The sequence below is a fragment of the Echinicola rosea genome, assembly GCF_005281475.1.
Classification (GTDB): Bacteria; Bacteroidota; Bacteroidia; order Cytophagales; family Cyclobacteriaceae; genus Echinicola; species Echinicola rosea.
In genome coordinates, this window is the sequence record NZ_CP040106.1 from 1,797,645 (window position 1) to 1,855,315 (window position 57,671).

The 57,671-nt window shown below is 47.0% G+C and carries 30 protein-coding genes (2 of these 30 cut by a window edge); 24 read left to right on the forward strand and 6 right to left on the reverse strand.

The window, feature by feature from the left end; genetic code table 11:
- The 3 genes from FDP09_RS07445 to FDP09_RS07455 all read right to left on the reverse strand — a co-directional run.
- Window positions 1-119: the start of a glycoside hydrolase family 88/105 protein gene (locus FDP09_RS07445; RefSeq protein WP_229683305.1), read on the reverse strand. The gene continues 982 nt to the left of window position 1, outside the view; 119 of the gene's 1,101 nt are visible here — the first part of the coding sequence; its start codon is at window positions 117-119; its stop codon lies off the left edge, out of view.
- Between the two features lie 109 nt (window positions 120-228).
- Window positions 229-1,560, reverse strand: a complete 1,332-nt coding sequence (locus FDP09_RS07450; protein ID WP_137402066.1) for a rhamnogalacturonidase — start codon at window positions 1,558-1,560, stop codon at window positions 229-231.
- A gap of 412 nt (window positions 1,561-1,972) precedes the next feature.
- Window positions 1,973-5,704, reverse strand: coding sequence for a hybrid sensor histidine kinase/response regulator transcription factor (locus FDP09_RS07455; RefSeq protein ID WP_137402067.1), 3,732 nt, complete (start codon window positions 5,702-5,704; stop codon window positions 1,973-1,975).
- A gap of 538 nt (window positions 5,705-6,242) precedes the next feature.
- On the opposite strand from FDP09_RS07455, the gene FDP09_RS24245 reads away from it, so the two are divergent.
- The 15 genes from FDP09_RS24245 to FDP09_RS07525 all read left to right on the forward strand — a co-directional run bounded on the left by FDP09_RS24245 (window position 6,243) and on the right by FDP09_RS07525 (window position 36,302).
- Entirely contained in the window at window positions 6,243-7,727 is a 1,485-nt protein-coding gene (locus FDP09_RS24245; protein ID WP_137402068.1) for a PKD domain-containing protein, read from the forward strand.
- A 1,056-nt stretch (window positions 7,728-8,783) separates the two neighbouring features.
- On the forward strand, window positions 8,784-11,012 hold the full coding sequence (locus FDP09_RS07465; RefSeq protein WP_137402069.1) for a fasciclin domain-containing protein: 2,229 nt from the start codon (window positions 8,784-8,786) through the stop codon (window positions 11,010-11,012).
- 23 nt (window positions 11,013-11,035) lie between these two features.
- Window positions 11,036-14,320 carry a SusC/RagA family TonB-linked outer membrane protein gene (locus tag FDP09_RS07470; protein WP_137402070.1) on the forward strand — a complete coding sequence of 1,095 codons (3,285 nt, stop codon included), beginning with the start codon at window positions 11,036-11,038 and terminating at the stop codon, window positions 14,318-14,320.
- 26 nt (window positions 14,321-14,346) lie between these two features.
- On the forward strand, window positions 14,347-15,834 hold the full coding sequence (locus FDP09_RS07475; RefSeq protein ID WP_137402071.1) for a RagB/SusD family nutrient uptake outer membrane protein: 1,488 nt from the start codon (window positions 14,347-14,349) through the stop codon (window positions 15,832-15,834).
- A gap of 18 nt (window positions 15,835-15,852) precedes the next feature.
- A complete protein-coding gene (locus tag FDP09_RS07480; protein ID WP_137402072.1) occupies window positions 15,853-17,556 on the forward strand; it encodes a fasciclin domain-containing protein in 1,704 nt (567 codons plus the stop codon).
- 38 nt (window positions 17,557-17,594) lie between these two features.
- Entirely contained in the window at window positions 17,595-18,959 is a 1,365-nt protein-coding gene (locus FDP09_RS07485) for a fasciclin domain-containing protein (RefSeq protein WP_137402073.1), read from the forward strand.
- Between the two features lie 17 nt (window positions 18,960-18,976).
- Entirely contained in the window at window positions 18,977-22,165 is a 3,189-nt protein-coding gene (locus FDP09_RS07490; protein ID WP_137402074.1) for a SusC/RagA family TonB-linked outer membrane protein, read from the forward strand.
- A 38-nt stretch (window positions 22,166-22,203) separates the two neighbouring features.
- On the forward strand, window positions 22,204-23,985 hold the full coding sequence (locus FDP09_RS07495; protein WP_137402075.1) for a RagB/SusD family nutrient uptake outer membrane protein: 1,782 nt from the start codon (window positions 22,204-22,206) through the stop codon (window positions 23,983-23,985).
- Between the two features lie 176 nt (window positions 23,986-24,161).
- Window positions 24,162-24,338, forward strand: a complete 177-nt coding sequence (locus FDP09_RS23750) for a hypothetical protein (protein WP_187328820.1) — start codon at window positions 24,162-24,164, stop codon at window positions 24,336-24,338.
- 3 nt (window positions 24,339-24,341) lie between these two features.
- Entirely contained in the window at window positions 24,342-26,225 is a 1,884-nt protein-coding gene (locus FDP09_RS07500) for a rhamnogalacturonan lyase (protein ID WP_137402076.1), read from the forward strand.
- 270 nt (window positions 26,226-26,495) lie between these two features.
- Window positions 26,496-27,785, forward strand: a complete 1,290-nt coding sequence (locus FDP09_RS07505; protein ID WP_137404963.1) for a DUF4861 domain-containing protein — start codon at window positions 26,496-26,498, stop codon at window positions 27,783-27,785.
- A gap of 184 nt (window positions 27,786-27,969) precedes the next feature.
- Window positions 27,970-28,728: a DUF6250 domain-containing protein gene (locus FDP09_RS07510; protein WP_137402077.1), complete on the forward strand. Its 759-nt coding sequence runs from the start codon at window positions 27,970-27,972 to the stop codon at window positions 28,726-28,728.
- A 221-nt stretch (window positions 28,729-28,949) separates the two neighbouring features.
- Window positions 28,950-31,670, forward strand: a complete 2,721-nt coding sequence (locus tag FDP09_RS07515; protein ID WP_137402078.1) for an exo-rhamnogalacturonan lyase family protein — start codon at window positions 28,950-28,952, stop codon at window positions 31,668-31,670.
- A 221-nt stretch (window positions 31,671-31,891) separates the two neighbouring features.
- Complete coding sequence (locus FDP09_RS07520) at window positions 31,892-33,205, forward strand: rhamnogalacturonan acetylesterase (RefSeq protein ID WP_137402079.1); 1,314 nt, start codon at window positions 31,892-31,894, stop codon at window positions 33,203-33,205.
- 1,117 nt (window positions 33,206-34,322) lie between these two features.
- A complete protein-coding gene (locus FDP09_RS07525) occupies window positions 34,323-36,302 on the forward strand; it encodes an alpha-L-arabinofuranosidase C-terminal domain-containing protein (RefSeq protein ID WP_137402080.1) in 1,980 nt (659 codons plus the stop codon).
- 211 nt (window positions 36,303-36,513) lie between these two features.
- Here the strand turns inward: FDP09_RS07525 and FDP09_RS07530 are convergent, their stop codons facing one another.
- Entirely contained in the window at window positions 36,514-37,068 is a 555-nt protein-coding gene (locus FDP09_RS07530) for an REP-associated tyrosine transposase (RefSeq protein ID WP_137402081.1), read from the reverse strand.
- 407 nt (window positions 37,069-37,475) lie between these two features.
- Between FDP09_RS07530 and FDP09_RS07535 the strand changes: the two genes are divergently transcribed.
- The 5 genes from FDP09_RS07535 to galB all read left to right on the forward strand — a co-directional run bounded on the left by FDP09_RS07535 (window position 37,476) and on the right by galB (window position 49,009).
- On the forward strand, window positions 37,476-38,615 hold the full coding sequence (locus FDP09_RS07535; RefSeq protein ID WP_137402082.1) for a sialidase family protein: 1,140 nt from the start codon (window positions 37,476-37,478) through the stop codon (window positions 38,613-38,615).
- A gap of 116 nt (window positions 38,616-38,731) precedes the next feature.
- The gene (locus FDP09_RS07540) at window positions 38,732-39,652 is read left to right on the forward strand and encodes a sugar phosphate isomerase/epimerase family protein (RefSeq protein ID WP_137402083.1); all 921 of its coding nucleotides are present in this window, start codon (window positions 38,732-38,734) and stop codon (window positions 39,650-39,652) included.
- A 237-nt stretch (window positions 39,653-39,889) separates the two neighbouring features.
- Window positions 39,890-42,640, forward strand: a complete 2,751-nt coding sequence (locus tag FDP09_RS07545; RefSeq protein ID WP_137402084.1) for an alpha-d-galacturonidase — start codon at window positions 39,890-39,892, stop codon at window positions 42,638-42,640.
- 305 nt (window positions 42,641-42,945) lie between these two features.
- Window positions 42,946-46,479: a malectin domain-containing carbohydrate-binding protein gene (locus FDP09_RS07550; protein ID WP_137402085.1), complete on the forward strand. Its 3,534-nt coding sequence runs from the start codon at window positions 42,946-42,948 to the stop codon at window positions 46,477-46,479.
- Between the two features lie 100 nt (window positions 46,480-46,579).
- Entirely contained in the window at window positions 46,580-49,009 is a 2,430-nt protein-coding gene (gene galB / locus FDP09_RS07555) for a beta-galactosidase GalB (protein WP_137402086.1), read from the forward strand.
- 265 nt (window positions 49,010-49,274) lie between these two features.
- On the opposite strand, the gene FDP09_RS07560 is transcribed toward galB, so the two are convergent.
- Both FDP09_RS07560 and FDP09_RS07565 read right to left on the reverse strand, forming a co-directional pair.
- The gene (locus FDP09_RS07560; RefSeq protein WP_137402087.1) at window positions 49,275-49,865 is read right to left on the reverse strand and encodes a DUF998 domain-containing protein; all 591 of its coding nucleotides are present in this window, start codon (window positions 49,863-49,865) and stop codon (window positions 49,275-49,277) included.
- Window positions 49,866-50,014: 149 nt separating this feature from the next.
- The gene (locus FDP09_RS07565; RefSeq protein ID WP_137402088.1) at window positions 50,015-50,962 is read right to left on the reverse strand and encodes a helix-turn-helix domain-containing protein; all 948 of its coding nucleotides are present in this window, start codon (window positions 50,960-50,962) and stop codon (window positions 50,015-50,017) included.
- A 220-nt stretch (window positions 50,963-51,182) separates the two neighbouring features.
- On the opposite strand from FDP09_RS07565, the gene FDP09_RS07570 reads away from it, so the two are divergent.
- From FDP09_RS07570 to FDP09_RS07585, 4 genes are all read left to right on the forward strand, one after another.
- On the forward strand, window positions 51,183-54,233 hold the full coding sequence (locus FDP09_RS07570; RefSeq protein WP_137402089.1) for a SusC/RagA family TonB-linked outer membrane protein: 3,051 nt from the start codon (window positions 51,183-51,185) through the stop codon (window positions 54,231-54,233).
- Window positions 54,234-54,250: 17 nt separating this feature from the next.
- Window positions 54,251-55,894: a RagB/SusD family nutrient uptake outer membrane protein gene (locus FDP09_RS07575; RefSeq protein WP_137402090.1), complete on the forward strand. Its 1,644-nt coding sequence runs from the start codon at window positions 54,251-54,253 to the stop codon at window positions 55,892-55,894.
- Window positions 55,895-56,616: 722 nt separating this feature from the next.
- A complete protein-coding gene (locus FDP09_RS07580; protein WP_137402091.1) occupies window positions 56,617-56,922 on the forward strand; it encodes a hypothetical protein in 306 nt (101 codons plus the stop codon).
- Between the two features lie 464 nt (window positions 56,923-57,386).
- Window positions 57,387-57,671: the 5' end (the start) of a SusC/RagA family TonB-linked outer membrane protein gene (locus FDP09_RS07585; RefSeq protein ID WP_137402092.1), read on the forward strand. 2,727 nt of this gene lie beyond the right edge of the window; the window shows 285 of its 3,012 coding nt (coding positions 1-285); its start codon is at window positions 57,387-57,389; its stop codon lies beyond the right edge, outside the window.

The window sequence follows — 57,671 nt, forward strand, 5'->3', positions numbered from 1 at the left end:
TCAGGCCATTTTTCCATAAAATACTTGTTCGTGAGGACCATCTGGTCCATCACCGTTGCTTTGGAAGGAAGCTCTTGGGCTTCGGTAATGCTCGCTAGAAGCATAATTGTAGCAAGCATGGCAGTTATTCGTCGGAATTGCATTTCTATAGATTATGATTTGTTGAATTTTTCCAAATGGTCAATACCTTTCCCTCAGAAAGGCTTCTGTCTGCTCCCTAAAAAGGGCTTATTGCTGTATCTTTTTACCGTTAAGGGAGACGTCCTTTAACTGCAAATTTTCGATATAGTCCAATCGGATGTCCTGGTCCTTGGATGTCGATAGCTTCATTTGTTCTAAGGTGACCTCCGAGACCTTGTACTGGTCCGACGCGGTGGTGTTGAAGACCAGGTCGCAGTCAAGTGTAATGTTGTGAAAGGTGATATGGTCGGCCTTGGAGTGTTTGATGCCCTTTTCTCCTTTTAGGTCAAAGAACTGTGTCCAAGGTTTGATGTAGAGCATGTTTTTGGCACTGCCCACGATGTCTTCCACACGGATGTGCTCATAATGCTGAGGGGTGTCTGGCCGCATTTTTAGCCACAACAAGCGCGTGGCATGAGATACAGTGGTCCTGCGCAAAATGATGTTTTTATTATGGATGGATTCACTGCCGCAGGTAAGGGCGCTATGGCAATAGCCAAATTCGCAGTCTTCTACAATGATATTGTAGTTTCCACCGTTATTTGGATCCTTATCTGCATTGGGACCTTTTCCGCCTTTCAGGGCAATGGCGTCATCGTTCACCGACATGTAGCAGTTTTTGACCAGCACATTTTTGCATACATCCAAGTCGATGGCATCCGAACTTGGTGCCTTTTCCTTCGCGGGTTTGTGCGGAGCAAAGATGTAAAGTCCTAGAATTTTTACGTTTTCACACTTATAATAATGGGAAGTCCAAAAGGGGGAGTTGATTAAGCGGATTCCTGAAACTTGGACGTTCTTACTATTGGAAATAAACAGAAGTCGTGGCCGCATTTCATCCAAGTTGGTGCAGTCTGGATTAAACTCCCTCCGTAACCAGAACGATCTCCAGAAACGGAGCCCATTGCCATTTAGGGTGCCTTTCCCGGATATTGTAAATCCGTCAAGATGATCTGCATTTACCAGCGCGGCAAAGTACTTCCTGTTTTGTCCCTCTATTCGGGTATCCAGTAGCTTGAAATGGCTAATATCATCACTGCCTTTTAAAACGGCATTTTCTTCCAGGTATAAGTGGGTTCCTTGTTTGAAAAACAAGGAACCGCTTAGAAAGGTACCTTCGGGAACTATGATGACTCCTCCTCCCGCTTCATGGGCTTGGTCGATGACCGTCTGGATGGCTTCCGTTTGCAATACGGTACTGTCCCGCACCACACCAAAATCCGTGAGTCGGTATTTTTTGCCCAGTTGATCGATGTCTGTAGGAGTGGTGTCCCTGAACCATTCTGGTACGGGAGTACCGTCAGGAAAACGGTCCTGCTGGGCATAGAGGGATATGGAAACAAGAAAGCAAAGAAAAGATAAAGCGAAGTTTTTTTTCATGGTATATTGTTAATTAGACATTTGACTTGTCTGGGAGTCGGTTCAGGTCACGTTATCCCTGATGCACCCCAAAGTCACCTGAAAAATAATCAATATTGTAATGGGAACAATCCTGTATTGTTATGGTTGGGAATGGATGGGCAAGCATAAAAAAATAAAGTCTCCATGGTAGTGGCCGATGCGATGGTTTGATTGAGTTTAATGAGCACATTGAACGTGGCAAACCGTAGGCAATCGGTCTCCAACCATGGAGACATTACTGATGTAATTAACCCTAAGCTTAGTTTCTTACTAAACTGATGTAAAGATCGCTGATTCCCCGTTATCAGGCTTATCATTATCGTTCAAAAACCTATCATTTTTAGTATGATAAGAGAGGGGGTGTTTTTGTAATGCGTTTGTATTCAGTGATTTAAGATCGGTTATTTTTTTTCTTGATATATTGGCTGGGGGATAGTCCAAAGTGTTTGATAAAGGCCCGGGAAAAATTATTGGGCAGGTTATAGCCTACTTTATAGGCGGTCTCAGAGACGTTAAATTCACCACTGAGCAATAATGAGGAAGCCTTTTCCATTCGGAAGCTAGTGATGAATTCGGCCGCAGACTTGTCAGTCAGGCCCTTGATTTTTCGATAAAATTGGGGGCGGCTCATGTTCAGGCTTTGAGCAAGGGAATCGACATCCAGATCTTCAGAATCCAGGTGAGCTTCGATATACTGGCGTGCATTTTCCAAGAAGGTTTTGTCCACGGGATTTGATCCAAACGTGTCCAAGGCTTTGGTGTCTCCAGCGGAGAATTTGGCCTGTAAATGGCTGCGCTGTTCGAGCAGGTTTTTCACCCTGGCCATGAGGACCTGGGTGCTAAAGGGCTTGGTGACATAAGAGTCAGCACCCATTCCGTAGCCTTCCGTTTTGGCCGTGTCCGATTGTCTTGCCGTTAGGAGAATGATGGGAATGTGACTGGTGCGCATGTCCGCTTTGAGCTGTCGGCAGAGCTGTAGCCCATCCATATCCGGCATCATGACATCACTGATGATCAAGTCCGGGATTTGGTCAAATGCCTTGGACATGCCTTCCTCGCCATTTGCGGCTGTGCTGACGGCGAAATGATCCTGGAAGTGTTTTACGATATAGTTTCTGATTTCCTCATTATCGTCCACTACTAACAGTACAGGTATATTGTTGCGGTGTGGGGAAGGAGTGTTTTGTTCAGCGGGAGCAGGAAATGGCTGCAGGTCATCAACAGGCATAGGAGATGATGCAGGCTCATTCGATGGTGATGGAGTGTCAGGTAGGAAAAAGCCAAGTTTAGTACCTTTGCCCAAATGGCTTTCCAGGGATATTTTACCACCATGAAGGGCGATCAGCTCTCTTGTAAGGGCCAGACCTATTCCTGAACCTTCCGATTTTGGCTTACCGTTCTTTACCTGATAGAAGATTTCAAAAACCTTTTCTTGTTCTGATTTGGGAATGCCCGGGCCCGTGTCCTTTACTTCTATAAACACCCCTTTTTTTGAGTGTGTACTCGGGTGGATGGCTACCTGGACTTTCCCCTTGCGTGGGGTGTATTTCAGAGCGTTGGATAGGAGATTGTTGAGTACCATCGTTATTTTGTCCTGATCAAAGAAAAGCGGATGCGATGGGATGGATGTTTCTATGCTTAGCAAAATGTCCTGCTTCTCAGCCAAGTGCTCGAAGGAGGCAACGGTCTTTTTCACAAAAGCGACCATATCGGTTTGTTCTAAGCGAAGCTGGAGTTTTCCCGCTTCCAGTTTTCGGAAATCCAGTAATTGATTGACGAGCATGAGCAATTGTTGGGCATTATTTCGCATCAGCTGGTAATAATACTCGGCAAGCTGCTTTTTGGGTTTTTCGTGGATCAGCCTTTCCAGCGGATCGATGATCAGTGTCAGAGGTGTTCTGAATTCATGTGATATTTCCGTAAAAAACTGAAGCTTTGACTGGTGGATGGCTTCTTTTTTACGGAGTTGGATTTTGGAATCCAGGTAGCGATAAACCAGCCATACAACACATCCTGCAGCCATTAGGTAGAGGCAAATGGCCCACCAGCTGAGCCACCAAGGGCTGAGCATGACGATATGCAAAGTAGCAGGAGTCTTGCTCCATACGCCGTCACTATTGGCACCCATGACTTTGAAAATGTACTTTCCGGCGGGCAGGTTGGCATAGGAAGCGATCCTTCTGGTGGCATCCGTGGTAATCCATTCATCATCATATCCTTCGAGTATGTATTTGTATTTATTGCTCAAGGGATTGGAGAAATGAATGGCCGCAAACTCCACTTGGAAGGATTTGTCCCACCAGGTAAGGGTGATTTCATCGGTGGCTTGCAATGAACTTTTCAGAATGGCACGGTTCCGCACCTTAGTGCCGATGTTGAGTTCTTGGTGCATTACGCTGAGCCTTGTAAGCACCATTTTGGGTGGGTTGGGATTGGTTTTGATATGGGAGGGGATGAAGGTGGTCAGGCCATTGGAGCCACCAAAGTATAGTTTGTTGTCTGAGGGGTTTTTGAAGACGGCACTTTGCTTAAATTCATTTCCTTGCAAGCCATCTTTCCGGTTGAAATGCTGGATTTTTTGCGTGGAAAGATCCAGTCTGGAAAGTCCTTTGGTGTGACTGGCCCAAATGGAATGCTCTCCATCAAACGCCACTGCCATGATCAGATCATCTATGAGGCCATTTTGTGTACTGTAATGCTGAATGGACTGTCGGTCAGGAAGGATAGCATTTAGTCCCGCATCAGAGGCGGCCCATATGTAGCCATTGCTGTCTTCCGTTAACGAAAAGATCCGATTGCTGAGCAATCCATTGGTATCGGAAGTTTGATGGGTATAATTGGTGATCTCCAATTCCTTTGAATCGGCCAATGGGGGGCGGATACAGCTCACCCCGCCATCTTCGGTGGCGGCCCATAGCTTGCCTTTCTGATCCACCATCAAGTCCATGATTTGGTTTCCTGCCAGTCCATCTTCCTTAAAAATGCAATGAAACTTGTCAGCGGCTTGGTCGTATTTGGCGAGTCCAAAAAAGGTGCCTACCCAAATGGTGCCATTTTGGTCCTCTGTGATGGCAAAGACACTAGGATGGCACATGTCCATGGTGCATTGCGTGAAAGTTTTCTTGTTTGGCTCATAATAAAACAGCCCCTTTTTGGTGCCGATCCACACGGTTCCCTTTGAATCACAAAAAATGGCCCTGATACGAAGATCGGTAAGGTGCTTACTGTCCACATAGCGATATTGCGGATCTGCTGAATCTGGGGATAGAATCGTAATGCCCTGATTTTCGGAGCCTATCCACAGTCTCCCGGCCCTGTCAAGGCACATGGCGCGGGCCACATTATCGATAAGTCCCTCGCCCCTTCTGCCTTTATAGTAGTTTCTGAAGGCTTTGTCATAGAGATCGGCATGGTCCACGCCTCCAGATTGGGTCCCCACCCATAAGTGGCCACTGTCATCGAGGTAAACATCTTTTAGCAAATTATCTGAAAGTGACATTGGATTACGGACATCGGCATGATACACCAGCGTATCATGTGTGGTTTTGTTGATTTGGATCAATCCATAGTCAGATGTCTGCCATTCAAATTGCTGGTTGGAAGCGTATTTGGTATGATATCCGTAGCGCTTGATCAACTTATCCCGAAGATAGTCGGGCACCTGTTCCTTTTCCGCCTTTTGGAAGCTTTCTGTTTTATAATCGTATTTAAACAGTTCTCCACGAGGCTCCACCTCGATCCAGATATTGTCAAGCGAATCCGTGGTAATGCCACTGATCCGGTTATCTGAAAGGGCGGTACTGTCTTTTTCATTTGCCCGAAAGACCTGCACATTGTACCCGTCGTATCGGACCGCTCCACCCCAAGTGCCAAACCACATAAAACCATACTTATCTTTGGCGATAGAATATACCGAATTTTGCGGTAATCCATTGTCCACGGTGAGTTGGTCAAACTTCAAGTGGAGTTGTTGTCCATAAGTGCCTTCCGCTGTCAAAGCCCACAGCAGGACATAAAGGATGAGGAGGTATGTAGAAGACGCCTTGGGCATTGCGCTTAGGTTGTAGTGAGTGCCTGAGCGAAAATAGCGTAATTTTTGCTTTTTTACTATGGATATAGGCATTGTTTGCTTTTTACCTCAGTTCGATTATAAAACCGTCACTGCGAGGCTTAAAGGTAGGCCTGAGCGGGTGAAAGCCGTGGCAGCTCGCCGCGGCGAGTTGCCACACCCTTTTCCAACCCACATCCTCCTAAAAAGGGTTCGCTATGACGCTTTTTATACTAAAAATAAGTCGAGCTAAGGTTTTTTGGTTTTGCCCTTATTGCCGATATCACAGGAGCTTGGCAAGCCAGCCTTTCGACGGTCCCAAACACGAAGCTTCCAAGGGGGGAAATTGGGAAGTGATGGTGGATGTTTTCAAACCTCAATTGCTACAAATATTATATTGTAATAGTGGTAAAATCATTTCTTTCATAACAGTCCATAACGGTTTTGCTTTTATTTAATTATAAATTGATTTGAAATTTGTCATTTTAATTTAATGAGTGGCAAATATTACGGGTTCCCAGTATAAAGGAGAAGCACCAGCGGTTATTGAAATCGTTGATACCCACTGGTTTATTAAAAGTTAAAATTCAATTCAATCCCAAAATAATCAATTATGAAAAACCATTATGGAAAATTAAGGTATTTAGCGATCCTCGTGTTATCGTTTGTACTTTTCACATCTTGTAAAGAGGATGATACGGAGCCGGTCAGACCAACAGCAAGCTTCACCACCGCTACGAATGAGTTGGTGGCTACTTTTACCAACGCCTCGGAAAATGTGGCGTCATATTCCTGGAATTTTGGCGATGGCAATACTTCCACAGAGGAAAGCCCCAACCATGCTTATGAGGCTGCGGGTATTTATACCGTCGTTTTGACCGGTGAAGGAGCTGACGGAACCATTGTGGAAGCCGATATGGATATTACGATTGTTGAAAACCTAAAGGCCGATTTTGGGTTTGAAAGTGAATATCTAACCGTAAACTTTACCAATTCATCCGAAAATTCTGTCTCCTATTCTTGGGATTTTGGTGATGGTAATACCGCTACAGAGGAAAACCCTACCCATGTCTATGAGGAGGGGGGAACTTACGAGGTAATATTGTACAGTACTGCTCCCGGCGGAACTACCGTGCAGATCACCAAAGAGGTGACCGTGGTAGGACCACCGATGGCTGACTTTATCGCTGAGGATGATGGCCTGACCGTAAACTTTACCAATACCTCTGAAAATGTAGTCACATATTCCTGGGATTTTGGTGATGGCAGTACATCTACCGAGGAGAGCCCTAGCCATACTTATGCGGATGCCGGGACCTATACTGTAATGCTGACAGCCACGGATGAAGATGGTATAGTGGTAGAGACGAGTCAGGAAATTACCGTAGAAGTGCCGATTGATACTTCTCTATATACGATTGTGTTTGTTACGGACGATTCAAATGACGACGCACAAATAGAATGGCTACGGGAAAAAGGCTTCAACATAAGCACGTATTATAACGCATCATTTAATACAGCTCCACAAGAAGATATCGATATGCTTAATGCTGCCGATTTGGTCATCATTGGGCGTAGTGGTGGCTCTGCGGATTTTGCTGGAGACAATAAAGTGGTATGGAATTCATTAACGGTGCCTGTAATTCTAAACTCCCAATGGATGGGCAGGAATAACCGTCTAAACTGGTTTGACAATAACGGAAATCCAGCGGCCTTTAACCCTACAGGTGGTGAAGTGGTGACCGCCCAAATTTCAGATGCCATGGATGAGGTGTTTGATGATGTGACCATTGCCGAGGATAATACCCTCCCTTGGGTAAATCCTCCAGCAAACCTTCTTTATATCAATACCGCTTCCAATGGAGAGGTAATGGCTGCGACTGCGCCGGGCAGTGGCGGCAGTGATGAAGGTGGTGCCGTGCTCTACGTCCGTTTTGATGCAGGGGTGGAGTTCTACTCTGGCGCTGGGGAATCTCCTGCTGGACCGAGGACATACTTTGGCTTCGGTGCTGATGAGGGTGAATCCTACTATTGGCAGCTTACAGAGGAGGCCAAGTCGGTATATTTTGAGGAAATTCTCAGGTTGGTTTTGATGTAAGCCAAGAATATAATTCTGCTGTCAGCCCAACAGTAGGCAATCATATAAACTGGAAACCAGCTGCAAAAATGAATTGTGCAGCTGGTTTTTTCATTTCTAAAAACCTTAGGTTCCTAGCGCCTTTGTGGCCTACCATTCATCCCAGACGATTATAACAGCGAGGTACCCACTAGTCTGGATTTGAAATGCGGACTGCTGAGAAAGGCATTTGTAATGCCACCTGTTTAGTAGTAACCTCAGTTCGATTATAAAATCGTCACTGTGAGGCTTAGAGGTAGGCCTGAGCGGGTGGAAGCCGTGGCAGCTCGCCGCGGCGAGTTGCCACACCCTTTTCCAACCCACATCCTCCTAAAAAGGGTTCGCTATGACGCTTTTAATACTAAAATTAAGTCGAGCTCAGGTTAGTAAGAAAGAAGCTCGATTTAATGAAAAATGTGATACGGGGAACCGCTCTTTACCAAACGGCATTGAAAGCGGGTTTGCTCCCCTGAATAATTTCTTGCAGCGTCCCAGTAGCGATCTCATCACTCTTGTCTATTGCTGAGCACTTTGCCATATAAATATTGTACTGAACTTGCTGGACTAGGTTTTACAATTTTGCTCCCTGTTGCGATGACTCATAGAGCGAAATTGGGGTAATTTTAGTTTTTTTTTCGTCATGATCCATTGTCGCGTAGTGCAAAAATAGTATAAGGTTATGGTAGAAAAATACCTAGCTGGAAAATAGGGGTTAAGGACCAAATAATCGTTTTAGCAGTGTATATGCTTATATTGCAACGGATGTTTGTGATTTTATTGTGCGTTTAGTCAGTATTTATATAGCCTAAATATTCATTTTTTCAATATAATATTTGCATTTTAATAAGTGTAAATAATACGCCTACCAGTATAAACCAGAACACTTACGGGGGATAACTTTTTTAAATTTCGATTAGTGTCATTTTTAGGAAATAAACGCGTATTCGTGTCTTGTTTGGTCAAAATAAAATTATAGACGAATTCCGTTTTGCTTTTGAAGTGACGAAGAGTTGATTAACAATAAAACCTCAATAATCTATGAACAACTTTACAAAACTGCTTTTTGCGAGTTTTTGCTTGTCAGGGGTTTTCCTGTTTGGATGCAAGGAAGAATTCGATGAGTACTACGCCCGCCCAGAAGGTCTGGAAGGGCCGGTTTATCAGGTGCTTTCCGATTCTGTTCGCTTTCGGGGAAACTTTGACCATTACCTGGCCTTGGTGGATAGGGCCGGATACAAGCAAACCCTCAGCTCAGCGGGCTATTGGACCGTATTTGCTCCCAATGACGAAGCCTTTGAGCAATATTTTCAAGAAAACGGCCTCAGCGGTATTGATGATATCTCTGAGGAGAAGGCCTATGAAATCGTTACCTATTCCCTTGTGTACAATGCCTATAGCATGAGGGATCTGGGCTATTACCAAACCGGTCCTGGTAATGACACCCTTTCTTCTGCTTTCAGAAGAAAGACGGCCTATTATAAGGGCGTTTATAAGGATGATGTTTACGGGCAAGAGCTAGATGTGGTGGATGCCAATAGAAATGGCGTGGCCACCTACAACATCAATGACAACAACAACAAATACATTCCTTATTACGTGCAGCATTACCTGGACAGGTTGAATCTGACGGCAGATGATATTGAAGGCTTTTATGATCGGCCTTATTCGGGTGCCCAAGTGGCCAATGCCAATGTTGTGCAGTCTAATGTTCCCGCAGAAAACGGTTATATCCATACCGTGGACCGGGTGATAGAGCCGATGCCCAATATTGCAGACTACCTGAAGGGTAAGCCTGAATACAGCCTTTTTAAGTCTATTCTGGAAATGGACTTCAGGAATGAAGAAAACAATACCGCAGTCAATTACGATGGGACGACCTATCCAGAACTCACCGAGCGATTTGCGCCGGTGTATGATTTGTCTGGCCCCGTCTATGTGAAGTCTTACACAGGAACGTATGCTTTTGCGCCTAACAATGAGAACTTCCTGACTGGAGGCAATGATGCCCAGTCTGATAGCTGGACGCTTTTTGCACCCAACAACGAAGCCCTTCAGCAGTTTTTGGATGAAGTGCTCTTGGAGTATTACGGGGAACTTGCCAATGTGCCTGATCCGATCCTGTTTGATTTTGTAAATATGCACATGTGGCAGACGGCCCTATGGCCAAGCCGATTTACCTTGGTGTCCAACTTACTTAATGAAGAAGCGCGCTTTGATGCTGAAACGGACCTGGTAGAGCGAAAAGTCCTGAGCAATGGCCTTTTTTATGGTACCAACCAAGTGCAGCAAGGAAATTTCTTCTTTACCGTTTACAGCAGACCTTATTTGGATCCTGATTACAGCATCATGCTGCAGCTGCTGAACAGCTACCGGTTTACCGTTTCTGATCCAGGGCAGAATTTTGCCATGCTCCTGATGTCCAATCAGCAGCTCAACGATGCAGGGTTTGTGTACGATCCGGGCGGGCGTGATGTGTGGACCTATAATGGATCTGCTTCTCAGGCCTATGAGCGGTTGATAAGAATGTTGGAAATGAGCATCATTAAGCTGGAGAGTCCAGATGAACTGGAAGATATTTCAGGTGAAGGCATCATGGAAACATTAGGTGGAGAATATATCCGTTATGAAAACGGTCAGTTTTTCGCGTCAGGAAATGTCGAAAGCGGTGAATACATCGATGTCAATGAAGAGGAAACGTATGAGGCTGTAAACGGCCGTGATTTTTATACAGAAGGATTGGTTTCCTACACCGAAAAGACGCTGGCAGAGATCATCCTAGAGACACCACAGTTTGCCAAATTTGCGGAATACCTGCAGAATTCCTCCATATATGACGCGGCAACCTTACAGATCGAAGGCGTGTCTCCGGGACAGTTTTTTACCGTTTTGGTGCCTAGTGAAGAAGCGATAGACGCAGCGGTAGCGGCCGGTACCCTGCCAGCGGATCCTATGACCGGTGATGCGGCAGAGCGAGAGGCAATTGCGGCCTTCTTGAAGTACCATTTTGTGCCCAGAAATACCATTGTACCTGATGGGAAGAAAATCGTAAGCGAAAACGGTGAGGATTTCAGTACGCTACTGGCCTCCTTGGACGGTGAAATCAAAGAGGTGGTGATCGACAACAGTGCCGATGGCTTTCAGCCTCCTTACACCATGACGGTGACAGACCTCCAGGGCAATGTGGCCAATGTGGACATTCCTAACAGTAATGTGCTGGCCAGTTATGCAGTACTGCATCAGATTGACCGCGTTTTAGAAAGCAACTAACCCCAATAACCAAAATATTTCTTATGAAGAATTTTACAAAGAAACTGTTGTGGTTTGTCGTGGGGCTTACTTTGACCACTTCGGGATATAGCCGGGCACAGCAACAGCCCGCCCAAACCTTGGAAATCGTCAAAGGAAAAGTCACGGACAAAGAAGACGGCTCCACCATCATCGGCGCTACGGTGGTAGAGGTGGATCGAAATGACGAAAGAACACTCCGCGGGGTAGCCACTGATGTGAATGGTGCTTTTTCCCTGAGGGTAAGCAGCAAGCAAAACCTCATCCGTGTTTCGTTTATTGGCTATAAAACAGTAACTGTTCCCATCAATGGACGGTCTGAAATCAATGTGCCCATCGAATTTCAAGTGAGTGACTTGGATGTGGCCGAAGTGACTGCCGATAAGCTGATCGATCAGGGCATGATGCAGATCGATGAGCGGGACCTGACCTCCTCCGCCACACGAGTGGATGCGGAATTGCTCGAGGAGATGTCGGCCCTATCCATTGATCAGGCACTGCAAGGAAGAATGGCCGGTGTGGACATTGTGTCCAACTCGGGTGATCCGGGCGCTGGGATGTCCATTAGGATCCGGGGTACCACCTCCATCAACGGCTCATCAGAGCCACTGATCGTGGTGGACGGGATTCCTTTCCAGACCAACACCTCCTCTTTTGACTTTGCCAATGCCAATGAGCAGGAATATGCGCAGCTACTGAACGTAGCACCGGCAGATATCGAGTCCATCACCGTACTACGGGATGCGGCGGCCACGGCACTGTGGGGATCCAGAGGCTCCAATGGGGTGCTGGTGATCACGACCAAAAGGGGGAGCAAAGGCAAGCCGACCATTACGTACTCCTTCAGGGGAGCCATGACCCAGCAGCCGGATCAGATTCCGATGCTCAGTGGTGATGAGTACTCCACCCTGATTGCCGAAGGCTTTATGAACAGCCGCGGAGTACCCTTGAACATCTCTTCCAACAAAGAGTTTTCATACGATCCGAAAGATCCTTATTACTTCTATAATTATGGAAACAATACTGACTGGATCAATGAAATCACACAACTAGGCTATATGTTCGACCATAACCTGGCCTTGTCAGGTGGTGGGGAGAAGACCCGTTACCGGGTTTCGGTCAATAAGAACAATTCGGTAGGTACCACGGTAGGAACGGGCTTTGACCGTTTTGCGACTAGGATCAGTTTAGATTACCTTGTATCCAAGAAAATCCGTGTGATGACGGACTTGGCCTACACCAAGTCCACGACGGACCGAAACTGGGTAAACGACAATGACGGCCAAGACCGCGTACGGGGCATTGCTTATGAGAAGATGCCCAACATGTCTCCTTATGAATATGACGAATTCGGTAACCTGACACCAAATTACTTCTCTCCGGCCAGTAACATCCAGGGAGCTTTCCCCGGTACCTACAACCCACTGGCACTGGCCAATGAAGCCACGAACAGGACAGAAAGTGACCGGATCATTCCGAAGTTTACTTTGCAATACCACATTCGTCCTGACCTGATGTTTCAGTCGGATGTAGCCTTTGACATCAATAATACACAGAGGAAAAGCTTTTTGCCGCAGGTGGCCACTGGCCTTCCGATGAACAACCAGAATGTCAACGTGGCTTCGGGAAGCGACACGGATTTCCTGATTACCCAGACCTTCAACAAACTGTACTATACGCCAGAGTTGGGTGAGGATCACAGTTTGATGGCTATGCTGTTGTTTACCACTTATGAAGGCAGAAGTGACGGGTATGGCGTGAACACAACCAATTCCGCTTCCTCATTCTTGCAGGTACCAGGGACGGTAAACAGGGATGACAATGTTTTCCTTTCTTCCGGGACGAGTATCTCCCGGTCTATCGGCATGGTGGCCAATGTGCAGTACGGCTTCTTGGACCGCTATATTGTCAATGCCTCTATCAGAAGGGACGGAAGTTCCAAATTCGGTGAAAACCACCGATGGGGAACCTTCCCAAGTATTTCCGGTAGATGGAGGGTGTCCGGTGAGCCGTTTATGGAGGATTTGACCTGGATGAACGAGTTTAGTTTGAGGGCGAGTTATGGAGAGAGCGGTAATACACCAAGAAGGGATTATGTACACTTCAGCACCTTCTCTAACCTGAACTGGAATTACCTTGGTGAAACCGGTGTCGTGCCCAATAACCTGGAACTGACCAACTTCAAATGGGAGAATGTGGCCCAGACCAACTTGGGGCTTAATTTGGAAATCCTTCAAAGCCGTGTGATTGTCGGATTTGATTGGTACCAAAAGCGGACTTCCGACCTCTTTCTGGACAACCTTCGCATACCGAGCACCACAGGATTTTCCAGTGTAAACATGAATATTGGCACGATGGATAACAGGGGCTGGGAGCTGTCGGTGTTTACCACTCCTTACCAAAAGGGAGACTTGAAGATCAACTTTGATTTTAACATTGCCAGGAATAAAAACATCATCCAATCCATTTCCGAGTTATACCAAACCGACAACTTGGAAGCGATGCAGTCCAATGGGAACTACTTCGTGACCATTCAGGAAGGCAATCCGCTGGGATCTTTTTACGGTTTTAAATACAAAGGCGTCTATACCGATGGTGAAGCCACGTTGGCCACAGATGCCAATGGCAATGTCATCACCGGTCCCAATGGCGATCCGGTACCGATGATGTTTACGTACCCGACCATAGCTTATGAATTTCAGCCGGGGGATGCTATGTACGAAGACATCAATCACGATGGCAATATCGACTATAAAGACATCGTATGGCTGGGTGATGCCAATCCGAAATTGACGGGTGGCTTTGGGCCACGGGTGACCTACAAAAACCTCCAAATATCCGGGTATTTCAATTTCCGCTATGGTGTGGATATCGTGAACAGTACCAAGATGCAGACAGAGAATATGTACGGATATGGCAATCAGAACAAGGCTGTGCTCGATCGGTGGAGAAGACCAGGTGATCAGACGGACATGCCGCGGGCACTGATCGGTAATGGCTATAACTGGCTGGGCTCTGATCGCTATGTGGAAGACGGTTCATTTATGCGATTCAGGACACTGACGGTTCGCTACGGTATGCCAAGGCCATTTTTGGACAGAACAGGACTCGGCGACTTGAGCTTTTACCTGACGGCCGAGAACCTGTACACTTGGACGAGCTATACCGGCCAAGACCCAGAAGTAGGACTGACGAGTTCCAATGCCAATCGACTTTTCCAGATTGGGTATGATAATGCGCGGACACCACCTACACAGACCTACACCTTGGGCATAAACGTGCGGTTCTAATTTGATCATTAAAAAAAGAAAGAAAGATGTTTAAAAAATATATATCCTATACGTTGCTTGCACTGATGATCGTGGCAGGGACCAGCTGTGACAGTTGGCTGGATCAGCGTCCGCAAAACGGTGTAGTAAAGCAGGATTTTTGGAAGACCAAGGAGCAGGTGCGCTCGGCCTTGATGGGAGCTTATGCCTCCCTGAATGGAAGCTATAGGGGATACCATCTTCCCGAGCGGATGTTTCTCTGGGGAGAGCTTCGGGGCTATATGATCGCACCCAGTACTGGCGCCAGGGATGGTGACATTCAAGTGGTGTTTGGCAATATCCAATCCACCAATTACATCGCGGATTGGTCAGGTCTGTACGGAACCATTAACCTTTGCAATAATGTGATCGATAATGGTCCTGGAGCCTTGGAAACAGATGAGACCTTAAAGGAGGAAGACCTCAATAATTATGTGGCAGAAGCCCGGGCCTTAAGGGCGTTGATGTATTTCTATCTGGTGCGGACTTTCGGAGATGTGCCATTGTCCATTGAAGCAGTGGATAGTGACGAAGATCAGCTTACCATTGCCAAGTCCTCCCAAGCGGAGGTGCTGGAGCAGATTGTAATAGACCTGGAAATGGCAGAGGCCGACATCTTTGAGCAGCATGAAACACCTCAGGCCAGTAAGGGCAGGATGACCCGCTATGCCGTAAATGCCCTTCAAGCGGATGTGTATCTGTGGATGCAGAACTATGAAGCCGCCGCAGAAGCTGCTGATAAAGTACTGGCAGGGCCTTATGCCCTGGTGACACAGGAAAACTGGATGCGGGCACTTTTTGTGGAAGGCAATTCCGTAGAAAGTATCTTCGAAATACAATACGAAGCACCGCAGTCCAATACATTTTTTGACATGTTCAGTACCACCAGGGTTACCCGGTTTTTGGCCTATCCATCGGTATTGGAAGAAAATTTCGGGTTTAGCATTGACAGGCCCGAAGAGGTGGATTTGAGAAGTATCGATGCTTCGCTGAAAAGCAGCGGTGAAATATGGAAATACATTGGCGTGAGTGAAACCCAGCGCCGTGAGCCTACCGACTCATATGCGAACTGGATCGTTTATCGCCTTGCCGATGTGATGCTGATGAAGGCCGAAGCGCTTTCCCAAATCGGAAGAGGAGAAGAAGCACTGGAAATCGTAGCGGAGATCAGGGAAAGAGGCGGAGCCATACAGGCTACCGAGGAGAGCCCTTCCCCATCCAGTGCCAATGACGTCATCCGCTATGTCCTACGCGAAAGGGCCAGGGAGTTGGCCTTTGAGGGGAAATGGTGGTTTGACCTGTTGAGGGTATCCAAGATGGACGATTATGCCAATCTGGATTTGATGTTGGATGCGGCCATTACCAATGCGCCGGAAACCAATCTGAGCACGATTTTAAACCAGCTGAGGGATACACGGAGCCATTACCTTCCCATTTATAATGTGGAGCTAAATGCCAATCCACTGCTGGAGCAGAATCCTTACTACCTCAAATAAACCTAAAAATAATCGAAGATGAATACCTTTAAGATAAATACCTTATGGAGCATGAGAAGCAGCATTGTGGTGCTTGTTTTGCTGGGCTTGGCGGCGGTAGGTTGTGAGTTTGATCCTCCGTCCAATATCAACGTCACGGAGGATACCAATATCAGCGGGTACCTGAGGCAGCACCCGGATGAGTTCAGCAACCTTTCCAGAATACTGGAAATTTCCAATACCGAAGGTTTTTTGGGCACTTATGGTACCTACACCTTCTTTGCGCCGAATAATGAGGCGGTAGATGGTTATTTGGAAGAAAACGGCCTTAGCTTGGATGGCCTTGGTGAAGAAGAAGCCAAGGACATCGTCCGCTTTCACTTGCTGACGGACACCTTGTCCACGGCGGATTTTACGGATGGAAAACTGCCGGTTCCTACGGAGTACGGAAAGTACCTGGTGACCGGGGCGGAGTTTGCAGACGGAGAGACCTACACCAGGGTAAACCGTCAGGCCAATATCATCCAGAGCAACATCAAAGTGGGCAATGGCTTTGTCCATGCGATAGACAATGTGCTCTCACCACCGACCAAGACCGTGGCCCAGTGGCTGGAAGAAAACCAACAGTTTTCTGTTTTTTCACAGGTGCTGAAAGAGACGGGCTGGTACGATATCCTGAATGTCGAAGAAGAAGGACAGTGGTACACCGTTTTGGCAGAGTCAGACGAGACCTTGGCAGCCGCGGGCTATGCTTCCTACCAGGACCTGGAGAATGATCTGTCCCAAACGGGCGATCCGACCAATCCTTCGGACAGTTTGAACCTATACGTGGCCTATCATGTGATGCCGGATATCAAGTTTATCGCAGATTTATTGACAGCCACGGCACATCCCACCGAGGCTCCACAGGAAGTGGTGACCATTAAGCTGGATGGCACGGACGTGCTGGTAAACGACGACACGTTCTTCGGTGTCCACGAACCGGGATCCCCGATCATACGCGCCCAAAGTGACAATTCCGTGACCAATGGCGTCGTACACAGTGTGGAGAACCATTTTGCGATCAAGTTACGTGCGCCTACGGCCGTGTATTGGGATGTGGCCGAGCAGCCGGAGATTCGTCAGCTGACGCAGGTTTTTAGAGTGCCTGGTGCACCAAACTATACGTTCAAACTTGGAGAATTGGCAGGGATGTCCTGGGAAGGAAATTATGTAGATGCCATGGTAAATTATTACCCGCCTAGTCTAAACCAAGTTTATTATGCATTTGGAGACTATTTACGAATAGAGCTTCAAGGCAATCGTTTAACGGCGGCAGAAATCAAAACCCCCACCTTGGTAAAAGGAAGGTATAAACTCTGGATCTGTCATCATGGCGATAAATGGAACAACGGCTGTGAGCTGAAAGTCACCTTCAATGGAGAGGATATTCCTGGAGCGCGACTACTGGATACGACCATTAAGGCTCCCACGGATATGAACGAAGATGAGCTGGAGTCCAGGGGCTGGAAAGAATACCTGACCGCAGGCTCCGATGGGGGCAGGATCATGGGCAGGTTTATCGGGACCATCGAAGTGCCCACTACTGGAGAGCATATGCTTCGTTTTGATCGAGTGACCGGTATCGGGAGAAGTAGTGGTGGTCTGTGGCTGGATATGATCCACTTCATCCCAGAAGGTGATAACCAGATCTATCCCAAGTTTGCCGTAGATGGCTCACCGGTATATGAAGGGGAGGAATAATGGGCTTTCAGAGATTAATAATCCAAATCGCAACGACAATGAATAAAAGATATAGATACTTCTTGCTTTGCCTTGTAGCCTTAGGGCTGTTTTCCTGCTCCGACCAGTGGGCAGACCATAACGAGGCCACGCAAGACCTGAACAATAACTTGGTGCAAATGATCCGCGCAGATGCGGACCTAAGCACCTTTGCATCACTGCTGGAGCAGAGCGGGCTGGACAAGCAGGTGGCATCCGGTTCCTATTCGGTTTGGGCGCCCAGCAATGCCGCCCTGCAGAATTTGCCGGAGAGCATTACCGGAAACGAGGAAGCGCTCAGGACCTTTGTTGGTAACCACATCGGTTACCAACAGCGTCTCAGCTACCAAGCCGAAGAGGCTCCCATCCGGGTAAAAATGCTCAATGACAAAGTCAATGTACTGCGCCAAAACAGCATCACCTCCGTGGACCAGACGGCAAGCTTTGATTATGCCGATCGCTTGTCCAAAAACGGCGTCCTGTATAAAATCGACAGCTATCTGGAGCCAAGGAAAAATGTCTGGGAGATCGTGCAGCAACAGTCGGATAACCCTGTAAGCCAGCTGGTGACAGGGATGACGGTAACCGACACCCTGACCGATGAAACGTACAATTACTTTGCATATGACGTGGCGGACCTGGCCAATGAAGACAGTACCTACACGTTTTTTCTCTTGAGTGACAATGCCTATACGACATTCAAGTCGGCCATGGAGCCTTATTTTAAGGATACCCTTCCCGAAACAGAGATGCTTTCGATGCCCCTTTCCTTGGGACTTTCCAAAGACCTGGTGTTTACGACGGCCTATTATGACAATGTACCCGACACGATCCTTTCTGTGGACAGTGTAAAGGTGGCCTTCCATGAAGACCAAGTGGTGGAAAAGATCAATGCTTCCAATGGCGTGGTCTATCTGATGGACGGATTTGATTACAAGCTTTCGGACAAGATCCCGGAGATCAAAATCGAGGGAGAATATTATGACGGGCTGAGTGATGGATCCGGCCCGGTAAATGTCCGCGCAAGAAACTGGGCTTCCAATAACCGTGACCTGCTGGTGATCAATAGCGGCATTGCGGGGTATAGCGTTCGGTATGAAGTCCCTCAGGCGCACTCTACCAAGTACGATATCTACTGGAGGGCAGTCAATGATGATTACATCCCGAGAACAAATGAGCAGCGTATTGCGGTGGACTCAGTTCAGAACGAGTTGTTCTCCTTGATGTATGTGGTTCCCAATACGTATGAAGAGGTTTATGTAGGACAGCATGAGGTGCAAAATTATGGTGACCTCAGGTTGTTATTGCAGTCTTATCCGACGACCAGTAACGACTGGAACAGCCTTGTGCTGGATTATATACGTTTGGTTCCGGTAATTGAATAAACCCAAAATTAGAAACGATGAAGCGAAAAAATATACAGAAATTTTGTACAGCGGCGCTGGCATTGCAAATGGGTTTTGCCGGTAGCTTATGGGCGCAAGAGGCAGAAGAGGTCAAGGTTCAGCCCAACCAGCAGATGGAATACCTGATCGAAAAGGTGACGGGTAAAGTGGTCTCCAAAAGGACAGGTGAACCGCTAGAAGGACTCAGCATTGCCTATCAGGACCTCTCGGCCACCTTTACCAATTCCAATGGCGAATTCGAACTGATGGTGCCCGCCTATACGACGACCATTCGAGTGAACTTCGGAGACCAGCTGGTGAAGGAGATTCCCCTAAAAGGCCGTGATCAATTGGAAATAGCCCTGACCGATATGGAATTGGCAGCTGCTGGCAGCGGTTTTGTGCAGTTGCCATATGAAGAAATAGATCACAGGCAGGTGGCGGGAGCGGTGTCCTCTGTGGATTATTCCGCTGCGGCCAAGCTAAAGGCCAATAGCCCTGAGACTTTTGCACAGGGATCCGCCGCCGGGGTCAACATGATCAGAAGGGCCGGTACCCCAGGAATGGGCGCGGACATGTTTATCCGCGGATTGGGATCCTTAAATGCCAGTACGCAGCCGCTCGTGGTCGTGGACGGTATGATCTATGACATGGATGCTTACCAAGGCTCGATCCTTGACGGTTATACTTCGAATCCATTATCCTTTCTGGACGTTAAGGATATCGATAACATCACCTTTATAAAAGATGGAGGTTCCATTTACGGCACCAAGGGTGCCAATGGCGTGGTGCTGATCACGACCTCACGGGCGAAGGACTTGACGACCAAAATTGATTTCCATACCTACGGAGGTGTGAACATCAAGCCCAAAAACCTGCCGGTAATGGAAGCGGATGAGTTTAAGCCTTATTATGCAGAAATGCTGGCAAGCAGCGGACTGACTACCAATGAGGTCATCGGCAATCGGTATTTGAATGAAACACCAGATACGTTGGGGTATTACAATTACCACAACAATACCAACTGGCAGGATCAGGTGATGCGGACCAGCTATGACCAGAATTACTACATCAAAGTGTCCGGAGGGGACAATATCGCCCGCTATGCACTTTCGCTGGGACACCTGAAAAGTAATAGTATCATGGACATGGAAGACATGTCCCGCTCCAGCGTCCGGTTCAATGCGGATTTTCAGATCACCGAAAAGTTGACCGCCGGTACCAATATGTCCTTTTCCTATGCGGTGAACAACCTGCATGAATATGGCTATGGGGCTGAGGCGGTCAGTCCATTGTATTTGGGATTGGTCAAGTCCCCTTTCCTGGCGCCTAATATTTATTCCGACGAAGGCATCCAATCGCCCAATTTTAGCGATGTGGATTCCTTGGGCATTAGTAACCCGAGAGCAATTGTGGAGAATATGTCAGGCCAAAACAGGCGGTACAGGTTCTTTGGTTCGTATGATGCCAAGTACCAGTTCAATGAGCATTTTAGCTTGCAGACATTGTTTGGGCTTACCATCGACAAGAATCGGGAGTCCTACTTTATCCCGGACTTGGGCACGGACGAGATCGAAGGCCCCAATGCAGAGATCCGAAATGAAATCGGGGGTCAGGTGCAGCGACTTTTTAGCACGTACAGCGATACACGGTTTGATTATACCAACACCTTTGGCTTTGCGCATGACCTGGATGTAGGCCTTGGCTTTCGCTACAATAGCAACCAGCTACAGGAGGACAGGGGATTCGCCTATAATTCCGGTACGGATGACTTGATCACGCTCAATTCCGGGGTAATTACCCTGAACAATGCCAACGCAAATGCGGGCGATTGGATATGGATGAGTTATTATGCAGACATCAACTACAGCTATCTCGACAAATATTTCTTGGATGTGGATGTGGCCGTGGACGGTTCTAGCCGCTTTGGAAAAGAAACTGCCGATGGGATTGGCTTGTTCAACCACCGTTTTGGCGTGTTCCCTTCCATAAAGGGTGCTTGGTTAATCTCTTCTGAAGATTTTATGTCCGGGGTAAACCTCGACCTGCTGAAGCTTCGCCTGAGTTATAGTCAGACAGGGAATGATGGCATTGGCAATTATAAATACCTTCAGACGTACACAGGCAGCAATATGCTTGCCTTGCAGGGTTTGGTACGTAACAACTTGGCCAACGAAGCCATTCAGTGGGAGACCAATTCCAAGGTAAATGCCGGGATCGACTTGGCCACGGCCAATGGGGTATTCGGTTTTAGTGTGGATGTTTATCAAAACACCATCAGCAATATGCTGACCCTTCAGCCATTGCAAGCCTATACGGGTATGGATTATTACTTTGCCAATGGTGGGGAAATGACCAATACCGGGGTGGACTTGGGGATTTCTGCCAGGGTGCTTGACCGGGATGTAAAACTTACCTTGGCCGCGCAGGTGGGTACCTATCAAAATGAAATAAAGGAACTGCCTTATGATCAGCGAATCACCCAAGTGGCAGGTGGAGAAGTCATCACCACTGTAGGTGAGTCGGCCTCCATGTTTTACGGCTATCAGACTGAGGGCGTTTACAGTACTTCAGAAGAGGCCAGTACCGCTGGGCTGAGTACTTATTTGCCGGATGGTACATTGGGAGCATTCGGTGCAGGTGATGTGAAGTTTGTGGACCAAAACAATGATAACATCATCGATGAAAAGGACAGAACGATTATTGGTAATCCGAACCCGGATTTTTACGGCGGCTTCTCTGCCCACGCAGAATATAAGCGGTTTACCTTCGATGCTGCTTTTTCCTTTAGTGTTGGCAATGATATTTATAATTACGTCCGTCACGAGCTGGAAAGCATGTCCGGGTATGAAAACCAACTGGTCAGTGTCCGAAACCGATGGAGAGCGGAGGGACAGGAAACCAATATGCCACAACTGGCCTATGGGGACCCAATGGGCAACAGCCGTTTTTCAGATCGCTGGATTGAGGATGGCTCCTATCTGCGGTTGAAAACGCTCAGTGTGAATTACACGATTCCGATCGATGGTGACATTGTAAAAAATATCGATGTCTATGCTTCTGGGCAAAACCTGCTGACCTTTACCAATTACTTGGGCTATGATCCGGAATTCAGCTACACCAGTAGCGTATTTGGCCAGGGAGTAGATGTGGGGCTCACCCCGCAGTTCACCAGTGTATTGTTAGGCCTCAAAATCGGACTGTAATCATGGAAAAGTTAACAAGAATTTTAAAAGCTTCAACGATGAAAATGATACATATTCCAGTCAAGAGATACCTCGGAATGGCCATGCTGGGCTTAGGGCTTTTTTCCTGCTCGGATATGCTGGAGGTAGAGCCTGCGGCAGAGCTGGACAAGGACCGCCATTACCAAAATGAATTTGATGCGGATGCAGCGGTCATAGGAGTATATGGAAAGCTGATGAGGCTTGCTGAGCAATATGTCGTGCTCAATGAGGTAAGGGCTGACCTGCTGGAGGCCACGATGATGGCCGATCCGGATTTGGTGGACCTGAGCAATCACTCGGTCGTGGCATCCGATAACAACAAGTATGCTGATCCCAAGCCCTTCTATGAAATCATCATAAATTGTAATGATGCATTGCAAGGCTTGGAGAAAATGCGCGATGAAAAGCGGATCACTGAAGAGCAATATGTCCAGCGGTATTCGGATATCGGTGCGGTTCGCTCTTGGGTGTACTTACAGGTGGGCATTCACTTTGGGGAAGTGCCCTATGTGACCGAATCCCTGGAGTCGATCGATGATGTGAATAATCCTTCCTTGTCTCCAAGGCTGAGTTTACCGGAGCTAGTGGACGAACTGGTGAAGTTTATGGAAACATTGCCTTATATGGATCCCTATCCGAATAATGTCGGTCTAGTAGGGAACTATGATGGGTATAACATGTTGCCTTTTTTCATCAACAAGAAGGTGTTGATGGCTGATTTGTACCTGTGGCAGGGAAATTACCAGCAGGCAGCCGCCAATTATCGAGATATAATGGAAACTGCTACTGAGGGTGGACCGTCCAATAACGATTACTATGATCGCTATAGAATGTCTTGGGGTGGAGGCTCTAAGTTCAACGTGAAATACGGTAAGGACAATGATATCAATACCCTTAATGATAATAACACTGACGGGTGGCGAAGCATCTTTGGAATGGCATCTGGGGAACGTTATGAGATGACTGAGTGGGTGTGGATCATGCACTATGATAGCGATTTTGCTCCTGAATATCCTTTTGTACGTTTGTTTGCCAATTCTGGTGACGGAGAATATCAGCTCAAGCCTTCAAAGGAAGTCTTGGATCTATGGCATGAGCAGACTCAATGGAATAATTTTGAGTTTGATGCGCGAGGGGCATTGTCCACAAACAATTGGGAAACGGATTATCCCGAAGTGGCAAAATATACTTTCCATTATAATCCCATGACCTCCCCTTTAGTAAAAGATGGCAAATGGTTTTTGGAAAGGGCAGCATCTGTTCACTTGAAATATGCCGAGGCGGCCAATCGTGATAACAGTATTGATGAGCTCCCTAAATTGGCGAGGGCATTGGTAAATGAAAGCCTAAGCGCAGCCTATACTCCCGACGACTTTTCTGGAGATGACGTGACGGATGTGCAAAACACCCTGTACTTGTCTTATCCATATGATTTCGATGCCAGACAAGGTGATTTCCCTTACTATAGAGGAACTTGGTATCGGCATCAAGGAATTCGTGGAAGGGCTTATTTACCTCCGGTAGTACTTCCAGAAGATATTACCACCGTTCAGGCGGAAAGGGACTGGACAGAGGAATTGATCATAGATGAATCCGCATTGGAGCTGGCCTTCGAAGGACATCGCTGGCCACAATTGCTGAGAATGGCGATGCGCGCAAACGATCCGTCGGTGCTGGCTGATAGGGTCTATGATAAAATGTCCAAGTCCAATAATCCAGAAACCGTGGCCCGTGCAGCCGGTGTAAGGGCTAAGCTAATGGCCGGTGACTGGTTCTTGCCGTTTCATTGGGAAGAGTAAAAAAACAATATAAGCCCTTTCAGGATTCCAAAACTTGAAAGGGCTTATGTTGTGAAAGCCAGTAAATTCAAACTGCACAAAAATGTATATAAAATAGCTGTAAAGAATTAATGCAATCGTTTGTACTGTAAGTGGAAAGCATTATATTATGCCAATATTAACAATCACCCAAAAAGATGAAAAAGTACGTTAATCTAAATGGAAAGTCCGGCCTAAGCTGGAAGGTTAGATTGTTGGTTTATTTGGCCACTATATTGCTTTGTGTGTTGGCGGCAAATTTTCGCCCCGAGATACAGCACTTTACAGGAAATCATCAAGATATGAATGTTGAAATTTCCACCATAGAAGAATAAACCATGTTAACCAACTTATTAAAAAACGGCAAGGTAATGCACCTTGCCGTTCTACTTTCACTCACTTGTAGTTCGTTTTTAGCATCTGCCCAAGGCCTACGGCAGATGGAAGCCTTGGACAGAGGCCTTGTGGCGATTCCGACCAACGAGGGCGGTAATTTTGTTAGTTGGCGGGTGCTGGGTACTGAACCAGAAGAGATCAGCTTCAACCTGTATTCGATATCTTCTTCCGGCGATGCCAAAAAGCTCAATTCCACTCCACTCACCAAAACCAGTAGTTTTTTGGATGAGTCACCAGTAGGTGGTGACGTTTCTTATGAGGTGAGGCCGATTATTGATGGAGAAGAACAAAAAGCATCCAAGCCAACAGCCGTCTGGAACCAAGCGTACCTTTCCATAGCCCTCCAAACCCCAGAAGGCTATATGCCAAATGACGCTTCCGTAGGCGACCTCAATGGCGATGGACAATATGAAATAGTACTGCATCAAGCCGGCAGGACACACGATAATTCCCACAAGGGACTGACTGACCCGCCGATCTTGCAAGCCTATACCCTCGAAGGGGACATGCTCTGGGAGATCAATTTGGGCAAAAACATCAGGGATGGTGCACATTATACGCAGTTTATGGTCTATGACCTGGATGGGGATGGCAAGGCCGAAGTGGCCTGTAAAACGGCCGATGGCACCACGGATGGCCTGGGGACGGTTATTGGTGACCCCAAAGCCGATTGGCGCAATGATGATGGTTATATTCTGGAAGGCCCCGAGTTCCTGACGATTTTTGATGGCCTGACCGGTAAAGCGCTGGCGACGACGGATTATATTCCACCAAGATACCCTGGAAAATTACACCCTACCACTGATGAACTCAAGTCCCTTTGGGGCGATGGCTATGGCAACCGCATGGACCGGTTTTTGGCGGGCATTGCGTATTTGGACGGGGAGCAGCCCAGCCTGATCATGACACGTGGCTATTATACCCGTACGGTGTTGGCAGCGTGGAATTGGCGGGATGGAGAGCTTTCCGAGGTGTGGACTTTTGACAGCGAAGATGGTGATCCCACACACAAGCCATATGGAGGCCAAGGGTACCATAGCCTGTCTGTGGGAGATATCGATGAGGACGGCAAGGACGAAATCGTATTTGGAGCCATGGCGATCGATGATGACGGGACTGGGATTTACACCACAGGCCTTGGGCATGGAGATGCCTTACATCTTTCGGATATTGATCCAGAGCATCCTGGGATGGAGGTTTTTGGTATCCATGAACATGTAAAACATGAGCATGGTGCCAATCTAAGGGATGCGGCCACTGGTGAAATTATCTGGTCTTATCCTTCTCCTGACGTGGGCCGTGGACTGGCCATAGACATCGATCCGCGATACCAAGGCTATGAAAGCTGGGCTTCCGGAGAGGGACTGCATGGCCTTTGGAATGTGAAGGGAGAAATGATATCTGACAAAAAGCCCCGCTCTTGCAATATGGGCATTTGGTGGGACGGAGATTTGCTCAGGGAAATCCTTAATGGCGTGGATATCGACAAGTGGGATTTTGAAAACGAGCGATCTGAAAGGATTTTTACAGGAGAGGATTACTACATGGCCAAAAACAACGGTACTAAATCCAATCCGGCTTTGTGCGCGGATATCTTTGGTGACTGGCGCGAGGAGCTGATCGGCAGAACTGCCGATGGCAGTGAGCTACGAATTTTCAGCACTACCATTCCTACGGAATACCGTTTTTATACCTTGATGCACGATCCTGTTTACCGTCTTAGCGTCGCGTGGCAAAATGTGGGCTACAATCAGCCAGCACATACTGGGTTTTATCTCGGCGCAGGAATGAAAAAGCCGGCAAAGCCAAGGATTAGTGTTAAGTAGTGAGATATGAGACATGAGACAAAAAATCCAAATTCCCCCTTTTAGGGGGTTAGGGAGGTAACCGTCGTACCGGGGGCTGTGTCCTCTTTATAATCAGATAGTGGGACGAATTCCTTTCCAGCGCTTTTGCTTGTCCAAAATCCCCAATCTTCAAATGATATAATCTTTCAATTCTAAATTGCTGCAAATTCAAAACCGACCATGACAGACCAGAAGAGTTTGGTCATCGATTTTCCGTACTTTAAATCGAAATTTAAAAAAGTAAACATCATGAAGCATTCATTTTGGGTAGTAGGTTCGGCGTTTTTAATGGCTTATGCATGCAGCCCCGCCAAAAAGGAGGAAAAACCATTGCAATTTACGGTGAACAATCAAGCCTCCCTGGCCTTGACCGACAAGCCAGTGGTGATCAAAAAAGGAGAAATTCCAGGCCTTGAATCGCAAGCCGGCAAATGGCCGCTAGTGGTTTCGGTGGGAGACACTGTTGCTGCTCAGTATGATGACACCGATGGTGATGGTCAGTGGGATGAGTTGTTTTTTGTCACCGATTTGGCAGCGAATGATGCTAAGACCTTTACAATAGGTTGGGCGGATGAGGTGCCAGAATTTGCCCCGCGCACCAGTGTGCGCTTTGGCAAACGGGAAGGAGCCGACATTCCCGTTCATCCGGCACAAGCGGACACCTTGCCAGCCGATGGATTACCCAAAAGTGTGGGCTACCAACCCTACCAAACCGACGGCCCAAGCTGGGAAAATGATAAAGTGGGCTTCCGCCACTACTTTGACGGCAGGAATGCCAAGGATCTTTTCGGCAAGAAAACTTCGGCCATGAGCCCAGAAGATGTAGGGATCAATAGCGAAGGAGCGGTGGAGGACAATTACCATGTGATGCACGATTGGGGGCGTGATATTTTGGCCGTTGGCAACTCCGTTGGTCTTGGTGGTGTGGCCCTGATGATCGATGATGAACCGGCAAGAATGGGCGTCACTGTAAATGATGCGGTAAACAATGTAGAAGAAAGTGTCTTTCAAATTGTGAAAGAAGGCCCCGTCCGCTCGGTGATTCAGTACAACTATAACAACTGGCAGCCCCAGGACCGCAGTTATGATGTGCAGGAAGTAAGTACGATCTGGCCTGGGATGTATGCCTATAAAAATGCCGTTTCTGTGGAGGGATTGCAAGGAGACGAAACACTTTTGGTGGGCCTGGTAAATATTAACAATGATCATGAGCTGAGTGAAATAGAGGTGAATGATGAATGGGTGGTCTTGCTGACCCATGATCAGCAGACCTATGAAAAGGAATGGTGGCTTGGCATGGCGCTGATCCTGCCAAGGTCCGTTTACGAAGGCTACACGGAGGCACCAAAAGAAGGCCCATTATCCAATACCTATTTGGCCAAATTAAACGTAGAAAATGGTCAGCCGGTAGAGTATTTTGCCGCAGCAGGATGGGAGCTTTCTGATGAGCAATTTACCGACAGGGATTATTTTACCAAGTATATTACCAATCTGACAAAGCAGCTCAGTGCTGATGTAACGGTAAGTTGGGAGGAGTAAGATAAGATTGGTTCCGTCATAGCGAACCTGTCTTCCACCATTGGCAGGGAGGAGGAAACGACGACGAAGCAATCAGTTTTTAAATAACGGGATTGCTTCGTCGTACCTCCTCGCTATGACGAAGCTAGCTCCACTCAACCACTAAATAGAACAAAATCTTCATTACCCATTAAAAGGTTATCAAATGAAGCGATTATTCATAATGATCATTACAGGGGCTTTTTTAGCTTCCTGTGGAGGTTCTGGTAATAAGGAATCGAAGTTAGCGACCAAGGAACTATCAGGAGAAAATATCGTGTCCAGCAGGAAAACAGTTGCTGAAACCGATAAGGTGCTGGCATCAGAAGACTTCTCCACCCCACTGGACAGTAGCAAGTGGAAGGTGGAGATGGATGACTTGCCCAATTCCTCAGTGGCCGTGGAAGGTGGAAAGCTGGTGCTGGACACCAAAGGAGGCGTAACGGTCTGGCTGAACCAAAAGCTAAAAGGTAACATTGAAATCACCTATAAACGGCAAGTGGTGATGGCGGATGGCACCAATGACCGCCTATCGGACCTTAACCAGTTTTGGATGGCTACAGATCCGGAGAATGAAAACTTATTTACCCGTGGTGGGAAATTTGCAGAATATGACTCCCTGAGCATGTACTATGTTGGATTTGGTGGCAACTATAATGGAACCACCCGTTTCAGAGAATACCAAGGGGATGGTGAAAAGACGCTGCTATTTGACCTTGACGATGAAGACCATCTGCTGAAGCCCAATCATTGGTACACCATCAAAATCAAAGTGGAAGATGGTCTGGTGAGCTACTGGGTGGATGGGGAGAAGTTCTTCGAGTACCAAGATGAAACCCCATTGACAGAAGGCTACTTTGGCTTTAGGTCCACTTGGTCCAGGCATGAGATAGACGACCTTAAAATCGTTCGTCTGGAGAATTGAGATTTGAGTCCTGAGACTTGAGTCCCCCTTTAGGGGGATTTAGGGGGTAAATTTAAGCTATTCATGATTGAGGCTAATCGGGATTTGTAATCCCGATTTCCGATAAAGCGGGTTAAAGTTGAGCTGGCTTCGGCTCCGCTCAGCTACCAACTTCGAACATTCGACATTAAACAATTTTCCCATCTTTCAATAATTACCATAAAACCAAATAACCCAACGCAATGACAGACTATTCCCCTTCACGAAGAAATTTTGTAAAGCAATCAACCCTATTGTCAGGCGGACTTTATATGGCGCCTCACTTAGCGTCTGCATTTGATACTACGAGAGATATGCCCCTTGAGCCCGTTGAGCTCGGTTGGCTTGAAAATCCTGAAAATACTCGTTTTGGTGGAGTGACCTTGGGAGTGCCTTGGCCCAAAGGACAGTTAAAGCAAAGTGACTTTCTACTGACAAATAATGTTGGTAAGCAGATTCCCGTGCAGAGTTGGCCCTTGGCCTATTGGCCGGACGGCTCGATCAAGTGGGCGGGACATGCCATTTCGCAGCCTGATGATCTGCAGGGCAATTGGAAGCTGATACCTGGGAAAGGGGTTCGGCCAGAAAAAGAAATTTCAGTAGAAGAGACTTCCTCAGCCATAAAAGTGGACACAGGCCTCATCCAATGCACGGTGGACAAAAACGGCAGTGCTTTCATGAAAAGCATCATTAGAAATGGCCGCGAAAGCCTGAAGAACGGAAGGCTGGTGCTCTTAAAGCAAGATGGAGTTCTTGGCGAAGATGAACAGATTACCACCTCGTTATTTGAAGGAGAGATCAACCAAGTGACGGTAGAACAAAACGGGCCCGTGCGGGCAGTCATAAAAGTAGAAGGAAAACACCAAACACCGGAGGGTGATGGTTGGCTTCCTTTTATTATTCGGCTATATTTTTATGCCGGAGAGGCCAATATCCGAACGATGCACACCATTGTTTATGACGGTGATGAAGAAAGAGATTTCATCAAAGGTTTGGGGATGCGTTTTGATGTGCCCATGGAAGACGAGCTGTATGACAGACATGTCCGATTTGCGGGCAAGGGTGATGGGATCTTTGGCGAAGCCGTCCGAGGATTGACAGGGCTTAGGAGGGATTCGGGCAAGGCCGTCCGGGAGGCACAGGTGAAGGGAGAGAAAACACCACCTAAAAGTACATTCCCCGAAAGCGTACGCTCGAGATTACATTATATCCCCGCTTTTGGTGACTATACCCTTTCACAAACCAGTTCGGATGCCTTTTCCATCAGAAAGCGGACAGCGTCAGGACATTCCTGGCTCAAGTCAGGTTTTGGTGACCGCAGTAGAGGTGCTGGCTATATTGGCGGACCAGCTGGGGGCGTGGCATTTGGCATCCGGAACTTTTGGCAGAGCTACCCTGCCCAGTTGGACATTCGAAATGCCCATACCGAAAATGCAGAAGTGACCATGTGGCTTTGGGCACCGGACGCCCCGGCGATGGACCTGCGCTTTTATCATGATGGCATGGGACAGGATACCTATGAAAAACAACTGGATGCACTTAATATCACGTACGAGGATTATGAGCCTGGCTTTGGAACGGCAAAAGGAGTAGCCAGGACAAGTGAAATGCAACTTTGGGTACTGGAGAAAACCCCCAGTCATGAAGCATTCAATGCCTTGGCAAATGGCATAGAAACTCCTCCGCAATTGGTTGCTTCTCCAGAATACCTTCACCAAATGGGCGTGTTTGGGAGGATATGGGACCTACCCGATACCAGTACACCCAAGAAAGCAAAAATCGAAGCATACTTGGAGGATTATTTTGAGTTTTACAAAGGGCAGGTGGATGACCACCGGTGGTATGGCTTTTGGGATTTTGGCGATGTGATGCACAGCTATGATTTTGACCGTCATACTTGGAAATATGATGTCGGAGGGTTTGCGTGGGACAATTCCGAATTATCCACAGATCTATGGCTTTGGTATTATTTTTTACGCACGGGCAGGGCCGATGTTTATCGTATGGCGGAAGCTATGACACGCCATACAGGAGAAGTAGATGTGCACCATCTGGGGAAATTTGCGCCCTTGGGCAGTCGGCACAATGTGATGCATTGGGGCTGTAGCGCCAAGCAGCTACGTATCTCAACCGCTGCCAACAGGCGCTTTTATTATTATTTGACCGGTGACGAGCGGGTGGGAGACCTGATGCGCGAACAGATCAATGCCGTGGCGACCTTAAAAGAAGTGCCGCCAACCAGAAAGGTAAGCAGCAAATCGGTATGGGAAACCGATGATGATCCCCATCACGTGTATGCCGGTTTTGGGACGGATTACAGTGCCATTGCCGCCGCGTGGCTGACAGAATGGGAGCGAACCGGCGGGGAGGAAATCAAAGAAAAACTTATGAACAGCATGCGAACCATAGCTGCCCAGCCCAAAGGCTTTTTTACCGGAGGAAGCAGATTGGATTTGCGGACAGGTGAATTCGAGATTCAAGACCGGCAGCGGGCCGGGGCTTCGCACCTGAGTGCTGTTTTTGGTTTGATGGAAATCTGTGCTGAGCTGATCGAAAACATCGATATGCCCGAATTTAAAGCCGCTTGGTTACAGTACTGTGAACTGTACAATGCCAGCGATGAGGAGCAAGAAAAAGCCTTGGGAAATGCTCTCGGTAAGCTCAACCTAGGCCAAGGTCATAGCCGACTGACCGCCTATGCTGCGAAGCAAAAAAATGATCCCCAACTTGCCGCCAGGGCTTGGAAAGAGTTTTTTGGAGGAGCGGCAGGATACCGTTTTGATAAGCCAGAAATATATGAAGTAAAAGGACCCGAAGTGCTGCACCCTGTTGAAGAAGGTCATATTTCTACCAATGCCACCGCCCAATGGGGCTTGGCCGCTATCCAATGTTTGGGCTTGATCGGGAATGAACTGAAGGAATAGGCTATTAATAGCCCTCGTTTATAAAGAGCGGCTATTGAGCCGTGCATTTGCAATGCACGAGTATGTTGACTGGCATTTCAAATGCCGTGTTCGTAAATTCCTTGTTACAAAGGAACAAACGTTTAGCCTTTTGGCTGGAGAAACCCTCACAGCAACGTACAGTTTTACTGTCAAAGAAAGCTAACTTTTGGGTTTTCTAACCACGATCAAAATAACCCGTTATGCGTAGTTTTCTTCTTTTACTTTTGGTAATATCCACTACCACATTACATGGTCAAACCTACAAGTTTGATTTTGGTAATGGCCCTGTGGCCAAAGGATATGGTCAAGTACTGCCTGAGATGGTCTATACGGCAGAAAGAGGTTTTGGCTTTCTGGAAGGAAAACAACCTGAGGCCATAAATAGTGGCAGAAATGAACTGAAAGGGGATTTGATTGCGAGTGATGCGCCTTTCTTTTTTACAGTTGATGTGCCAGAGGGCAATTATGACGTGAAGGTGATTTTGGGCGATAGGGAAGGGACTTCCTCCACCACTATCCGCGTGGAAAATCGCCGCTTGATGCTAGAAAAGACGGATACTAAAGAAGGCAAACAAAAGGAAGAAATGTTTTCCGTGCATGTCCGCTATCCCGAAATTGCCGGTACCGATAAAAAGGTCAGGCTGAAATCACGGGAACTGGATTATTTTCATTGGGACCACCAGCTGACAATAGAGTTTAACGGAGATGCACCCAAAGTGGCTGCGGTAGAAATAACTCCAAACACCACCGCGCCAACTGTGTTTTTGGCAGGAAACAGCACCGTCGTGGATCAAGCAAATGAGCCTTGGGCAGCTTGGGGGCAAATGTTTCCAGTGTTTTTTAAGCCGGGGAAAGTTGTTATAGCCAATCATGCCGAATCAGGAGAGACATTGAAGGCCTTTATGGGAGCGGGAAGACTGGAAAATGTGCTTAGTTTGATGAAGCCGGGAGATTACCTGTTTATTGAATTTGCCCATAACGACCAGAAGCCGGGAGGCAGTCACGTGGAGCCTTTTACCACCTATCAAGAAATGATTCGAGAATATGCTGCTGCCGCAAAGGCAAAGGGAGGAATTCCCGTTTTGGTCACTTCCATGCATAGAAGAAGGTTTGACGAAAATGGCAAGATCATCAATACACTCGATGATTATCCCGAAGCCATGCGACAACTGGCCAAGGAAGATGGGATAGCTTTGATTGACCTGAATGCGATAAGCAAAGTCTTGTACGAGGCCTGGGGTGTGGAGGCATCCAAAAAGGCATTTGTCCATTTTCCGGCAGGGACATTTGAAGGACAAAGAGAGGACTTTGCGGACAATACCCACTTCAGTACTTATGGTGCTTACCAATTGGCCAGATGTGTGGTGGAAGGGTTAAAGCAAACTGATCTAAAGCTGAAAAAATACCTGAAGAAAGGTATTCCAAGCTATAACTCCGAAAACCCACCTGCCTTCGAGGATTTTTATTGGCCATTGAGCCCAAAGGTGTCGGTGATCAAGCCAGATGGTAATTGATTGACAAGTAGCAAGATAGAGCAAAGAGAAAAGAAGAAAGAAAAAAAGCTTCACCCGAGAGTTCCGTATTCCACCCAGGGCAAGGCAAGCGCATTTAAAAACCTCAGTTCGATTATAAAACGTCACTGCGAGGCTTAGGGGGGAGATTAGAGGAGTGGAAGCCGTGGCTGTCTTCGTATTTGGGGATTGCCACACCCTTTTCCAACCCACATCCTCCTAAAAAGGGTTCGCTTTTAATACTAAAAATAAGTCGTTCCTACGGAACTTACCCTTTTGTGTGTAATCATTTTTTGTTGTCACCTGCACCTTCTATATGACCCTCCGCCAAAGGCGGAAGCCATACATTTTTGGGACTTTTTAACTGAATCCGCCTTGCAGGTATTGGGCGTTAAGAAATTAAAAAGCGGGCGGGCAAAAAGGCAGGCTTGTTTGACGAAATGCTGACCAAAAAGAATGTTGGAAGCTAAAATGAAGGAGTTTGCCTGCATGAGGGAAGGTTTTAATTTTAGCCCAATAGCTGCACAGCGGCGGGGTTTTTTGGTTACTTTTTTGACCTGAAGCAAAAAAGTAACAAAGGTAAAGAGATGAAGACCATCTTGGAATTTAGCAGAAAAATAATAGAACCAATATTTCCAAATTCACACTAACTAAACGATATTGATAAATCGGGGCAAAGTGCCAGCGGCACGATAAATTTAGTAACCTGCGGATTCATCCGCAGGAGCTTAAGCGCTCCTCAACCTCCCGAAGGAGTGCCAGCGGCACGGATGATAGCTATGCCTACACGAAAACTATCTCCCTTCAAAACACTAAACGCGTTTGTCCTGTTATTCCACCCTTCGATATGCTCAGGATGGGAATACGGAACAGCATCATTCAGTTAGCAACTCCACACTTGCCAGTGCTGGGGCAAAAAACCAGCACAACCCAGAAATGCATAAAGACATTCTTTAGATAGGAGAGGTGAGTATTGCGTCTCGTCTCCTATCTAAAGTCTCAAATCTCATATCTATTTTAAGTGTATAAAAAACATTTAATTATTTTTTCTTATATTGGTGCGTGTTGGTTACTACTGGTGACAACAAAATGAAGTAAAATCTAACTATAACCTAAACCCATGAACAAATTTAAGCCCCTGATGTTTGGAGTGGCCATGGCCGTGTTGCCATTGATTGCCCAAGCCCAAGATGAACCTACCGTTCTAGAAGTGGATCTAGACGAAAAAACCGCCGATATCGCCCCGACCATGTGGGGATTATTTTTTGAGGATATCAATTTTGCCGCAGATGGAGGTCTTTATGCGGAGATGATCAAGAATTATTCCTTTGAGTTTGAAAACCCAATGATGGGATGGCACCGGGTAGAAGACCAAGGTGCCAAGGGGTATGTCTTTAACAAAAACCATGAAGCAGACGGCGTAAACCACAAGTATTTGCGCATGCAGCGGCTCAATGAAGCGGGTAACTTTGGTCTTCACAATGAAGGTTTCCGTGGCATGGCGGTCAAAAAAGGCCTTAAATATACACTGACCTTTTTAGCGAAAGTAGCCAAGGGGGAAAATCTTACCGTTACGGCCAAGTTGTTGGATAAGGATCAAGTGATCGGTGAAGGGTCGGTAAGCGATTTTAGCGATCAATGGGCCGAATATGAAATTGTCATGACAGCAGGTCAAACCCTTGACGGTGTCAACTTCCAGTTTTTGCTGGAAGGCGAAGGAGAGTTGGATGTGGACATGATCAGTATGTTTCCTGAAGATACCTGGAAAGGGCGAAAAAGAGGGCTTAGAAAAGACCTCGTACAGCTACTGGCCGATATGAATCCGGGATTTTTGCGCTTTCCTGGAGGATGTATTGTAGAGGGGTTTGATTTGGAAAATCGTTATCAGTGGAAAAAGACCATTGGTGAAATGGAAGATCGTGAGGTAATGAAGAACCGATGGAACATTGAGTTTGCACACCGTACTACACCTGATTATTACCAGTCGTTTGGAATAGGTTTTTTTGAGTACTTCCAGCTTTCCGAAGATATTGGGGCAGAGCCATTGCCGATTTTGAGCTGTGGACTGGCTTGCCAATTTAATACTGGCGAACAGGTGCCGATCGGAGCACTGGATCAATACGTAAATGACGCACTTGATTTGATCCAATTTGCGAATGGCCCTGTGGACAGCGAATGGGGTGCCAAGCGGGTAGAAATGGGGCATCCGGAACCGTTTGATCTGAAGTTCATTGGCGTGGGCAACGAAAACTGGGGTCCCCAGTACATCGAACGCGCAAAGATTTTTGAGAAAGCCATCAAGGCTGCCTATCCGGAAATAACCATTGTTTCCACGTCTGGTCCTTTTCCTGATGGAAGGGAATTTGAATACCTATGGGGTGAGCTGAGGAAAATGGATGCCGAATTGGTGGATGAACATTACTACCGTCCACCGTCCTGGTTCCGGGAAAATGCTCGAAGATACGACGATTATGACCGTAACGGTCCCAAAGTATTTGCTGGAGAATATGCCGCGCACAGTACCACAGTAAGCGAGGATTTTAAAAGAAACAATTGGGAAGCAGCCATGTCAGAGGCGGCATTTATGACAGGATTGGAGCGGAATGCCGATATCGTTCGGCTGGCGTCTTATGCTCCTCTTTTTGCCCATGTGGATGGCTGGCAGTGGAATCCGGATTTGATTTGGTTTGATAACCTTCGTTCTTACGGCACCACTAATTACCATGTGCAGAAATTATTCTCCACCAATCCAGGAACAGCCGTAGTTCCCATTACTTTAGAAGGAGAAAGCTTGGCAGGTGAAGAGGGGCTTTATGCTTCGGCTACCATCGATGAAGCCACTAATGAGCTCATCTTTAAAGTGGTCAATACCGCTCCCGGGTCCAAGGAAATCACCATTGAGTTGGACGGAAAGTACAAGGGAAATGGTAAAGGGACTTGGCTGGAAATGGCCAACGATGATCTGGAGGCCTATAATTCCCTGGATGATCCTATGGCTGTAAGCCCCAAAACAAAATCCTTTGAAGTTAAAAAGAAAACGATTCAGCTTACCCTCCAAGGCCAGTCGGTTAATGTTGGCAGGGTGAAATTAAGCAAATAACAAATCAATCAAAAAGCCAACTCCAAGGAGTTGGCTTTTTGATAATTGCCCCTCGTCACCAATAACATCCTGAATTAATTTGAATTGCCCTCGATTGAAACGAGGGCGTAATGAACCGTGCATTTGTAATGCACGTGTATGCTGATGGCATTACAAATGCCATGCTCGGAATTCCTCGTTGGAAACGAGGAATAGTGTAGTGGAATAGCTTTTAAACTAATTCCACAGGAAGTAAGCCTTTTTCATTGGTCATGTAATCTTTGGCACTGCTGTAAAGGTAGTTTTCGGGATATTCTACTATACCCGCTTTTACAGAATTATTATGGATATAATTTATTTTTTGGAATATATCAATATAATATGCTTGGAGGTGGATAGCGTGGTTTCCTTCTTTCCATAACCTAAACTGTTGATGCCTCGCAGAGTTTTTGGCATGGAATGAGAACCGGTCCAAAAGCCACGTTTTTCTACTTTCCGGGATTTCTTGGATAGCTGAAATGATTTTTTTAGCGGTGAACTTTTTGAAATCCCTCAAAAAATTGGACATCATGAAGGGAGGTGTGCAATAGGCAATAAAATGGATGTGATTGCTCATGATCACCCAAGAGTGTAGTCGTAGTCCTTTATGATATTGACAGTAGCGAAAAGAGTCGATTATTATGTCTTTATACGTTTTTCTGGTAAAAATATCCACCCAATCAACAACCGTTAGCGTTAGAAAATAAGGGGCATGTTGATCGGTTATAAAATAGGCATCACCTGACATTGTGAAAAAAATTAATGTATCAATATAAGCAGTTTATACAGCATTACAAACGTAAAGCTTATGAATTCCGCATTGAAATGCGGAATAGTCGTCGAATTGACCTCCTAGAATTGCCCTCGATTGCAACGAGGGCTTAACGAACTGTGCATTTGTAATGCACGTGTACGATGACTGGCATTACAAATGCCATGCTCGGAATTCCTCGTTGGAAATGAGGAATAGTTTGGCAAACAAGGGATAGTGTGGGACTACAAACGAGGAATAGTTTAGTTTTTTTGATAAATCCGACAGCCTGTTTGGCGGGAAGGTACAGGATAGCAACTTGTGCGGTTCTTTCTAACTTGTTCGTGATACTGGGGACTCCCTGTGATTTTTGTTGGACAACTAACCCAAAATTAATACATATTATGAACAAGAAATACCTTTGGATATACTGCTTATCCTGTTTGCCGATACTGTTTTCCTGTGGCGGGGAAAAGGAAAAGGTGACATGGAGAGATGGCATTGTCATAGATGAATTTATTTACGAAGAGGCACCATACCCTTCCTGTCATGCTTCTACCATTGCGGAGACTCCGGATGGTTTGGTGGCTGCTTGGTTTGGCGGTACTCATGAGCGAAACCCGGATGTTGGCATTTGGGTGAGCCATAGAAAAGACGGCAAGTGGACCCCATCCGTAGAAGTCGCCAATGGTGTCATCAATGATACCCTGCGCTATCCTACCTGGAACCCGGTGCTCTATCAAGTGCCTGATGGGGATTTACAGCTTTACTATAAAGTCGGACCACATCCTTCCAAGTGGTGGGGCATGCTGATCACCTCAGCTGATGGAGGCCATACTTGGTCGGCACCCAAAGCACTTCCGGACAGCGCCATAGGGCCAGTAAAGAATAAACCAGTGCTTTTGGGTAATGGAAACTTGATCGCTCCTTCCAGTACGGAAGGAAATGGATGGAATATCCATTTCGAGGTCACTCCGGATTTTGGGGAGACCTGGGAAACTGTGGGGCCAATAGCCAGAGGCGAGGACGATATCAATGCTATCCAGCCAAGTGTACTCGACCACGGAAATGGTAAACTTCAGATTCTAGCAAGAACTCGAAATAGGGCTGTAGGCACTTCATGGTCTGAAGACTATGGCCAGACTTGGACACCAATGGAAAAGTCAAATCTTCCAAATAATAACTCTGGAACCGATGCGGTAACCCTTCAGGACGGTCGTCACCTTTTGGTTTATAATCATGTTTTGCCTCCCGGCGAAAAGGCAAAAGGTCCGAGAACACCACTTAATGTTTCGTTATCGGACGATGGCATCCACTGGAATGCCTCATTGATTTTGGAAGATTCAGAGATCAGCCAATACTCGTACCCTTCCGTTATCCAGTCTTCGGACGGGATGATACACATCGTTTACACGTGGAGGCGGGAGCGAATCAAATACGTGAAAATCGACCCCAGCAAAATGACCTCCCTGCCTATTAAAGATGGTCAGTGGCCAAAGCTTCTGGAAGAAAATACTACGGTAGAAGAAGTCGCCACGGAGTAAGAAAGCAGCAAGCAGCAAGATTTAAAGTGCTACAAAGAACATGGTGTTTTGTAGTGGGGTCTGCTCGAATGATAATATTCCATTATTAAAATCTTCCAACTAACCAATTATAATTCGTGAACAACGCATCTAATAATAGAAGAAATTTCATCAAATCCCTAGCCGTCATTGGGACAGGGATTTTGTCAGGTCATACGCTCTCAGCCTGCTCTTCTGGCCGTGGAATAGCGGCTTCAGGAGAGGAACGCTATAAAATAGCAGTGTGTGACTGGATGATCCTAAAACGCCAAAAACTGAGTGCTTTTGCCCTTGCCAATGAAATCAATGCTGATGGTATTGAGCTGGACATGGGGGGACTGGGCGATCGGGATACCTTTGACAGTAAGTTGGGCGATCCGGCGGTTAGAGAGGAGTTTTTGGCAGAAGCCAAGAAGCAGGGAGTGGGAATCAGCTCCATTGCCATGTCGGGATTCTATGCACAGTCCTTTGCAGAGCGTCCCACTGTACCCCAAATGGTACAGGATACCGTGGATACCATGAAAGGTATGGGCGTAAAGGTAGCTTATTTGCCACTAGGTGTTCCCAGTGATTTGGTAAAGCATCCAGAACTCCGACCTGCCATCGTGGAAAGGCTGAGAATGGCCGGGACAAAAGCACAGGAAATCGGTGGAGTCATTGCTGTAGAAACCGCCTTGGATGCAGCGGGAGAAGTGGAGCTGCTAAAAGAAGTGGACTCCCCGGGGGTGAAAATCTGCTTTAACTTTGCTAATGCGATTAAAAATGGGAAGGACATTCCGAGTGAACTAGAAACCTTGGGTGCCAGCAATATTGCCGAAATCCATTGCTCCAATACAGATGGGGAGTTGATCGAAAATGATCCTGCTTTGGATATGCCTTCCATCAAGAAGACGTTGGACAAGATCGGCTGGTCGGGTTGGTTGATCATCGAGCGGTCGCGGGATACCGATGATGTCCATAATGTCCGCGCCAATTACGGAGGCAATGTGGCATATATGAAATCAGTGTTCCAAAGATAATTTATATGTGATCTAGCCTATAAAGCTATCATTGCGATTACAGCGATAGACAACGATGCTGTTCTTGATTTGCAATTAGGAATACCCCTTAGGAATATGTAATTATCAAAAACCCAAAACCCAAAGCCTATTGCATAAACTAGGTTAAAGAGTTTCTTGGGTTCTGATTTATAATCAGGAACTTCCAAATAAAGAGGATTTGTAATCCCCTTCACATTCACCCAAAAATTAACCGAAATGAAATTATTGACTCCTTTTCTACTTGTGATTTTGCTGATGGGCTGTCAGCCGGAATCAAAGGAAATCACCATACTCCTTTCTGAAAATGCCTCCAACAGGGCGAAATTTGGAGCAGGGAAACTTTTTGAGGCGTTGGAAAAAGTAGAGGGCTTTACAGTCTCGCAAGGCCAGCTGGGCACTACCGGCCCCAAAGGAAAAACCATCGTCATCGGTGAGCAAGACGATCCGGCCCTGTCCCAATGGAAAGAGGATCATGCTTGGAGTACACCTGACGAAAACAACTCGGGAAAGGAAGGCTTTCAGATCAGCAGTGGAGATGAAAAGGTGCTATTGGTAGAAGGAGTAGATGCTTCAGGAGCACTTTATGGTGCGATGGAGCTGCTTGACCAGCTTACCGAGGAGGGGGAGATTGATTTTGACCAACAGCTTACCGATGGCCCGGAGATGGTGCTTCGCGGAGCGTGTATTGGTTTGCAAAAAACTTCCTATTTACCCGGAAGGGGAGTGTATGAATATCCGTACACTCCTGAAAATTTTCCTTGGTTTTACGATAAGGAGCATTGGATAGATTATTTGGACATGCTGGTGGAAAACCGGATGAACTCCTTATACCTGTGGAATGGACACCCTTTCGCCTCACTGGTGAGGTTGGAGGATTATCCTTTTGCAGTGGAAGTGGACGATAAGACATTCAAGAAAAATGAAGAAATGTTCCGCTTTATCACAGAGGAAGCAGACAAGCGGGGCATTTGGGTGATCCAGATGTTTTACAATATCATCGTGTCAAAGCCTTTTGCTGAGCATTACGGCATCGAGACCCAAGACCGTAGTCGTCCGATCATTCCGTACATCGCGGATTACACACGGAAATCCATTGCAGCTTTTATAGAGAAATATCCCAATGTAGGGCTTTTGGTGGCACTGGGAGAAGCCATGTCAGGAGAGGAGAATGATGTGCAATGGTTTACCGAAACAGTCATACCCGGGGTCAAGGATGGCCTGAAGGCTTTGGGGAGAACCGATGAGCCACCGATTATTTTGAGAGCGCACGACACCAATGCGCCCTTGGTCATGGAAAAGGCATTGCCGCTCTACAAAAATCTTTATACCACCCATAAATACAACGGAGAATCCCTGACGACATACCAACCGAGAGGGCCTTGGACGGAAATCCACAAAAGCCTCAGTTCCAAAGGTAATATTCATATTTCCAATGTACATATTTTGGCCAATTTGGAGCCTTTCCGATACGGATCACCGGATTTTATCCAGAAAAGTGTACAGGCCATGCATGACGTCCATGGCGCCAATGCACTCCATCTTTACCCCCAGGCTTCTTACTGGGATTGGCCTTACACGGCTGATAAGACCGAAAGTGGCGAGCGGCTATTGCAGATCGATAGGGACTGGATATGGTACAAGGCTTGGGGACGCTATGCTTGGAATTGCCGAAGAGATAGAGCAGATGAAGTGGAGTATTGGAGCGAAGTTCTGGGGGATGAATATGGTGCTGGTAAAGAGGCCGGCCGCCAGATCTTGACTGCCTATGAAGAAACGGGTGAAATAGCACCGAAGTTATTAAGGAAATTTGGCATCACCGAAGGCAACCGCCAGACCCTGTTGCTAGGCATGTTTGGAAGCCAGCTTGTCAATCCGTACAAATGGCGGGTTTATCCAGGATTTCACTCTTCTTGTGGACCATTGGGCGAAATCCTAATCGAATACGCCGAAAAGGAGCACAACGGCACCCCACATGAAGGAGAACTTCCTCCGCAGCTCATCGCAGAAGTGGTGGAGCATGGTCGCAAGGCGGTGGAGGCCATAGACGCCGCTGCTCCTGCAGTAACATCCAATAAAGCGGAATTTGCCCGATTGCAGAATGATGTGCAAAGCTACAACGCCTTTGCCCAATTCTTTGCGGAGAAAGTAAAAGCGGCCATGCAGGTGCTGGAATTTAAGTATTCGGGAGATGTGACCGATTTGGAAGCGGCGCTTCCACATTTGGAAAAGAGTGTGGCCTATTACCGAGAGTTGGTGAAGTTGACAGCAGATACATACCTCTATGCCAACAGCATGCAAACATCCATGCGCCGAATTCCCATTGGAGGAGATGAAGGTCAAAACAAACACTGGGTAGAGCTGCTGCCACACTACGAAAAAGAATTGACCAGTTTCAAAAGGAATATTGCATTACTGAAAGACTCCAAAGACGGACAACGACCGGATGTGGAGGTGACTCCATGGAAAACGGTGGAAGTGAATTTGGGCTTGGATGCTACCCGGTTTGCTGTGCGGGAAGGCCAGAAGGTATTTACAGACGATCCGGGCAAAATCATTCAGCTGGCCGATGAGCTCAAAAGTCTCAAGGGCTGGATGCTGTCTTCCGAAAAGCTGGACGATGAAGGAATCACGCTGGAGTTTCACAATGATCAACCCATAAAATTGGTAATGGGGTATTTTAATACGGGCGACAAGCACTTTCTGACACCACCCACCTTGGAGACCAATGCCATGGGCAACATGCGTGGGGAAGCGGAAGTTCAGCTGGCCAATGCCCTGCAAATCGAAGGCTTGCCACCGGTAAATATCCATACGTATGAATTTGAAGCAGGGGAAAATAAATTGACCCTGCAAGATGGAAAAGTGCTTTTTCTAGGAGCGATCGATGCCAATCAGGAAATCACTTCAAGGGATGTGGGGCTGATAGATGATGAGCAGAAGGTAGCCGTGGACTGGGTGTTTTATTAAGACGCAATTAATTAGTATCAAGTAGCTGGATGAGATGATAGAGCCAAGAAGAAAGAGAAAAGACAGTTTAAGTTGCGCTGGCTGTTTGGGACAAGTTCCACTGAGGGCTGTGCCCTCAGTGGAACGAGAATTGAGCCTGTGGCTCAAATAAATGGACCACAAGCTCATTTTCAAAATACTGAGGCGTAGCCCCGGCATAAAAGACAGCTGGCGGGCTGTTCGTGGTTTATCGGGCTGTTCGGGATTTATAATCCCGAACCCATAATAAAAGGCGGATTTTGTAATCCCCAAAATAATATCACAAGATGAACAAGATTAGCACATATATTTCCTTATTTTTGCTCTTTTTTTGGAGCTGTATTTTCGTAGGAAATGCCCAGGAAGGACGTAAAGAAATCTCCTTGAACCAAGGCTGGAAAACCATCGCTTCTGGAGTGGCACCATTGCAAGATGAGGGATTTGAAGAAGCTGGTTTTGACGCCAGCAAATGGCTTACCGTGGATGTGCCGCACAATTGGGACCAGTATGAAGGTTATCGCCGGATGAAGCACGGCAACCGACATGGTGCTGCTTGGTACCGAAAGACCTTTAGACCGGCTGCGGAGGATAAGGGAAAACAGCATTTCTTGTTTTTCGAAGGAGTGGGCTCGTACGCTTCGGTGTGGGTGAATGGCCAGCTGGTGGGTAATCATGATGGTGGCAGAACCACATTTACCTTGGACATTACCGAGGCGCTGGCTTTCGGGGAGCAGAATACCATTGCCGTGAAGGCCGATCATCCGGCATGGATTGCGGATCTGCCGTGGGTATGTGGCGGCTGCTCTGGAGAGTGGGGCTTTTCGGAAGGTTCCCAGCCCATGGGTATTTTCAGGCCGGTTACGCTGGTGGTCACAGATGCTGTGCGCATTGAGCCTTTTGGGGTGCATATCTGGAACGATAAAAACATTTCGGAAACAGCTGCCAAGCTTCATTTGACCACCGAGCTAAAGAATTATAGTAATTCTGACAAGGCGGTAACGGTCGTCAATCGATTTTTGGATGCCAAAGGAAAGGAAGTGGACAGACAGGAAAGCCAGGTCCTACTGGCACCGGGAGAGCAGGATACCATCCGTCAGCAGACTGCTACAATTGGACATCCCAAGCTATGGTCCCCCGCCAATCCGTATCTCTACACCATGGAAACAGCGGTATATGAGGGTGATCGCATGATTGATAAGTTGAGCACCCCATATGGCATTCGATGGGTAAGCTGGCCGGCAGGTCGAAAGGACGGCGACCATCGATTTTTTATCAATGGGAAACCGTTATTTGTCAATGGAATATGCGAATACGAGCACTTGATGGGGCAAAGTCATGCGTTTACAGATCAGCAAGTAGCTTCCCGGGTGGACCAGATGCTTGCTGCAGGCTTTAATGCTTTCAGGGATGCCCACCAGCCTCACAATTTTAAATATCACGAAGCTTGGGATCGGGAGGGGATCCTCTTCTGGACGCAGTTCTCAGCCCATATCTGGTACGATACACCCGAGTTTAAGGCGAATTTTAAAAAGCTGCTTCGCGACTGGGTGAAAGAACGGCGAAACAGCCCCTCGGTGGTGCTTTGGGGGTTGCAAAATGAAAGCACTATTCCCAAGGCCTTTGCCGAGGAATGTACAGCGATCATTAGAGAAATGGATCCCACCACCTCTTCCCAGCGGCTGGTGACCACCTGCAATGGCGGGGAAGGGACAGACTGGAACGTCATCCAAAACTGGTCAGGAACCTATGGCGGTGATCCCCAGCAGTACGGGGAGGAGCTTAGCGAGCAAATCTTGAATGGGGAGTATGGCGCTTGGCGGACCTTGGACTTGCATACCGAAGGGCCATTTGACCAGCAGGCGGCCTATAGCGAAGACCGTTTTTACCAACTAATGCAAATCAAGGTACGAGAAGCAGAAGAGCATAAGGACAGCCTTGCCGGCCAATTTCACTGGCTTTTTAATTCCCATGAAAATCCAGGTAGGATCCAGAACGGGGAGGCTTACCGAGACATCGACCGTGTGGGACCGGTGAATTATAAAGGCTTGGTGACCCCATGGGAGGAGCCTACTGATACCTATTACATGTACCGCTCTGAATATGCTCCGGCAGCTTCTGAGCCGATGGTGTACCTCGTCAGCCATACTTGGCCGGATCGCTGGACCGAGCCGGGGCTTAAGGACAGCGTGGTGGTGTTTTCCAATTGCGACGAAGTGGAGCTGTTTAATAGTGTCAGTGGACAATCCCTAGGGAAGAAATCCCATCCTGGCATGGGCAGTAATTTCCAATGGGATCAGGTAAATGTACAATACAATGTACTAAAAGCAGTTGGCTATCGCAATGGACAGGCTGTCGCTGAAGATATGATCGTGCTGCACCATTTGCCCGAGGCACCGGATTTTGACGAATTGGTGGAGGATACCGACGTGCTCCGGTCAGCGCAAGGATATCATTACCTCTACCGGGTAAATGCCGGTGGACCTGATGTTACAGACCAATTTGGCCAGCATTGGCAGGCGGATGTCCACCGGAAGGACGAACGCTCATGGGGCTCACTTTCCTGGACGGATGATTTTGAGGATTTACCGTCCTTCTATGCCAGCCAGCGAAGGACTTTTGATCCCATTGGCGGTACAGCTGATTGGGGGTTGTTTCAGACATTTCGTTATGGCAAACACAAGCTTCGGTATGAATTTCCATTGCCGAATGGGGAGTATTTGGTCGAGCTCTATTTTGTAGAGCCTTGGTACGGTACAGGAGGCGGCTTGGATGCTACAGGTTGGCGGGATTTTGATGTGGCCATCAGCGGAGATACGGTATTGGAGCAGTTGGATATATGGCAGGAGGTGGGGCATGACCAAGCGTTGAAAAAAGTGGTAAAGGGGAGGGCAAAAGACGGTTTGTTGACCATTAGCTTTCCGAAAGTCACTGCAGGGCAAGCGGTGATATCAGCGATTGCCATAGCGAGTGAGAAGGATGATATCCTGTCAGCACCAGCTTCGCCAAGAGCGATTACCGATCTACAGGCCAATCGTTCAGGAGTAAGTGTCGCGTCATGGCTGGATACAGGCCAGCCTCAATATGACGACAAGAAGATTGCTTTTAGCCAATTACCGTATAAGTTGTTTGGAGCCGATTGGGTGCGTTTCCCTTCGGATGCAGAGGTCCTATCCGGAACATTTATGGTGCCGGAAGCATCCACTTTGTATGCGTTGTTGGACAGTAACATTACAACCTTACCGAACTGGATGGCGGATTTTGAACAGACAGATGAGCTTGCCGTCAACGGCCGGGGAGATTATTTTAAAGTGTATGAAAAAGCCTTAGAGCAAGGTGAAGAATTTGCCTTTGGAGAGAATGGTTCGGTCTCGAGTGGCAAAGCGGCCATGTACACCTTGGTGGTGATGCCAGGATATGAGATGGGGGACGGAGAGGAGCAGCGCCCAGTGGAAAAACAAGAGGCCGAGGCAGCACAGGTAGAAGGTGAAATCACCACAGGAAACTTTAAGAAAAGCGATTATATTGCTTTTGAAGGGGAGAATACATTTGCATGGGAAGTCAATCCTGGGCTTGCAGGTACCTTCCTGATCCGCTTTAGGTACATGAACAATGACGATCATCCCAAAAAGGTAAGGCTTCGGATTACCGCTTCCAATGGTGTAGTGATGCGCGACGACTGGATCCAGTTTCCAGTGGCGGATGTGAAGTGGAAAATACTGAACACTACTTCCGGGGGGCAGCTAAATGCCGGAAAATACACCATTACACTTTCTGGAGAAGGGCTGAATGGCCTTTGGTTGGATCGGGTGGAATTCCAATAGGGAAGGCGTTTATATCTCAAAACTTTAAGTGAAAAATGCAGCGAGTGTCCTATTTTACTAATAACTTTAATGGGACGGTTATAGGCCAAATATGAATAACATGCAAAAAATCCTGAGTTTCATTCTTGTACTTTCATTAGCAGTGCTCGGTTGGAATTGTTCTTCTTCGGAGGACAAGGAAAGACAAGTCATTGATTTTAATAATGGTTGGCGTTTTCAATTGGGGGATCATCCCAATGCCATCAGTGCAGATTTTGATGTGTCCAATTGGCGGGAGCTGAACCTTCCCCATGATTGGAGTATCGAAGGGAACTTCAGTGAGGATCATCCCACCAAGCCAGAAGGCGGTGCCTTGCCTGCAGGGATAGGCTGGTATAGAAAAGCTTTTAGGCTGCCTACCGAGGCAAAGGAGCAAAGCATATGGATCGAGTTTGATGGTGTCTATAGAAATGGAGAGGTATGGATCAACGGCCACCGGCTAGGGATCCGGCCAAATGGCTACAGCTCTTTCAAGTATGACCTAAGCGAATACTTGAATTATGGGGACAATGTAAACGTATTGGCCGTTCGTGTGGATAATTCACAGCAGCCCAATTCACGCTGGTACACCGGATCCGGCATTTATCGAAACGTACGCCTGATCCGTACCGGAAAAGTCCATGTCGAACACTGGGGCACCTATATCACCACCCCTGAAATCACGGATTCATCGGCTACTGTAAATATGGAAGTAATGGTGAAAAATGAGGGATCCAATGAGCGGAAGCTGACAGTTCGATCGACCATCTTGGATGCTGAGGGCATAGAAGTGGCCCAAGAGGAACACGCGCTCACCCTTGGTAAAGGTGGAAGTGCGGATATCATGCACCATTTTACGGTCCCCTCTCCAAAATTATGGTCCACAGAACAGCCTTATTTATATAAGGTGGTCACACAGGTTTTTGCAGGAATGCAGCTGATGGATGATTACCAAACCCCTTTGGGAATTCGATATTTTGAGTTTGATGCCAAGAAAGGCTTTTCCCTAAATGGCAAGCCAATGAAAATCCTGGGCGTTTGTAATCATCATGATCTTGGAGCATTGGGCGCAGCAGTAAATAAGCGAGCCATCGAAAGGCGATTGGAAATCCTCAAGGAAATGGGTGTTAATGCCATTCGGACAGCCCATAATCCTCCAGCTCCAGAGCTTTTGGAGCTTTGCGATGAAATGGGGTTTATCGTCCAAGATGAGGCATTTGACGTGTGGAAAAAGAAAAAGGTAGATGCTGACAGCCATTTGTTCTGGGATGAATGGCACCGTCGGGACTTGGAAGATTTGATCCTTCGGGACCGAAATCACCCGTCCATCATGATGTGGAGTATTGGCAATGAAATCAGGGAACAGTTTGACAGTACCGGAATCAGCATTACCAAGGAACTGGTAAGGATCGTTAAAGAACTGGATACCACGCGGGTAGTGACATGTGCCCTCACGGAAAACATCCCTTCCAAGAACTTCATTTACCAATCGAAAGCTCTTGACCTTCTAGGGTTTAATTATAAGCATAAAGACCACAAAAATTTCCCGAAGTGGTACCCAGGAGAGAAATTGATCGCGACGGAAAACATGTCGGCATTGGCCACCCGTGGGCACTATGATCTTCCGTCGGATACCATTATGCGGTGGCCCCAATCATACGACAAACCATTGGAAACGGGGAATGAGGATTGGACGGTCTCGGCATACGATCAAGTGTCCGCTTACTGGGGCAGTACCCATGAAGAGACGTGGAAATCCATCAAGGATCAAGATTTTATGGCGGGTTTGTTTGTCTGGACCGGTTTTGACTATTTGGGAGAGCCGATTCCTTACCCTTATCCAGCACGGAGCTCTTATTTTGGCATAGTGGATCTGGCTGGATTTCCCAAAGATTCCTATTACATGTACAAAAGTGAATGGGCCTCTGATACGGTGCTGCATGTTTTTCCTCACTGGAACTGGGAAGAAGGGCAAGAGGTGGACGTATGGGTATATTATAATCAAGCCGATGAAGTGGAATTGTTCCTGAACGGGGAATCGCTGGGAACCAAGAGCAAAGAAGGTGATGACCTGCACGTGATGTGGCGTGTGCCTTATGAACCGGGAACGCTCAGGGCGGTGTCCAGAAAAGATGGCAAAGCGATATTGGAAAAGAAAGTCTTCACCGCGGGAGATGCCCAAAAGGTCACATTGGCCCCAGATCGTAAGATCATCAAAGCAGATGGAAAAGACCTTTCCTTTATTACCGTCAGCATCTGTGATATGGATGGCAATATGGTGCCCGATGCCAATAATATGGTAAATTTTGAAATCCAGGGAGAAGGAAAGATCATGGGTGTGGACAATGGCTACCAAGCCAGTCTGGAACCTTTTAAGGCCAATTACAGGAAAGCATTTAATGGCAAATGTTTGCTAATTGTCCAGTCCACCAAGGATGCCGGCGAGATTTCCATTCGGGCCACTTCAGAGCATCTGCAGCCTGGGGAGGTGGTTTTGGAAACGGTCGATTGATGGAGAAGCGTAAAGGAGTGTGCTAAAGTTGAAAATTTTCTTCCTTAAGGGTTTATTGGCGTCTGTGCAGGGAAATCGCTTTTAAACGATTCGTAGAGAGATGTCAGCCTGAGCGGAGTCGAAGGCTAGACGTTAGACCTCGACTCCATGCCTGTCGGTCAGGCAAGCGCTCGGTCTGACGCTTTTTGCCTGAATTTAATAACTTCATGGGGTTAAAAGCGATTTCCTTGAGCGTATGAGCGAATATTTTTATTTACCTGCGGTGTTACCTTTCAGCAGTGTCATTTATTGTCGTTGATGTTAAAAGTCCAAAGGAAGTAAAAGCCGTCCAGCCGAATACCAGTCCAAAAACCAACCAGTGGGTGAAGGGCATTGACCAAAGCCCAGCCAGATAGCCTGTCATAGCAATTGTTAGCAGAAAGGCTGTTATATTGGCCCTGTTTCGAATGTTTTTATGAATTTTTAGGTTAAAGCCTATTCTGGATAATCCCACAAACCAAGCTGCTAAGCCTAAACAAATGGCAAGGACATGAGCTTTGGAGACAGCGCTATTGGTTAATTCCATATCCATGGGAATAGCGGTAAATGCATACCCTGTCCCAAACAGTGATAGGCAAACGGCTGCTATTTTATCCTTTAGCAGGAGCCCGTACATGAAGCCAAACCCAACCAAGCCGAGCCCGACCAAGACAAAACCACAAATATTCCAGCCTAGAGCAAAGGGAGCGCCTTTGGCACCAAGGGAGCTGATGTAGTCTTGAAAAAAGCTAAAGTCTTTGTTTAAATTTCCAAAAATCAATAGCGAGGCGAACAGGAGAAGTACGGTGGTCAATCCAATAATGCCAATTATTTTCATGCTAATTACCTTTTCGTGTTGAAGTGAGCGTTACGTATCCTTGCGTTTTCTTATGACAGCCAAAAATTTTTATACCCGGTTTATGCATGAAATGTGGTTCTCAGTCCCCGAAAGGCTAGAGCATTCCCTGATGTTTTTGGAATAAGTAGTCAGCTGACCTCACGTTTTCTCAGCTGGCTTTGGTATTTGCCGGGAGTAATGCCGGTGCGGTGGGAAAATGTCGTGGTAAAATGCTGCAAGGACGAGAATCCACAGTTATAGGCAATGTCCGAAAGGTCCATTCCGTTGGGATCTAGGATTTGAGCTTTGGCTTTATCGATCTTTAGATTGATGATAAAACTGTTCGGAGGGTATCCGGTGAGCCGTTTTACCTCATCATTGAATTTGGTCTTTCCCATCCCAAAGTGGCTGGCCATATCTTCCACGATCCACTTTTTGGTCAGGTCACTTTGCACCAAGGCAGTCAGTCGCTCGATAAAATGATCATCCTCATCGATCTTTGACTTGCGGTGTTTGAGGTCGCGGTACAGCTCAATCAGCAAATTCTCAATGAGGTTGCCAATGATCTTGGCGTACCCTTCACGTTGGTGCAGGAGTTCTTCTTTTATTTCAGCAAAATACTTTTTGAACACACGGGCTTTTTTCAGCACCATTCCTTTTTCAGCGGCGATCATATTGCCCAGTTCTTCTTGGAAGTCAGGAGACAGCTTTGACCAATCTCCCAACCGCAAAGGAGCTCCAGGAGTGAATGTCTCCGGCTTTATGATCAGCCAATTGATCTGTCCCATGTCCATTTTGCCAGCAGGGCTGCCGTTCCAGTGCCATGGGGCCGTGATGGATAGGTCATCGGGCAGCAATTCCACGGAGCGGTTTTCGATGACCCAGTCGTATTTTCCGCTTTCGATAAAGTGGATTTCGATGCCGTCATTGAGGTGTGGCCGCATATTCTCATCCATCCGGACTTTCGAAAATTTCATGCTGCCAAATTGGTTGATAAAGGGAAGTGAGGCAATGGGACCAGGATTTTCCTCGTGGTACCACATACCTGATTCTCCTGCTTTTGATCTTCCCGAGTGATGATGTTCACGAACAGTCATTTGGTTTTTGGTTGGGTTTATGTTAGATGGTTTTTTGGGTGATCGAAGGTTTGTTCGATTGGATTTTTGTGTTTTTTTAGAATAAAGACAAATATAGTGACCTTTTTATAAAATCGACCGTCGTTTTAATTTTTATTCGGTTTTGCTTAGTTCTAGTGATATTTACTAGTGACAATATCGGATTAGCAATCCATTTTGAAAACCCAAAATTTCCAAACGTATGAATCCAAAATTACTCTTTGCCACCCTGGTGGCAGGAAGTAGCATGGTGCTTTCAAGTGCCAATGCTACAGGAATCACCCTCCTTAATCAACCAAGTCCACCCCCTGGCACGTTGGTCATCCAGCAAGATGCAGCAACCGTGCGTGGCACTGTCCGGGATGCCGATAGCGGTGAATTGATCCCTGGTGTAAATGTAAGACTGAAAAATTCAAGTAAAGGTACCGTTACGGATATTGATGGTAAATTTGAAATCGAAGTGGAAGGGCCGCAAAGTGTCTTGGTCTTTTCGTTTATCGGTTATGTTTCCCAAGAAATAACTGTGGGCAACCAAGGTGTCATGGAAATATCACTTCATTCTGATTTAGAAAGTTTGGAAGAAGTGGTGGTCGTCGGTTATGGTACCCAGGTAAAGCGCAATGTCACAGGCTCAGTGAGCTCAGTGGAAGTGGATCAACTGGAAACCCAACCTAATACCAATATCGGCCAAGCGCTCCGTGGAAGGGTAGCCGGGGTGCAGTTTACAGATAACGGCCGGCCGGGCCAAGGAGGCAATGTCCTTGTCCGTGGCCAACGTTCTATTACCGCGAGCAATGACCCGCTGATCATTTTGGATGGGGCATTTTTTAATGGTGAGCTGTCAGATATCAACCCATCAGACGTAGCATCCATGGAAGTATTGAAGGATGCGAGTGCTTCGGCGATTTACGGCTCTAGAGCTGCCAACGGGGTAATCCTGATTACTTCCAAAAAGGGAACATCCGAGAAGCCGCTCATCCGAATCAATTCCTATGCAGGGGTGTCTGATTGGAGCTATAAAATGCCCCTTTATTCACCTGACGAATACCTACAGCGACGGCTGGACTTCAGGTCCCAAAATCAGCCTGATGATCCCACAGTGGATGTCCGTGAGCTGCTAAGTGCAGAAGAAAGGGAAATGTACGATGCCGGAAGGACCCTGGATCCATGGGATGAGATTTCGCAAAATGCCTCCCAAAAATCCATTAACCTCAGTGTTTCCGGTCAGAGCGACAAAACCAATTATTTCATTTCCGGAAGTTATGTGGATGAGGAGGGGCTGATTTATGGAGATCGCGCCAGTAGAGTTTCCATGCGCCTAAACCTGACCAATCAAATTACCGATTGGTTAAAGATCGGGGCAAATACCCAGTACGTACAGCGCGATCTTTCAGGAGTGGAAGCATCCGTGCTGAATGGCTATTGGCTCACACCCTATGCCAAAATGTACTACGATGACGCCAAAACAGATCCGGTACCATACCCTACAGGGGATAATCTGGTAAACAACCCCATGTTCAATGCGCTACAAATGGACAATGAGCAAATTTCAAATAACCTCATGGCCAATTTATTTGCGATCATTGATGTGCCATTTCTGGAAGGGCTAAGCTATCGGTTCAATTACAATCCAAACATCCGCTGGAGCCACGATTATTCTTTCCAGCCGATTTATCAGCGAAATGGGATCAATAACCCGGGCACCGGTAGAAAGTACAATCAAAATCGGAAGAATTGGCAATTCGAAAATATCGTTACCTACACGAAGGAAATCAATGATCACGGTTTTGATGTCACATTGCTCTATGGACGAAACCACGCTTTCCGAGAGGGGACCTTTGCAGAAGGTAGGGGATTCGTCAATGATGCCAATGGCTGGCATAACCTTGAAATTGCGGAAACACAGCAAATCGAAACCGAGGGAAGCCAGCAGGATGGCGTTTCTTCCATGGCCCGATTGAATTACCGGTATAAAAACCGCTATATGATTACCCTTACCGCGAGGAGAGATGGAGCGTCTGTATTTGGTGAGGACAAAAAGTTCGGCACCTTCCCGTCAGTGGCCCTAGGCTGGGTGATGAGTGACGAGGCTTTTATGATGAACCAAAACACCATCGACATGCTAAAACTTAGGTTGAGCTATGGCGAAGTCGGGAATCAGGCGGTTTCGGCGTACCGATCACTGGATCGGTCCGATTCCTTCCAATACGTATTTGGAGCCGATACTTACACGGCACTTTTTCCCAATCCTGAATACATGCCAAATCCGAGCCTTGGATGGGAGACCACCGCTTCTTTCAATGCCGCCGTGGATTTTGAGCTGTGGAAAGGAAGGTTGTCCGGAACAGCAGAATTTTACGATATGACCACGACCGACCTTCTTCTGGCACGAAGCCTTCCCGCAATGACCGGTTTTTGGTCTACCACTGCCAACTTGGGACAGACCAGCAACACCGGTTTTGAATTGACCTTAAATGGTGGGATTATCCAAAAGAGGGACTTTTCTTGGAACAGTACCTTGACGTTTTCTACGAATAAAAACCGCATTGATCACCTATACTATGCAGATTCCGATGGCGATGGACAAGAGGATGATGATCTGGGCAACAGGTGGTTTATCGGTCAGCCCATTGGCGTGACGTATGATTATGCTTTTGATGGGATCTATCAAGAAGGTGATGAGATGCCAGATGGCTACCAAGCGGGATGGGTAAGGGTAAAAGACCTGAACAGTGATGGTCAAATTTCACCAGACGATAGAACCGTCCTGGGACAAACTGCACCTAAGTATCGCATTGGCTTGAATAATCAATTCAACTATAAAAATTGGTCACTATCTGTTTTTGTGAACGCCATGACCGGCTGGGAAGCGCAGTTTAACCTGCTGGATGTAAGTACTCAAACGGGGAATAGCTACCCTGGGAGATCCGTGAATTTTCTCAATGCTGGCTATTGGACTCCCGAGAACCAGTCTAACGAACGGCCGGGGCTTACCTATACCAATCCGTTGGGAAGGGGCTATTACCTCAGCAGGGACTTTGTCAGGATTCAGGATGCGACGCTCGCGTATCGTTTTCCTGAAGCTATGTTGGAAAAATGGAAAATGTCAGGTTTGAAGGTGTACCTGAGTGGGAGAAACCTCGCCACCTTTACCGACTGGCTAGGGCCAGATCCAGAAAGTGGAAACAATACCATCACCAACCTGTACCCGACCCCACGAACGATAATAGCAGGACTAAATATCAGCTTTTAACACCAAAGCCAAAAGTCATGAAAAAAACAGCTAAAAAATACATCAAAAAAGCAGCGCATTTATTGCTAGGAGCAAGTTTAGTGGGCGCTGTGATCTCTTGCGAAAATGATTTCTTGGAAGAAAAACCTTTGGACTTCCTGAATTCTGATGTGGTCCTGACCAATCCAGAGGGCTTTGAAAGTGCCATCACCGGGCTTTACGAGTCCGTAAGGCACCTTTACTTCCGCGAGGACGGCTCTAAAATGCAGGCCATGTACTATGGCACCGATGTAGCCACCACAGGAGACCGGTCATTGGCAGATTTTAAGGATTATGGTACTTGGCTTACCCCCACGCTTTATGCGGTGGACCATTACTGGAACTGGGGATACCGGAACTTGATGCCTCGGGCAAATACCATCATCCAATATGCAACAGAAGCAGATTTTTGGGATAGTGAAGAACAGCGAAATGCGGTCATCGCAGAAGCCAGGTTTTTCAGGGCATATGCCTATAATTTCTTGGCAAATTTGTACGGTGATGTGCCCATTGTGGATCAGCTTTACCGGGCACCTAAGGCAGATTTTCAGCGTAGCCCAAGGGGAGAAGTATATGATTTTGCCAAGCAGGACCTAGAGTTTGCGGCACAATGGCTTCCCGATGAGGCCAGTGTGGATGGCCGGGTGACGAAGGCGGCGGCGTACCATTTGCTCGCCGAAGTGTACATTAGTCTCGGTGATTACAGTGCTGCCATTGATGCGGCGACCAATGTGATCGATGATGGTAATTACGACCTGATGAGGGAACGTTTTGGCGCTTGGGTGGATCAGCCGGGAGATGTTATTTCGGATCTTCACGCCCAAGATAACCAAAACCGATCCACTGGAAACATGGAGACAATTTGGAACCTCCAATTTGAACCACGGTCCACACCGGGAGGAACGGTCGAAAACAGCAAATGGAAAGGTGTGACTTGGCTAAGAGCTTGGGGACCAAAATGGTGGGAAATTACCGACCCCAATGGCGAGCCGGGAATGGAGCTTTCTGTGGACAGCCTTGGGCGTGGCGTAGCTTGGGTGAGACCGACCAATTATTATTCCTATGAAATATGGGAGGACGAAGGGGATGTCAGAAATTCCTCGTTTAACATTCGCAGGACTTATTATTATAATAACCCAGCGTCTGAGTACTTTGGTCAAGAAGTGCAGCTGGATCCAAATCGTTTGGACTCCATGGTACAGTTTTACCCGATGCTGACCAAAATAGAAGGTACTGCCGAATACTTAGAAGGCGCCAATTACGGGCGTTCGTTTAAAGATGTTTATTTAATGCGACTTGCAGAAACCTATCTATTGCGGGCTGAAGCGTATTTTCTAAATGGGAATGCAGATTTGGCTGCGGAAGATATAAACGAGATACGGCTGAGAGCCAAGGCAGCTCCAATCGCAGCAGGGGATGTTGACCTCGATTTTATATTGGACGAAAGGGCCCGAGAGCTCATCATTGAAGAAAATAGAAGATTAACACTGAATAGAATGGGAAAACTCGTGGAGCGCACCAAAAGATATAACCCTCAAAGTGGTCCGACGATCCAGGATTATCATGCATTGTTTCCGATTCCTCAGACGACCATTGATGCGAACATCGAGGCGGAAATGTCCCAGAATCCAGGTTACCTATAAAAAGGGTGCTTAAACCCGGTTTATGCATAGTGCTGGTCTAATGTTGTTTTGTTAAGCCAGGAGAGGGGATGTGTCGCTCCTTGACTCCGCTCAGGGTGGCACTCAATGAGTACCTTAACTAAACGGCATTGATTTCGGGTTAAACATAAAAAAAGCTTCCTACCGCTTGTTTGGTTGGAAGCTTTTTTTGGTTCGATATGATTTAATATGGGTAAGTAGTAACCTCAGTTCGATTATAAAATCGTCACTGCGAGGCTTAGAGGGAGATATGAGGGGTGTAAGCCGTGGCAGTCTCAGTATTTCAGGATTGCCACACCCTTTTCCAACCCACATCCTCCTTAAAAGGGTTCGTATGACGCTTTTAATACTAAAATTAAGTCGATCTCAGGTTAGTAGGACAGATTGTTAAATTTCAGTGAAATGGTTCCTTTAACCTTTGTCACTTTTTTGCTATAGGTCAAAAAAGTGATCCAAAAACCCCGCCGCTACGCCACGGCGCACAGGTGTGCAGCTATTGGGCTAAAATTAAAACCTTCCCTCATCCAGGCAAACTCCTCCTGTCTAAAGCCAAGAATGCCTATCTAAAGGCAGGTGCCTTTTCTAGCTGCCAACATTCTTTTTGGTCAGCCTTTCGTCAAACAAGCCTGCCTTTTTGCCCGCCCGCTTTTTAATTTCTTAACCTCCAATACCTGCAAGGCGAATTCAGTTAATAAGTCCCAAAAATGTATCGCTTCCTTATGACGGCCCTTGGTATGCCTGTTTTCCAGCCGATGGTGGAGGCCGTTAAGAAAGTGAGTTGGCTCGCGTCGTGGAACAGCGAGACCCACTCACTTTTAGGTCGTAGCCATCGGCTGGAAATTAAAATGGGTGACGGATCCACGTCGCAGGGTAAATCCATGTTCCATTTTAAAAGGCAGACCACCGGCCTGGATTTTTTTCTTTCTTTTTTCATCAATAGCCTGCCCCGAAGGCTTTCGGGGGAAAAAAGGAAAAGGATAAAATCCACCAGGATGATCAGGTTTCCCTAGCCAAAGTCAATCAAAAAAAGGACTTTTAGGTATATGAAAAGAAGGAAATCCCCTTAACTAAACGGCATTGAACCCGCATTATGCATTAGCCTATCTATTACGATTCCTAATGCATAAAACGGGTTTAATTTCTTCACGCCCAATAGCTGCTAGGCGGATGATGTCCTTGGGGCTATTTTATTAGGTAATGATTAATCATCAGGATTTTTGATAAAATAATCTACCCACTGTAATCTATATAGAGCCTTTTTTTTGATTAAGCCGATAAGTATTTACGGCTGCTGATTTTCCTACGTATTATTATAAAACCTTTTTTATGAAATCGACCGTCGTTTTAATTTTTTCAATGATAAAAATTAAAAAATCGATATTGAAAGAGCAATGCAGTTGAAAGCCTTGACCTTGATAAGGTGCGAGATGAAGGCAGCAGGTATTGAATTTACAACCCAAAATATTCCTAACTTATGAACCCAAAATTACTCATGATGCTTGCAGGTACCTGGCTAGGTACACAGGCATTTTCTACAGGTGCTGTAGCAGATACAGGGCCGATCTATCATGCTTCATTTGTGCTTCCCGTAGAAAAAACCATCCGTGGAGTGGTCAGGGACGCAGAGGACGGACAGACTATTCCAGGGGTGAACATTATGCTGAAAGGGACCTCAAACGGTACCGTCACCGATATGGATGGAGCCTTTCAGCTGACGGTGCCAGATGATGCCAGCACGCTGGTGGTTTCCTTTGTGGGC

Excerpts from the sequence above, each read along its gene's own strand:
- FDP09_RS07560 (WP_137402087.1), bottom strand. The coding sequence starts at position 49,865 with ATGAAAATAATTGGCATTATTGGATTGACCACCGTACTTCTCCTGTTC.
- FDP09_RS07545 (WP_137402084.1), top strand. The coding sequence starts at position 39,890 with ATGAAATTATTGACTCCTTTTCTACTTGTGATTTTGCTGATGGGCTGT.
- FDP09_RS24245 (WP_137402068.1), top strand. The coding sequence starts at position 6,243 with ATGAAAAACCATTATGGAAAATTAAGGTATTTAGCGATCCTCGTGTTA.
- FDP09_RS07455 (WP_137402067.1), bottom strand. The coding sequence starts at position 5,704 with ATGCCTATATCCATAGTAAAAAAGCAAAAATTACGCTATTTTCGCTCA.
- FDP09_RS07480 (WP_137402072.1), top strand. The coding sequence starts at position 15,853 with ATGAATACCTTTAAGATAAATACCTTATGGAGCATGAGAAGCAGCATT.
- FDP09_RS07475 (WP_137402071.1), top strand. The coding sequence starts at position 14,347 with ATGTTTAAAAAATATATATCCTATACGTTGCTTGCACTGATGATCGTG.
- FDP09_RS07535 (WP_137402082.1), top strand. The coding sequence starts at position 37,476 with ATGAACAAGAAATACCTTTGGATATACTGCTTATCCTGTTTGCCGATA.
- FDP09_RS07515 (WP_137402078.1), top strand. The coding sequence starts at position 28,950 with ATGACAGACTATTCCCCTTCACGAAGAAATTTTGTAAAGCAATCAACC.
- FDP09_RS07510 (WP_137402077.1), top strand. The coding sequence starts at position 27,970 with ATGAAGCGATTATTCATAATGATCATTACAGGGGCTTTTTTAGCTTCC.
- FDP09_RS07495 (WP_137402075.1), top strand. The coding sequence starts at position 22,204 with ATGAAAATGATACATATTCCAGTCAAGAGATACCTCGGAATGGCCATG.
- FDP09_RS07500 (WP_137402076.1), top strand. The coding sequence starts at position 24,342 with ATGTTAACCAACTTATTAAAAAACGGCAAGGTAATGCACCTTGCCGTT.
- FDP09_RS07450 (WP_137402066.1), bottom strand. The coding sequence starts at position 1,560 with ATGAAAAAAAACTTCGCTTTATCTTTTCTTTGCTTTCTTGTTTCCATA.
- FDP09_RS07485 (WP_137402073.1), top strand. The coding sequence starts at position 17,595 with ATGAATAAAAGATATAGATACTTCTTGCTTTGCCTTGTAGCCTTAGGG.
- FDP09_RS07520 (WP_137402079.1), top strand. The coding sequence starts at position 31,892 with ATGCGTAGTTTTCTTCTTTTACTTTTGGTAATATCCACTACCACATTA.
- FDP09_RS07470 (WP_137402070.1), top strand. The coding sequence starts at position 11,036 with ATGAAGAATTTTACAAAGAAACTGTTGTGGTTTGTCGTGGGGCTTACT.
- FDP09_RS07575 (WP_137402090.1), top strand. The coding sequence starts at position 54,251 with ATGAAAAAAACAGCTAAAAAATACATCAAAAAAGCAGCGCATTTATTG.
- FDP09_RS07530 (WP_137402081.1), bottom strand. The coding sequence starts at position 37,068 with ATGTCAGGTGATGCCTATTTTATAACCGATCAACATGCCCCTTATTTT.
- FDP09_RS07505 (WP_137404963.1), top strand. The coding sequence starts at position 26,496 with ATGAAGCATTCATTTTGGGTAGTAGGTTCGGCGTTTTTAATGGCTTAT.
- FDP09_RS23750 (WP_187328820.1), top strand. The coding sequence starts at position 24,162 with ATGAAAAAGTACGTTAATCTAAATGGAAAGTCCGGCCTAAGCTGGAAG.
- FDP09_RS07465 (WP_137402069.1), top strand. The coding sequence starts at position 8,784 with ATGAACAACTTTACAAAACTGCTTTTTGCGAGTTTTTGCTTGTCAGGG.
- FDP09_RS07525 (WP_137402080.1), top strand. The coding sequence starts at position 34,323 with ATGAACAAATTTAAGCCCCTGATGTTTGGAGTGGCCATGGCCGTGTTG.
- FDP09_RS07565 (WP_137402088.1), bottom strand. The coding sequence starts at position 50,962 with ATGACTGTTCGTGAACATCATCACTCGGGAAGATCAAAAGCAGGAGAA.
- FDP09_RS07570 (WP_137402089.1), top strand. The coding sequence starts at position 51,183 with ATGAATCCAAAATTACTCTTTGCCACCCTGGTGGCAGGAAGTAGCATG.
- galB (WP_137402086.1), top strand. The coding sequence starts at position 46,580 with ATGCAAAAAATCCTGAGTTTCATTCTTGTACTTTCATTAGCAGTGCTC.
- FDP09_RS07490 (WP_137402074.1), top strand. The coding sequence starts at position 18,977 with ATGAAGCGAAAAAATATACAGAAATTTTGTACAGCGGCGCTGGCATTG.
- FDP09_RS07580 (WP_137402091.1), top strand. The coding sequence starts at position 56,617 with ATGTATCGCTTCCTTATGACGGCCCTTGGTATGCCTGTTTTCCAGCCG.
- FDP09_RS07550 (WP_137402085.1), top strand. The coding sequence starts at position 42,946 with ATGAACAAGATTAGCACATATATTTCCTTATTTTTGCTCTTTTTTTGG.